The sequence below is a fragment of the Streptomyces sp. NPDC005070 genome, from assembly GCF_053600395.1.
This window is the reverse complement of sequence record NZ_JBSFZS010000074.1, coordinates 1-42,261: the sequence shown is the minus strand read 5'-3', so window position 1 is coordinate 42,261 and position 42,261 is coordinate 1. Positions and strand designations below refer to the sequence as shown.

Sequence of the window (42,261 nt, the reverse complement as noted above, 5' to 3'; positions counted from 1 at the left end):
ACGGACGCGCAACGCGTCGTTGAAGACAACCCGAGCGCACCCGAACGACCGTGCCAGCGCCGAGCGCTGCGAACCGTTCGGGTACAGGCGGAACCTGTACCTGAGCTGCACAGTGATCACCATACATACGTGGTTCATGTCACCACGCCGGAACCCGAACCCCGATGTGCGCACCGGACGCCACGTCGTCCACAACCTTCACGTCCACTTGGTCTTTGTCACGAAGTACCGGCGCGGAGCCATGACCGACCCGATCCTGAAACGCTGCGAAGAGATCACGCGAGAGGTCTGCGCGGACTTCGAAGCCGAACTGACACAGTTCAACGGCGAGGCCGATCACGTCCACCTGCTCGTGCACTACCCGCCGAAGGTCCAGCTCTCCAAGCTGGTCAACTCCCTCAAGGGCGTCTCGGCCCAGCTGCTGCGCAAGGAGCACGACAGCCACATCCGCCGGTACCCGTGGGGCGGACACTTCTGGTCCGGCTCGTACTTCGCCGGAAGCTGCGGCTGGGCACCCCTGACCGTCGTGAAGCAGTACTTCGAGAACCAGAAGCGCCCCACGTGACGGGCTGAGGCGAACACTGCGGACCCCTGCTCACGTGCGGGTCGGAGCAGCTCTGAGACGGCCTTCACCCCCGGCGCAAACGCCGGAACACTGGCCAAGACCAAAGGTAGAGCGGGGCGACGGCCGATGCCGCGCCCCGCGAGCCGGGTGAGCCCTCAGGGAGCCCAAGTGAACTGCGGCTGCCTGCGTTCGAGGAAGGCGGCGACCCCCTCCGCGGTGTCGCCGCCGGCGCGTGCCTGCCGCGCCCAGTGGGCGTCACGGTCGGTGCGCCCGTTCACGAACTCCTTCGCCGCCGCCTGCGTCAGCAGCGAGCGCGCCGCCAGGACGCGGGTGAACTCCGCGACCCGCTTGTCGAGTTCGCCCTCGGGCAGTACCTCGTCCACGAGACCGGTGCGCAGCGCGCGCTCGGTGTCGATCAACTCGCCGGAGAAGAGCAGGTACTTGGCGGCGGACGGCCCCACCAGTGCCGCGAGCCTGCGGGTGGAGGAAGCCGGGTAGACGATGCCGAGCTTCGCCGGGGTCACCCCGAACAGCGAGTCCTCCTGCGCGAATCGGAGATCGCAGGCCGCCGCGAGCTGGGACCCGCCACCCACGCAGTAGCCGCGGATCGCGGCCAGCGTCGGCTTGGGGAACGCGGCGAGCGCCTCCTCGGCGAGCACGGCGAGGCCCTGGGCCTCGTCCGGCGACTCCCGCAGCGTCGAGATGTCCGCCCCGGCGCAGAACGTGCCGCCCTCGCCGGTGAGCACGAGCGCGTGCACGTCGGCGTGCGCGCTCAGCGCGTCCAGCAGCGGCGGCAGCGCGCGCCACATGGGCGTCGTCATGGCGTTCCGCTTGGCGGGGTGATGGATGACGACGGTGGCGACCCCGTCGCCGACGTGGTGCAACAACTGCGGCTCCATACGCCGGATGCTATCCGGAGCGTCCGGCCGGACTCCGATCATGGTCCCGGAGGGTATGACGGGCGGTGGAGCGGCGCGGAACGAATCGGGTCAGTCGGGGGTCAAACCCGTACAACCCGAAAAGTTTCGGAAGTCGACATTAAAGTGGCAATTCTTGTCGTAGGGCTGGCTTTATCTGACATTAGTGGTCAGAAATCGGCGATAATTGCTGACTTCTGTTCAGTCAACCGGTACGGACCGGCGCATTACCAACACTCGACGGTGTGGTGACAATCGAGCGCAAGGGTGGCGACCGGACGATGGAGAACCTCGGGCGCGGGTCCGACCCGAGCCCCGAAGGCGGAGTCGCGACTCCCGACGTCAGATCGCCCGGACCGCTGCCGTACGAGGGGGTGTGGCGGTTCACCGCCGCCGCCGTCGAAGCCTCGGTGCCGCAGGCGCGGCACGCCGTCCGTGATCTGCTGGTCCGCCAGGGGGTTCCGGTCTCGGACGATGTCGTTCAGGGACTGCTGTTGATCGTCTCCGAACTGGTCACGAACGCCGTCAAGCACGCGGCACTTCTGTCGCCGATGCTCGCGGTGGAGGTCGCGGTCGGCGCCGACTGGGTGCGGGTGTCCGTCGAGGACGACCACCCCTATCGTCCGACCGCCCTGGAAGCCGACTACGGGCAGACCGGCGGCCGGGGCCTGCTGCTGGTGCGCGAGGTGACCAGGGAGTTCGGCGGAGGGTGCGACGTCGAGTACACCGCGGGCGGCGGCAAGGTGATCTGGGCGGCCCTGCCGCTGGGGTCTGTCTGACCCCTCCCGTCTGCCGGGCGACGGCGGGAAGGGTCGGACAGGCCCTGGCGCCGGGCGTCCCGCGGAGCGGCTACCAGCCCGCGGACGGACCCGTCAGTTCCCGCATCGCCGGACGGGCCGCGTCCAGCACGGTCATGAACCACGCCGAGAAGGGTTCCTTCGCGTGCCGCTCCGCCAGCTCGGCGGCGGTCACGAAGGCCGTCGAGCCGACCTCCTCCGGGTCGGGCCGCGGCGCGGACTGCACCATTCCGACGAACAGGTGGTTGTACTCCTGCTCCACCAGTCCCGAGTCCGGGTCCGGGTGGTTGTAACGGACCGTGCCCGCCTCGGCGAGCAGCGTCGGTGACACGCCGAGCTCCTCGTACGTCCGCCGGGCCGCCGCCGCGAAGGGTGCCTCGTCCGGGTAGGGGTGGCCGCAGCAGGTGTTCGACCAGACGCCGGGGGAGTGGTACTTGCCGAGCGCGCGCTGCTGCAGCAGCAGCCGGCCCTGCTCGTCGAAGAGGAACACCGAGAACGCCCTGTGGAGCTGTCCCGGGGGCTGATGGGCCGCGAGCTTCTCCGCCGTACCGATCGTGTTGCCGTCCTCGTCGACCAGTTCCAGCAAGATCGCTTCAGCGGTGCCGTTCGACGAACTGTGCGTCGCGGTGGCAGGTGTGATCGGCATACCCATCCTTCGCATCGGTTTTTCAGGGCCAAGTCTGCCGTACGAATCCGGCACTCCCGGCACTTCGCGACTCTCCGCATGTCCCGCCCCGGGGTCCCGGGGCGGGACACGCGGCCCGCATGGGTCAGACGCCGAACGCGGCCGGATACCTGATCGTGCCCGGTGCCACCGGCACGGAATCGTCGAGGACGAGGGCCATCAGGTGTTCGGGCGGCACGTCGAAACCGGGCCGGATGCCGTGGCCGGCGGCGGGTCCGAACCCGAACCTCGGGTAGTACCCGGGATGCCCGAGCACGAGGACGAGCCGCTCGCCCCGTGCGCGTGCCGCTTCCAGCACCGCCCGTACGACGGCCGATCCGGCGCCTCGGCGGTGCAGGTCGGGACGGACGGCGACCGGCGCCAGCGCGGCCGCCGGGACATCGTCGACATGACAGCGGGTGATCAGGGCGTACGCCGCGATCGTGCCGTCCGGGGCCTCGGCGACGTACGAAAGGCCGGGAAGCCACGCTCCGGGATCGGCGCGCAGCGCGTCCACCAGATCGGCTTCCTCCGCCCGGCCGAAGGCGGCGGCGGTCACGGCGTGCACCTCGGCGACGTCGGCGGAGGTCTCCCGGCGAGTGCGCCAGGCGGTGCCGCCCTCGGCCGTGAGGCCGGTCGTGGGATCGGGCACGGGGTTGGTCAGGGGATCGGTCATGGAGAACCCTTGGATGAGGGGCCCGGCCGACGCGTCGGTGGACGGCGGGTCAGCCCCGGGCCCGGAAGACGGGGACGACGAGGTCGCTGCGCGTGGCAGCGCCGGACACGGCCGTCATCAACCCACCTCCAGGGATCGCCGGCCACGCTAGCAGCGCCCGCCCCGCGCCGCCTCCGGGTTTCCCGGTGCCGGATCCGCCCGTCGCGTGGGCGCGGGCGGGCCGCGCGACCGTCAGTGGCAGAGCTTCGCCTCGTGCTCCGCGTGTCCGCTCGGTTCGAGCTGGAACGTGCAGTGCTCGACGTCGAAGTGGACACCCAGACAGCCCTGGAGCTCGTGCAGCATCTTCTCGTGGCCGATCGCGTTCAGGACGTCGGAGCTGACGACCACGTGCGCGGAGAGCACCGGCATGCCGGAGGTGATGGTCCAGGCGTGCAGGTCGTGGATGTCCTCGACCCCGTCCAGGGCCAGGATGTGAGCGCGCACCTCCGCCACGTCGACCCCCTTGGGCGCCGCCTCCAGGAGCACGTCGAGCGTCTCCTGGAGCAGCTTCCAGGTGCGCGGGACGATCATCAGCGCGATGGCGATCGAGGCGATCGGGTCCGCCGCCTGCCAGCCGGTGGTCATGATCACGACGGCGGCGATGATGACCGCCACCGAGCCCAGCGCGTCCGCCGCCACCTCCAGGAAGGCGCCGCGCACGTTCAGGCTGTCCTTCTGCCCGCGCATCAGCAACGTCAGCGAGACCGTGTTGGCGACCAGGCCGAACACACCGAACGCGATCGTCAGCCCGCCGTGGGTGTCCGCGGGTGTGATGAAGCGCTGGATCGCCTCGACGAGCACATAGCCGCCGACGACGAGCAGCAGGAGACAGTTGGCGAGCGCGGCGAGGATCTCGGCCCGCGCGTAGCCGAAGGTGCGCTTCTCGCTCGGCGGGCGCGCGGCGAAGTGGATCGCGAGCAGGGCCATGCCCAGCCCGAGCGCGTCGGTCGCCATGTGTGCCGCGTCCGCGACGAGCGCGAGCGAATCGGCGAGGAGACCGCCGATGATCTCGGCGACCATGACGGTGAGCGTGATCCCCAGCGCGACCCGCAGTCTCCCCCGGTACGCGGCCGTCGCCGTGCCGGCCGGGGGAGCGCCGTGCGCGTGCCCGTGGTCGTGCCCTGCCCCCATGAACGCCGCCTCCTGTTTTCCGCTCGGTGTCTTCCGTTCGGTCGTGACAGTCAACTACGGGCGGGGGGTATCCGGCAACGCGGCACTGAACACCGTTGTCATATGCTCTGACCTGGGGAAATGATCAGCAGGTCAGAGCATCGGCGCGATCAGGTTCCGGTGGTCCCGGGGTGGTGCAGCAGCCAGCCCCGCCAGGCCGACTCCACCATCTCGCGGACACCTCGGCGCGCGCTCCAGTCCAGCTCGTCGGCGGCCAGAGCGGCCGAGGCGACCGCCCGGGGGGCGTCGCCGGGACGGCGTGGTTCGACGAGGGGCGCGACGGGGTTCCCGGTGACCTCGGCGATGAGCGTCACGAGCTCCCGTACGGAGACCCCCTCGCCGCGGCCGATGTTCACCGTCAGATCGCCGCTCGCCCCGTCCGTCAGCCGCCGGGCCGCCGCGAGATGCGCCTCGGCGAGGTCGGCGACATGGATGTAGTCGCGTACGCAGGTGCCGTCCGGCGTCGGGTAGTCGTCGCCGAAGATCCGCGGGGCCTCGCCGCGGGTGAGGCGGTCGAACACCATCGGGACGATGTTGAAGATCCCGGTGTCGGCGAGCTCCGGCGAGGCCGCGCCCGCCACGTTGAAGTAGCGCAGGCACACCGTGGCGATGCCGTGTGCCCGGCCCGCGGCCCGGACCAGCCACTCTCCGGCGAGCTTCGTCTCGCCGTAGGGGCTCATCGGCGCGCAGGGGGTGCCCTCCGTGATGAGGTCCACATCGGGGTTGCCGTAGACGGCCGCCGACGAGGAGAACACGAACCGCTCGACGCCCGCTCCGGCCACCGCCTCCAGGAGCGTCGCGAGGCCGCCCACGTTCTCCTGGTAGTAGCGCGTCGGCTGGGCCACGGACTCGCCGACCTGCTTGCGGGCGGCCAGGTGCACCACACCCGTGATCCGGTGCTCCGTCAGGACCCGCTTGAGCAGATCACCGTCCAGTGACGACCCCTGGACGAGGGGGATGCTCTCCGGAAGCCGGTTCGGGATCCCCGACGACAGGTCGTCGAGGGCGACGACGCGTTCCCCGGCCTCCGCCATCGCCCGCGCCACATGTGCCCCGATGTATCCGGCTCCGCCTGTGATCAGCCATGTCATGGACGACCACCCTATGCGGGTCCGGCGCCCTGTCCGCTCTGCCCTGCTTCGAGGGACGCGGGGTGCCGTACGTCCTGCCGGGAATGTCCCGGCCCGCGTGCCGGGAATGCTCCGGTCCGTGCCGCCGCGCTTGTGACCCCGGCCCGGGAGCACCGATGATGATCTCGGCGCCCGCGGGACAAAATCGGTTGATCGGGCCGTGAACGGGTGGTGAACGCCCGCTTCCATTCATCCGATAGCCTCTGCCGACATGCCGCCGGGGCCGCCGCCGTGGACCGGGGGCCGTCCCATCACGCACACGCCGGACGCCAGGTCGCGCCGGCACCCAGGGAGTGAGTTCGCTGCCGACCGCCATCCTCACCGGCCAGCCGGTCCCCGGATCGTCGCTCGAGGGCGATCTGCGGTCGCTCGGCTTCGTCGTGCGTCCCGCGTCCGACGCGGCCGAGACCGAGACCCTGTTCGCCGCCGTGCCGGCGAACGAGCGGGTCGCCGTCGTGGACGCCCGCTTCGTCGGGCATGTGCACGCTCTGCGTCTCGGCCTGACCGACCCCCGCTTCGCGGCCTCCGCCATTCCCGGCGCCGTGTCCGTGCAGCCCGAGGCCCGGCGGGCCCTGGCCCGCGCCATGACCCGGGAGACCGTGGCCGCGGGCAACGGCGCAGCCGCTCCGGAGAACCTCGCCGAGCGCCTCGGCGAGGCACTGGAGGCGGACGACCTCACGGTGTACCGCCCGGAACTCGGCACGCTCGTCGCCGCGGTCCCCGTCGATCCGCAGGAGCGCAACGGTGTCCGGCAGGCCGTCCTGGCCGTCGACGACGAGGCCGTACGGCTGCGCAGTGCCGTCAAGGCCCGCGACGGGTTCTTCACCACGTACTGCATCAGCCCGTACTCGCGCTACATCGCCCGCTGGTGCGCCCGCCGCGGCCTGACCCCGAACCAGGTCACCACCGCGTCGCTGATCACCGCGCTGATCGCCGCGGGCTGCGCCGCCACCGGCACCCGCCTCGGCTTCGTCGCCGCCGGTCTGCTGCTGCTGTTCTCCTTCGTCCTGGACTGCACGGACGGGCAGCTCGCCCGCTACTCGCTGCAGTACTCGACGCTCGGCGCCTGGCTGGACGCGACCTTCGACCGCGCCAAGGAGTACGCCTACTACGCGGGACTCGCGCTCGGCGCGGCCCGCGGCGGCGACGACGTGTGGGCGCTCGCGCTCGGCGCGATGATCCTCCAGACCTGCCGGCACGTCGTGGACTTCTCGTTCAACGAGGCGAACCACGACGCCACCGCCAACACCAGCCCCACCGCCGCCCTCTCGGACAAGCTCGACAGCGTCGGCTGGACGGTCTGGGTGCGCCGGATGATAGTCCTGCCCATCGGCGAACGATGGGCGATGATCGCCGTTCTGACGGCGCTGACGACCCCCCGCATCACCTTCTACGCGCTGCTCGCCGGCTGCGCCTTCGCGGCCACCTACACCACGGCGGGCCGGGTCCTGCGCTCGCTCACCCGCAAGGCGAGCCGCACGGACCGCGCCGCCCGGGCCCTGGTGGACCTCACCGACTCCGGCGCGCTCGCCGAGTATCTGACCCGTCACGCGGGCCGCCTCCCGCGCATCGCCCCGGCCGTGGTCGCCCTCGTCGCCGGAGCCGTCGTCGTGACATGCGCCGCACTCGCCCCGTACGGGAGCTGGCTCCCCGTCCTGGGCGCGGTCGTGTACGTCCTGCTGTCGCCCGCCGCCCTGCTCAGGCCCCTCAAGGGCGCCCTCGACTGGCTGGTCCCGCCGTTCTACCGCGCGGCCGAATACCTCACCGTTCTGGCACTGGCGGTCCACGCCGGGGTGAACGGAGCGCTTCCGGCGGCTTTCGGCCTGGTGGCCGCGGTCGCCTACCATCACTACGACACGGTGTACCGCATTCGCGGAAACGCCGGAGCCCCCCCGCACTGGCTGGTGCGGGCGATCGGCGGGCACGAAGGCAGGACGCTGCTGGTCACCGTCCTGGCCGCGCTGCTCACCGCCGCACAGTTCAAGGTCGCGCTCACGGCGCTCGCCGTGGCCGTGGCGCTGCTGGTGCTCGTCGAGAGCATCCGCTTCTGGGTGTCCTCCGGGGCGCCCGCCGTACACGATGAAGGAGAACCCGCATGATCGGCCTCGTGCTGGCGGCCGGCGCCGGACGGCGTCTGCGCCCCTACACCGACAGCCTCCCGAAGGCTCTCGTGCCGGTGGGCCCCGCGGGCATAGAGGACTCCATCACGGTCCTGGACCTGACCCTCGGCAACTTCGCCGAGATCGGCCTGACCGAGGTCGGCATCATCGTCGGCTACCGCAAGGAAGCCGTCTACGACCGCAAGGCGGCCCTCGAGGAGAAGTACGGCCTCAAGATCACCCTCATCGACAACGACAAGGCCGAGGAGTGGAACAACGCCTACTCCCTGTGGTGCGGACGTGACGCCCTCAAGGACGGCGTGATCCTCGCCAACGGCGACACCGTGCACCCGGTCTCCGTCGAGCGGACGCTGCTCGCCGCCCGCGGCGACGGCAAGAAGATCATCCTCGCCCTCGACACGGTGAAGAAGCTCGCCGACGAGGAGATGAAGGTCGTCGTGGACCCCGACAAGGGCGTCCAGAAGATCACCAAGCTCATGGAGCCGTCCGAGGCCACCGGCGAGTACATCGGGGTGACCCTCATCGAGGGCGTCGCCGCCGCGGAGCTCGCCGACGCCCTGAAGACGGTGTGGGAGACCGACCCACAGCAGTTCTACGAGCACGGCTACCAGGAGCTCGTCAACCGCGGCTTCCAGATCGACGTCGCGCCGATCGGCGAGGTCAAGTGGGTCGAGATCGACAACCACGACGACCTCGCCAAGGGACGGGAGATCGCGTGCCAGTACTGACGAGGCTCATCCCCTCGCCGGTCGTCGTCGACATCCGTCCCGGTGCCCTGGACGACCTGGCGAGCGTGCTCAGCGACGAGCGCATCTCGCACTCGGGCAAGCTGGCCATCGCGGTCAGCAACGGCTCGGGCGCCCGGCTGCGCGACCGCGTCGCCCCGGCCCTGCCCGGAGCGAGCTGGTACGAGGTCGGTGGCGGCACGCTCGACGACGCCATCCGGCTGGCCGGCGACATAAAGGCCGGCCACTACGACGCGGTCGTGGGCCTGGGCGGCGGCAAGATCATCGACTGTGCCAAGTTCGCCGCGGCGCGGGTCGGGCTGCCGCTCGTCGCGGTGCCCACGAACCTCGCGCACGACGGACTGTGCTCGCCGGTCGCCACCCTCGACAACGACGCGGGCCGCGGCTCCTACGGTGTGCCGAACCCGATCGCGGTGGTCATCGACCTCGACGTGATCCGTGAGGCGCCGGTCCGGTTCGTCCGGGCGGGCATCGGGGACGCCGTCTCCAACATCAACGCCATCGCGGACTGGGAGCTGTCCAACCGCGTCACGGGCGAGAAGATCGACGGACTGGCCGCCGCCATGGCGCGCCAGGCGGGCGAGGCCGTGCTCAGGCACCCCGGGGGCGTCGGCGACAACGACTTCCTCCAGGTTCTCGCCGAGGCGCTCGTCCTCACCGGCATCGCGATGTCGATCTCGGGCGACTCCCGGCCGGCCTCCGGCTCCTGCCACGAGATCAACCACGCCTTCGACCTCCTCTTCCCCAAGCGGGCGGCGAGCCACGGCGAGCAGTGCGGCCTGGGCGCGGCCTTCGCGATGTACCTGCGCGGCGCCCACGAGGACGCGGCGTACATGGCCGAGGTGCTGCGGCGGCACGGACTGCCGGTGCTGCCCGAGGAGATCGGCTTCACCGTGGACGAGTTCGTGCAGGTCGTGGAGTTCGCTCCGCAGACCCGGCCCGGCCGCTACACGATCCTCGAACATCTCGACCTGAAAACCCACCAGATCAAGGACATCTACTCCGACTATGCCAAGGCCATCGGTAGCTGAACTCCGTCCCGTCGTTCATCCCCCCGGGGTGAAGGACCGGCGCAGCGGTGAGCACTGGGCGGGACGCCTGTACATGCGAGAGATCTCGCTGCGCTGCGACCGCTACCTGGTGAACACCAGGATCACGCCCAACCAGCTCACGTACCTGATGACCGTCTGCGGCGTGCTCGCGGCCCCCGCCCTGCTGGTGCCGGGGATCGCGGGCGCGGTGCTGGGCGTGGTGATGGTCCAGCTCTATCTGCTGCTCGACTGTGTCGACGGCGAGATCGCGCGCTGGAAGAAGCAGTACTCGCTCGGCGGGGTCTACCTCGACCGCGTCGGCGCCTATCTCACGGACGCGGCCGTGCTCGTGGGCCTCGGCCTGCGTGCCGCGGATGTGTGGGGGACCGGACGCGTCGACTGGCTGTGGGCCTTCCTCGGCACCCTGGCCGCCCTCGGCGCGATCCTGATCAAGGCGGAGACCGACCTCGTCGGCGTCGCCCGGCACCAGGGCGGGCTGCCGCCGGTCAAGGAGTCCGCCGCCGAGCCCCGCTCCTCGGGCGTGGCGCTGGCCCGCAGGGCCGCCGCGGCGCTCAAGTTCCACCGGCTGATCCTCGGCATCGAGGCGACCCTGCTGATCCTGGTCCTCGCGATCGCGGACCAGGTCAGGGGCGACCTGTTCTTCACCCGGCTCGGCACCGCCGTGCTCGCCGGCATCGCGCTCCTGCAGACCGTGCTGCACCTGGTGTCCATCCTCGCCTCGAGCAGGCTCAAGTGAGTACCGCGACCAGGGTCGGCGCGGTGATCATCACCATGGGCAACCGCCCCGACGAACTCAGGGCCCTGCTCGACTCCGTCGCCAAGCAGGACGGCGACCGCGTCGAGGTGGTCGTGGTCGGCAACGGCTCACCCGTCCCGGACGTCCCCGCGGGTGTGCGGACGGTCGAGCTGCCCGAGAACCTCGGCATCCCCGGCGGCCGCAACGTGGGCATCGAGGCCTTCGGCCCCGGCGGCACCGACGTGGACATCCTGCTCTTCCTGGACGACGACGGCCTGCTGGCCCACCACGACACGGCCGAACTGTGCCGCCGGGCCTTCGCCGACGACCCGGAGCTCGGGATCATCAGCTTCCGCATCGCCGACCCCGAGACCGGTGTGACCCAGCGTCGCCACGTCCCGAGGCTGCGCGCCGCCGACCCGATGCGCTCCTCGCGCGTCACCACGTTCCTCGGCGGCGCCAACGCGGTCCGTACGAAGGTCCTCGCCGAGGTCGGCGGACTCCCGGACGCCTTCTTCTACGCCCACGAGGAGACCGACCTGGCCTGGCGGGCCCTCGACGCCGGCTGGATGATCGACTACCGCTCCGACATGGTGCTGTACCACCCGACGACCGCCCCCTCGCGGCACGCGGTGTACCACCGGATGGTGGCCCGCAACCGCGTCTGGCTCGCCCGCCGGAACCTTCCCGCGCCTCTCGTCCCGGTCTACCTCGGTGTCTGGATGCTCCTGACGCTGCTGCGCCGCCCCTCGCGGGCCGCTCTGCGGGCCTGGTTCGGCGGATTCCGGGAAGGCTGGAGGAGTCCGTGCGGACCAAGGCGTCCCATGAGGTGGCGCACGGTGTGGCGGCTGACCCGACTGGGCCGGCCGCCGGTCATCTGACAAGCTCGATCCTGAGAGCACCCGGGCCCTACCCGGACCCCCGGCTCATGCCCACGTCCGAACCGGCTGTGCGCATCTTGAAGACGAAAGTTCCCCTTGTGAGTGAGACCACCCATGACGGCGGAGTCGCGGTGAGCGACCGGCCGTCGCCCGATGACGGGCTTTCCGCGGCCGAACGGGCCGCCAAGTACGGCCTCGCGGTCAGCGGTGCCCGGCCCGGGCTGGCCCAGTACGTTCGTCAGCTCTGGGGCCGGCGGCATTTCATCCTCGCGTTCTCGCAGGCGAAGCTCACCTCGCAGTACAGCCAGGCCAAACTGGGCCAGCTCTGGCAGGTGGCGACGCCGCTGCTCAACGCGGCCGTCTACTATCTGATCTTCGGCCTGATCCTGAAGGCCAACAAGGGTTTGTCGCACGACGTGTACATCCCCTTCCTGGTGACCGGCGTCTTCGTCTTCACCTTCACGCAGAGCTCGGTCATGGCGGGTGTGCGGGCGATCTCGGGCAACCTGGGACTGGTGCGCGCGCTGCACTTCCCGCGGGCCTCGCTGCCGGTGTCGTTCTCCCTCCAGCAGCTCCAGCAACTGCTCTTCTCGATGATCGTGCTGTTCGTCGTGGCGATCGGCTTCGGCAGCTACCCGGGCCTGTCCTGGCTGCTGATCGTCCCGGTGCTGTTCCTCCAGTTCCTCTTCAACACCGGCCTCGCGCTGATCGTGGCGCGGATGGGCGCCAAGACGCCCGACCTCGCCCAGCTCATGCCGTTCATCATGCGCACGTGGATGTACGCCTCCGGTGTCATGTTCTCCATCAGCACCATGCTCGCCGGCCGCCCCGAGTGGATCGCCCGGGTGCTCCAGGCGAACCCGGCCGCCGTCTACATGGACCTGATGCGCTTCGCGCTCATCGACGGCTACGGCGCCTCCAACCTGCCCCCGCACGTGTGGGCCATCGCCGTCTTCTGGGCCGTGGCCACGGCCCTCGGCGGTTTTGTCTACTTCTGGAAGGCTGAGGAGAGGTACGGCCGTGGCTGAGCTCGACAAGACGTCGCACATTCCGACCGTCATCGCGGACGAACTGCACATCGTCTACCGCGTGAACGGCGCCAAGACCGGCAAGGGCAGCGCCACCTCCGCCCTCAGCCGCATTTTCAAGCGCGGCGAGGAGCGCGGTGTGCGCAAGGTGCACGCCGTCAGGGGTGTCTCCTTCACCGCCTACCGCGGCGAGGCCATCGGCCTGATCGGCTCGAACGGCTCCGGCAAGTCCACCCTGCTGCGGGCCATCGCCGGGCTGCTGCCCGCAGAGAAGGGCAAGGTCTTCACCGACGGCCAGCCCTCGCTGCTCGGCGTGAACGCGGCCCTGATGAGCGACCTGACCGGCGAGCGGAACGTCATCCTGGGCGGTCTCGCCATGGGCATGTCCCGCGAGGAGATCAAGGAGCGCTACGAGGAGATCGTCGACTTCTCCGGGATCAACGAGAAGGGCGACTTCATCACCCTGCCGATGCGGACGTATTCCTCCGGCATGGCGGCGCGGCTGCGCTTCTCCATCGCGGCGGCCAAGGACCACGACGTCCTGATGATCGACGAGGCCCTCGCGACCGGTGACCGCTCCTTCCAGAAGCGCTCCGAGGCCCGTATCCGCGAGCTGCGCAAGAGCGCGGGCACGGTGTTCCTGGTCAGCCACAACAACAAGTCGATCCGCGACACCTGCGACCGCGTGCTGTGGCTGGAGCGCGGCGAGCTGCGCATGGACGGCCTGACCGAGGACGTCCTCAAGGAGTACGAGAAGTTCACGGGCAAGTAGCCCGTTTCGCCCACGACAGGACCCGGGCCTCGCCGGAACTCTCCGGCGGGGCCCCGCGTCTGCAAGGGAAACGCCAACTCCCGTCGGCATAGGGAATCTTGACGCCAATCGGTGTGTTGTTGTGATGTGCAGGACACCCCGGCGGAGTGTGCCGCGTTGTACAACGTAAGCTGTACCGGTGCTGAATCGCGTCAAGTAGGGCGATAATACGCGACACCCGGCACCGTCACGCCGAGCGGATTTCCGGGCGGCGTGTCCGAAATGGGCAGTGTTGGGTCGGCAGTGTAGAACGGGAGATGTGACGGCAATGGCTACGGTGACTCTCCAGCTCCGCGATGCGTGTGCCGTCCTCGCGCCGGGCGGCGAGCGGTGACCCAAGCCGGGACGGCCCGCACCGGCGATCCGGAGCGCGGCACCCTCGACAAAGCCGCGGACGAGAACTTCCCCGTGGCCCCGTTCTTCCTGCCCAGGGCCTGGCGCGACGACCTCATGGCCGTCTACGGCTTCGCCCGTCTCGTGGACGACATCGGCGACGGCGATCTCGCCCCCGGCGGTGCCGACGCACGCCTCCTCGGTGTAACGGCCACGGACGCCGACGACCGCCTGGTCCTGCTCGACGCACTCGAAGCCGATCTTCACCGAGTGTTCGAGTCGGCACCGCGCCACCCCCTGATGCGCCGGCTGCAGCCCACGGTCCGCCGCGCGGGTCTGACCCCCGAGCCCTTTCTCGGCCTGATCGCGGCCAACCGCCAGGACCAGCTCGTCAAGCGGTACGAGACCTACGACGACCTGCTCGCCTACTGCGAACTGTCCGCGAACCCCGTCGGCCGCCTGGTCCTCTCCGTCACCGGAACCTCCACGCCCGAGCGCGTCCGCCGCTCCGACGCGGTGTGCACGGGGCTCCAGATCGTCGAGCACCTCCAGGACGTGGCCGAGGACCTCGGCCACGACCGCGTCTACCTGCCCGCCGAGGACATGAAGCGCTTTCACGTCGTCGAATCCGATCTCGCCGCCCCCACGGCAGGCGCATCGGTGCGAGCACTGGTTGCATACGAAGCAGAACGCGCCATGAACCTCCTGAATGAAGGCACCCCCCTCGTGGGTAGCGTCCACGGCAGGCTGAAACTGCTGCTCGCGGGGTTCGTCGCGGGGGGGAAGGCGGCGGTCCGTGCGATCGCCGCCGCCGAATACGACGTACTTCCCGGCCCGCCCAAGCCCGGCAAGCTCCAGTTGCTGCGCGAGGTGGGAGTGACTCTGCGAGGAGAGGGGTGATCCGGACCGTGGAGTCGGAACAGCACGTGTCCGCACCGGTACTCGCCGCGTACAGCTACTGCGAGGCGGTGACCGGTCAGCAGGCCCGTAATTTCGCGTACGGCATCAGGCTTCTGCCGACGTCCAAGCGCCGTGCGATGTCGGCGCTCTACGCGTTCTCGCGGCGCGTCGACGACATCGGCGACGGCACGCTGGCGCCGGACGTGAAGGCGACGCGCCTTGAGGAGACCAGGGCGCTGCTCGCCCGCGTGCGCGCGGGTACCGTCGAGGAGGACGACACCGACCCGGTCGCGGTCGCCCTCAGCCACACCGCCGCGTACTTCCCGGTACCCCTCGGGGGCCTGGACGAGCTCATCGACGGCGTGCTGATGGACGTACGCGGTGAGACGTACGAGACCTGGGACGACCTGAAGGTCTACTGCCGCTGTGTGGCCGGGGCGATCGGGCGGCTCTCGCTCGGGGTCTTCGGCACCGAACCGGGGGCGCGTGGCGCCGAGCGCGCGCCGGAGTACGCCGACACGCTCGGGCTCGCGCTCCAGCTCACCAACATCCTGCGGGACGTCCGCGAGGACGCCGAGGGCGGGCGCACCTATCTGCCCGCCGACGACCTGGCCAAGTTCGGCTGCTCGGCCGGGTTCGACGGGCCGACCCCACCGGAGGGCTCCGACTTCGCCGGCCTCGTGCACTTCGAGGTGCGGCGGGCGCGGGCCCTGTTCGCGGAGGGCTACCGGCTGCTGCCCATGCTGGACCGGCGCAGCGGCGCCTGTGTCGCGGCCATGGCGGGCATCTACCGGCGGCTCCTCGACCGCATCGAGCGCGAGCCGGAGGCCGTGCTGCGCGGCCGGGTCTCCCTGCCGGGACGCGAGAAGGCGTACGTCGCGGTGCGCGGCCTCTCCGGCCTCGACGCCCGGCACGTCTCCCGCCGCACGGTCCGGAGGCGCGTCTGATGGACACCAGGGGTCGAGGCGGACACGCCCGGGGTGACGCACCCGGTGAAAAGCGGCAGGCAACCCTCCGGAGCCGGGTGGCGTCCCTGACTGCGACGGCGTGCCGTGGAGCGTTCGACGGCCACGGCTCGGCCGCGGGGGAGGGTGCGCGATGAGCGAGGTCGAGTCCACGGACGACTCCGGCCGGGCCACTGCCGTGGTGATCGGCGGCGGGCTCGCCGGCATCACCGCCGCGCTCGCGCTGGCGGACGCCGGGCTCCGGGTGACGCTGCTGGAGGGCCGGCCGCGCCTCGGCGGCCTCGCGTTCTCCTTCCAGCGCGGCGAGCTCACCGTGGACAACGGACAGCACGTCTTCCTGCGCTGCTGCACCGCCTACCGCTGGTTCCTCGACCGCGTCGACGCGACCGCGCTCGCACCTCTGCAGGATCGTCTCGACGTGCCCGTTCTCGACCTGGAGGCACCTCCGGGACGACGGCTCGGCAGGATCGGCCGCGCCGCGCTGCCCGTACCGCTGCACCTGGCGCGCAGCCTCGCGACCTATCAGCACCTCTCGCTCGCCGAACGCGCCAAGGTCGGCCGTGCCGCGCTCGCGCTCAAGAACCTGGACCTCACCGATCCGGCACTCGACGCGCAGAACTTCGGCGACTGGCTCGCCGGGCACGGTCAGTCGCGACGTGCCGTCGAAGCACTGTGGGACCTCGTGGGGGTCGCCACCCTCAACGCGGTGGCCCAGGACTCCTCGCTCGGGCTCGCCGCGATGGTGTTCAAGACGGGTCTGCTGTCCGACCCGGGCGCGGCCGACATCGGCTGGGCTCGCGTCCCGCTGGGCGAACTGCATGACACCCTGGCCCGCAAGGCGCTCGACTCCGCGGGCGTACGTACCGAGATCCGTACACGCGTCACCTCCGTCTCCCCTTACGAGAACGGCCGTTGGAGCGTTCAGGTTCCCGGCGAGCGCATCGAGGCCGACGCCGTCGTGCTCGCCGTACCCCAGCGCGAGGCCCACGACCTGCTGCCCGAGGGGGCGCTCGACGCCCCCGAGCGGCTTCTGGACATCGGCACCGCGCCGATCCTCAACATCCACGTCGTCTACGACCGCAAGGTCCTCACCGCGCCGTTCTTCGCGGCCCTCGGCTCCCCGGTGCAATGGGTCTTCGACCGCACCGACGCCTCGGGGCTCCGGGAGGGGCAGTACCTCGCGCTGTCGCAGTCGGCCGCGCAGGACGAGATCGACGACCCGGTCGCCGTGCTCCGGGAGCGGTATCTGCCGGAGCTGGAGCGGCTGCTGCCCGGTGCGCGCGGCGCCGGGATCAAGGACTTCTTCGTGACCCGGGAGCGCACCGCGACGTTCGCCCCCACGCCGGGCGTCGGGCGGCTGCGGCCCGGTCCCCGGACCAAGGCCCCCGGCCTGTACCTGGCCGGAGCGTGGACCGCCACAGGGTGGCCCGCGACCATGGAGAGTGCGGTTCGCAGTGGAGTCGGTGCGGCGGACGCCGCGCTGGGCGCCCTGGGCCGGCCCCGCGACCACCTCCTCGGACTCTTCGAGGAGGCGGCATGACGCTCGACCGGAGCATGGCAGGTCCCCGCACCCCCGGTTCCGTAACAAGAGGAGAGATTGTGCCCACTGTGCCCCCGGCCGAAGCGGCTGCCGACGCGGTGGACGTGACCGCGCTCCTGGAGCGCGGCCGGACCCTGGCCACACCGGTGCTCAAGGCGGCCGTCGACCGTCTCGCGCCGCCCATGGACACCGTCGCCGCCTACCACTTCGGCTGGATCGACGCGGAGGGCAACCCCGCGGACGGCGACGGCGGCAAGGCGGTGCGCCCCGCGCTCGCCGTGCTCTCCGCGCAGGCCGCCGGCGCCGCCCCCGAGGTGGGTGTCCCCGGCGCGGTCGCCGTCGAGCTGGTGCACAACTTCTCGCTGCTGCACGACGACCTGATGGACGGCGACGAACAGCGCCGCCACCGCGACACCGTCTGGAAGGTGCACGGCCCGGCCCAGGCGATCCTGGTCGGCGACGCCCTGTTCGCGCTGGCCAACGAGGTGCTGCTGGAGCTCGGCACCGTCGAGGCCGGCCGGGCCACCCGGCGCCTGACCACCGCCACCCGGGCCCTGATCGACGGCCAGGCCCAGGACATCTCCTACGAGCACCGCGACCGCGTCAGCGTCGAGGAGTGCCTGGAGATGGAGGGCAACAAGACCGGCGCCCTGCTCGCCTGCGCCTGTTCCATCGGCGCGGTCCTCGGCGGCGCCGACGACCTCACCGCCGACACGCTGGAGCGCTACGGCTACCACCTCGGCCTGGCCTTCCAGGCCGTCGACGACCTCCTCGGCATCTGGGGCGACCCGGAGGCCACCGGAAAGCAGACCTGGAGCGATCTGCGCCAGCGCAAGAAGTCCCTGCCGGTCGTGGCCGCGCTCGCCGCGGGCGGACCCGCCTCCGAGCGGCTCGGCGAGCTGCTCGCCGAGGACGCCAAGGCGAGCGACTTCGAGAACTTCTCCGAGGAGGAGTTCGCCGTGCGCGCCGCGCTCATCGAGGAGGCGGGCGGCCGCGAGTGGACCGCCGACGAGGCGCGCCGCCAGCACGCGATCGCCATCGAGGCGCTGGACGCCGTACCGATGCCCGAGCAGGTCCGCGCCCAGCTCGTGGCGCTGGCCGACTTCGTCGTCGTGCGGAAGAGATGATCGTTATCGGTCGAATAAACCTCGCGTAGTCGCCGGCCGGTGCCTTCCTCAAGCTTCGAACCTCGTTCGAGCGGGGGGATATCCATCCGAACGAACGCACCGGCCGACGGCGGACCCACAGCAGAGACACACCACTGCACGAAGGGGAAGCCATGACAGCGACGACCGACGGAAGCACCGGGGCCCTGCCGCCCCGCGCTGCCTCGGCCAGCGAAGACCAGGACCAGACGACTCCCGAGGCGGCCGGGACAGTCGAGACCCGAGACGCCGCCACGCGCGCCATGGAGCGCGCCACGGACTTCCTGCTCGCGCGGCAGGACGCCCAGGGCTGGTGGAAGGGCGACCTCGAGACGAACGTCACCATGGACGCCGAGGATCTCCTGCTCCGCCAGTTCCTGGGCATCCGCGACGAGCCGACCACCCGCGGCGCGGCGCTGTTCATCCGCGGCGAGCAGCGCGAGGACGGCACCTGGGCCTCGTTCTACGGCGGTCCGGGCGAGATCTCCACCACCATCGAGGCGTACGTCGCCCTGCGGCTGGCCGGGGACGACCCTCAGGCCGCGCACATGGCGCAGGCAGCCGCGTGGATCCGCGAGCGCGGCGGTATCGCCGCGGCCCGTGTCTTCACGCGGATCTGGCTCGCCCTCTTCGGCTGGTGGAAGTGGGACGACCTCCCCGAACTCCCGCCGGAGCTCATCTACTTCCCCAAGTGGATGCCGCTGAACATCTACGACTTCGGGTGCTGGGCGCGGCAGACCATCGTGCCGCTCACCGTCGTCTCGGCGACGCGTCCGGTGCGGCCCGCGCCGTTCCCGCTCGACGAGCTGCACGCCGACCGCCCCGCCCCGGTCGGGCGCCTTGCCCCGGTGGCCAGTTGGGACGGCGTCTTCCAACGCCTGGACAAGGCCCTGCACCAGTACCGCAAGGTCGCACCGCGCGCGCTGCGCAGAGCGGCGATGAACACGGCCGGCCGCTGGATCATCGAGCGCCAGGAGAACGACGGCTGCTGGGGAGGTATCCAGCCGCCCGCGGTCTACTCGGTCATCGCGCTGCATCTGCTCGGCTACGACCTCGAACACCCGGTGATGCGCGAGGGGCTGGCCTCGCTGGACCGTTTCGCCGTGTGGCGCGACGACGGCGCCCGGATGATCGAGGCCTGTCAGTCGCCGGTGTGGGACACATGCCTCGCCACCATCGCGCTGGCCGACGCGGGAGTGCCCGCCGACCACCCGCAACTCGTCAAGGCCGTGGACTGGATGCTCGGGGAGGAGATCGTCCGGCCCGGCGACTGGTCGGTGAAGCGGCCCCAACTGCCGCCGGGCGGCTGGGCGTTCGAGTTCCACAACGACAACTACCCCGACATCGACGACACTGCGGAGGTCGTCCTCGCACTGCGCCGCGTCCGGCACCACGACCCGGACCGCGTCGAGAACGCCATCGGACGCGGGGTCCGCTGGAATCTCGGCATGCAGTCCAAGGACGGCGGCTGGGGCGCGTTCGACGTCGACAACACCAGCGCCTTCCCCAACCGGCTGCCGTTCTGCGACTTCGGTGAGGTGATCGACCCGCCCTCCGCGGACGTGACGGCACACGTGGTGGAGATGCTGGCCGTCGAGGGGCTCACCCACGACCCGCGCACCCGCCGGGGTATCGCGTGGCTGCTCTCCCACCAGGAGCCGAACGGCTCCTGGTTCGGGCGCTGGGGCGTCAACTACATCTATGGAACAGGGTCGGTGGTCCCGGCGCTCGTGGCGGCGGGACTGCCCGGCTCGCACCCGGCGATCCGCCGGGCGGTGGCCTGGCTGGAGTCCGTGCAGAACGACGACGGCGGCTGGGGCGAGGACCTGCGCTCCTACGACGACAACGCCGGATGGGGCGGCCGCGGCGCCTCGACCGCCTCGCAGACCGGCTGGGCGCTGCTCGCCCTGCTCGCGGCGGGGGAGGACGAGTCCAAGGCCGCCGAGCGCGGGGTGGTCTGGCTCGCCGAGACACAGCTTCCCGACGGCACCTGGGACGAGCCGTATTTCACCGGGACCGGGTTCCCGTGGGACTTCTCGATCAACTACCACCTCTACCGCCACGTCTTCCCCCTCACCGCGCTCGGCCGCTACGTCCACGGAGAGCCCTTCTCCGCGGCCGAGGGGGGCTGATGGTCATGACGTCCGCCCCGGCCCCGCTTCTGATCGCCTGCGCGCTCGGCATCGAGCACCTCGCCCTGCGCAGCGGAGACCGGAGCGGCGCCGGCGGGCCGGTCACGGTACTGCGCACCGGCATGGGGCCCAGGGCCGCCGACCGCTCGGTCACCCGGGTGCTGGCCGACCCGGGGCTGTCCGGAGCGGCCGTGCTCGCGACCGGCTTCTGCGCGGGGCTCGCCCCGGGCATGCACCCCGGTGACCTGGTCGTCGCCGAGGAGACCCGGGACCCGGGCGGCATCACGCCGTGCGTGGGCACGGATCTGCTGGTCAAGGAACTCGCCCGCGCCCTGCCGGGCCGCACCGTCCACACCGGGCCGCTCACCGGCTCCGATCACGTGGTCCGGGGTCACGAGCGGGCCGATCTGCTCGCCACCGGCGCCATCGCCGTCGACATGGAGTCGGCGGCGACCCTGCTCGGCGCGGTCCGCTCGGGGATCCGTCCCGTTGCGGCCGTCCGGGTGGTCGTGGATGCTCCAGAACATGAACTCGTCCGAATCGGCACGCTTCGCGGTGGAATATCAGCCTTCCGCGTTCTTCGTGCCGTGCTTCCCGCTTTTTTCGAATGGCACCGTTCTTTGTCGCTCCCTCGGAGGTGAGCCGTATGGCCATGCCGCTTCGGCAGTCCATGAAGGTCGCTGCGTACCTGTTTGAACAGAAGCTCCGGAAGCGGGACAAGTTCGCCCTGCTCGTCGAACTGGAGCCGCTCTTCGCGTGCAACCTCGCGTGCGAGGGCTGCGGCAAGATCCAGCACCCCGCCGGTGTGCTCAAGCAGCGCATGCCGGTCGCCCAGGCGGTGGGCGCGGTCCTCGAATCCGGTGCGCCGATGGTGTCCATCGCCGGTGGTGAGCCGCTGATGCATCCTCAGATCGACGAGATCGTACGGCAGTTGGTGGCGAAGAAGAAGTTCGTCTTCCTCTGCACCAACGCGATGCTGCTGCGCAAGAAGATGGACAAGTTCAAGCCCTCGCCGTACTTCGCCTGGGCCGTCCACATCGACGGGCTGCGGGAGCGGCACGACGAGTCCGTCGCGAAGGAAGGCGTCTTCGACGAGGCCGTCGAGGCCATCAAGGAGGCCAAGCGCCGCGGCTTCCGGGTCACGACGAACTCGACCTTCTTCAACACCGACACCCCGCAGACCGTCATCGAGGTGCTGAACTACCTCAACGACGACCTCAAGGTCGACGAGATGATGCTCTCGCCCGCCTACGCCTACGAGAAGGCCCCCGACCAGGAGCACTTCCTCGGTGTCCAGCAGACCCGGGAGCTGTTCAAGAAGGCCTTCGCGGGTGGCAACCGGCGCCGCTGGAGGCTCAACCAGAGCCCGCTCTTCCTGGACTTCCTGGAGGGCAAGGTCGACTTCCCGTGCACCGCGTGGGCGATCCCCAGCTACTCGCTCTTCGGCTGGCAGCGGCCCTGCTACCTGATGAGCGACGGCTACGTGCAGACGTACAAGCAGCTCCTGGAGGAGACCGACTGGGACTCCTACGGCCGCGGCAAGGACGAGAGGTGCGCCAACTGCATGGCCCACTGCGGCTACGAGCCGACCGCCGTCCTCGCCACCATGGGCTCCCTCAAGGAATCCATCCGGGCCGCCCGCGAGACCTTCACGGAAAGCCGCGGGTGACCTCATGACCGCCGTTTCCCTGGGCCTCCCCGAGGTACCGGTCCGGCCGATCGCGGAGCGCCGTGTGTCGCGGCGCATCCAGGTCGGACCGGTGGCGGTCGGCGGCGGGGCGCCCGTGTCCGTCCAGTCGATGACCACGACCCGGACGTCGGACGTCGGCGCCACACTTCAGCAGATCGCGGAACTGACCGCGTCCGGCTGCCAGATCGTCCGGGTCGCCTGCCCCACGCAGGACGACGCGGACGCGCTCGCGACCATCGCCGCGAAGTCGCAGATCCCGGTGATCGCGGACATCCACTTCCAGCCGAAGTACGTGTTCGCCGCGATCGACGCCGGCTGCGCGGCCGTCCGGGTCAACCCCGGCAACATCAAGCAGTTCGACGACCAGGTCAAGGAGATCGCGCGGGCCGCCAGGGACGCCGGGATCCCGATCCGGATCGGCGTCAACGCGGGCTCCCTCGACAAGCGGCTGCTCCAGAAGTACGGCAGGGCGACGCCCGAGGCGCTCGTCGAGTCCGCGCTGTGGGAGGCGTCCCTCTTCGAGGAGCACGACTTCCGTGACATCAAGATCTCGGTCAAGCACAACGACCCGGTCGTCATGGTCAACGCCTACCGTCAGCTCTCCGCCGCCTGCGACTACCCGCTGCACCTCGGCGTGACCGAGGCGGGGCCGGCGTTCCAGGGCACCATCAAGTCGGCCGTGGCGTTCGGGGCGCTGCTCTCCGAGGGTATCGGCGACACCATCCGGGTCTCGCTGAGCGCGCCGCCCGCCGAGGAGTGCAAGGTCGGCATCCAGATCCTGGAGTCGCTCGGACTGCGGCAGCGGCGCCTGGAGATCGTCTCCTGCCCGTCCTGCGGGCGCGCCCAGGTCGACGTGTACAAGCTGGCCGACGAGGTCACCGCCGGCCTGGAGGGCATGGAGGTCCCGTTGCGCGTCGCGGTCATGGGCTGTGTCGTCAACGGCCCCGGCGAGGCGCGGGAGGCGGATCTGGGGGTCGCCTCCGGCAACGGCAAGGGGCAGATCTTCGTCAGGGGCGAGGTCATCAAGACCGTCCCCGAGTCGAAGATCGTCGAGACCCTCATCGACGAGGCGATGAAGCTCGCCGAGCAGATGGAGAACGACGGCGTCGCGTCCGGGGAACCGGCCGTCACCGTGAGCTGATCAGCACGGACCGAGAGGGGGCCCGACGTGACGATTCTGGAGAACATCCGGGGACCACGCGACCTGAAGGCGCTGTCCGAGGCGGAAATCGGTGAACTGGCTGAAGAGGTGAGGGAGTTCCTGGTGCACGCGGTCGCCAGGACAGGCGGTCACCTCGGACCCAATCTGGGAGTGGTGGAGCTGTCCATCGCCCTCCACCGGGTCTTCGAGTCGCCCTTGGACCGCATCCTGTGGGACACCGGCCATCAGAGCTACGTACACAAATTGCTGACAGGACGTCAGGACTTCTCCAAGCTGCGCGGCAAGGGCGGCCTCTCCGGCTATCCCTCCCGCGAGGAGTCCGAGCACGACGTCATCGAGAACAGCCACGCCTCCACGGCGCTCGGCTGGGCGGACGGGCTCGCCAAGGCCCGCCAGGTGCAGGGCGAGAAGGGCCACGTCGTCGCGGTCATCGGTGACGGCGCGCTGACCGGCGGCATGGCGTGGGAGGCACTGAACAACATCGCCGCGGCCAAGGACCGGCCGCTGATCATCGTCGTCAACGACAACGAACGCTCGTACGCGCCCACCATCGGCGGCCTCGCGAACCACCTGGCGACCCTGCGCACCACCGACAGCTACGAGCAGGTCCTCGCCTGGGGCAAGCAGGTCCTGCTGCGCACCCCCATCGTCGGCAACACCATCTACGAGTCACTGCACGGCGCCAAGAAGGGCTTCAAGGACGCCTTCGCGCCGCAGGGCATGTTCGAGGACCTCGGGCTCAAGTACGTCGGACCCATCGACGGTCACGACGTGGGAGCCGTGGAGTCCGCGCTGCGCCGCGCCAAACGCTTCCACGGGCCCGTGCTCATCCACTGTCTGACGGAGAAGGGGCGCGGCTACGAACCCGCGCTCGCGCACGAGGAGGACCACTTCCACACCGTCGGGGTGATGAACCCCCTCACCTGCGAACCCCTCGCACCGTCCAACGGTCCCTCCTGGACCTCCGTGTTCGGCGACGAGATCGTCCGGATCGGCGAGGAGCGCGCGGACGTCGTGGCCATCACGGCGGCCATGCTGCACCCGGTCGGGCTGGGGAAGTTCGCCGAGAGATTCCCCGACCGGGTGTGGGACGTCGGCATCGCCGAGCAGCACGCCACGGTCTCCGCGGCCGGGCTCGCGACCGGCGGCCTGCATCCCGTCGTCGCCGTGTACGCCACCTTCCTCAACCGGGCCTTCGACCAGCTCCTCATGGACGTGGCGCTGCACCGCTGCGGGGTGACCTTCGTCCTCGACCGGGCGGGGATCACCGGCGTCGACGGCGCCTCGCACAACGGCATGTGGGACATGTCGATCCTCCAGGTCGTCCCCGGTCTCAGGATCGCCGCGCCGCGCGACGCCGACCAGCTCAAGGCCCAGCTCAGGGAGGCGGTGGCGGTGGACGACGCGCCGACCCTGATCCGCTTCCCGAAGGAGTCCGTCGGTCCGGTCATCCCCGCGGTGGACCGGGTCGGCGGCCTCGACGTCCTGCACCGGGGCGAGCGCCCCGAGGTTCTGCTCGTCGCGGTCGGCGTCATGGCCCCGGTCTGCCTCCAGACCGCCGACCTGCTGGAGTCCCGCGGCATCGGCTGCACCGTCGTCGACCCGCGCTGGGTCAAGCCCGTCGACCCGGAGCTGCCCCGTCTCGCCGCCGCCCATCGGCTCGTCGCGGTCGTCGAGGACAACAGCCGGGCCTCGGGCGTCGGCGCCGCCGTCGCGCTGGCTCTCGGGGACGCCGAAGTCGACGTGCCCGTACGGCGGTTCGGCATCCCCGAGCAGTTCCTCGCGCATGCCAAACGGTCCGAGGTGCTGGCCGACATCGGCCTCACGCCCGTGGAGATCGCCGGACGGATCAGCGCCGGGCTGGCCATCAGGGACGAGCGGGCCAAGGCCGCGTACGAGCTGACGGAGGCCGCCGACCGGCCGGCCGAGGAAGAGTCCTCCAAGGAGAAACAGGAATGACCGACCCTGCCCAGAAGGGGGAGTTCGACCTCGGCGCACTCCTCGCCGAGCGCGGAGCCGAGCGCTACGAACTGCACACGAAGTACCTGAACCACCAGCTCCCGCGCATGCTGCACACCATCGGCTTCGACAAGGTCTACGAACGGGCCGAGGGCGCGCACTTCTGGGACGCCGAAGGCGACGACTACCTCGACATGCTCGCCGGCTTCGGGGTGATGGGCCTCGGCCGCCATCACCCCGTCGTCCGGCAGGCGCTCCACGACGTCCTCGACGCCTCGCTCGCCGACCTCACCCGCTTCGACTGCCAGCCGCTGCCGGGCCTGCTCGCGGAGCGGCTGCTCACCCACAGCCCGCACCTGGACCGGGTGTTCTTCGGCAACAGCGGTACGGAGGCCGTCGAGACCGCGCTGAAGTTCGCCCGGTACGCGACCGGCAGGCCGAGGATCCTGTACTGCGCGCACGCCTTCCACGGGCTGACCACCGGTTCCCTGTCGGTGAACGGCGAGGACGGCTTCCGCGACGGCTTCGCGCCGCTGCTGCCCGACACAGCCGTTCCGCTCGGCGATCTCGACGCCCTGGCCAGGGAGCTGAAGAAGGGCGACGTCGCCGCGCTCATCGTGGAGCCGATCCAGGGCAAGGGCGTCCACGCGTCCCCGCCGGGATATCTGCGCGCCGCCCAGGAACTGCTGCACCGGCACAAGGCGCTGCTCATCGCGGACGAGGTGCAGACCGGCCTCGGCCGGACCGGGGACTTCTACGCCTACCAGCACGAGGAGGGGGTCGAACCGGACCTGGTGTGTGTCGCCAAGGCGCTCTCCGGCGGCTACGTGCCGGTGGGCGCGACCCTCGGCAAGGACTGGATCTTCAAGAAGGTCTACTCCTCCATGGACCGGGTCCTCGTGCACTCCGCGAGCTTCGGCTCCAACGCGCAGGCCATGGCGGCGGGTCTCGCGGTGCTCTCCGTGATGGAGAACGAACAGATCGTCGCGAACGCGCGCGTCACCGGAGAGCTGCTGAAGTCCCGGCTGGCGGCCCTGGTCGACCGCTACGAACTGCTCAGCGAGGTGCGCGGGCGGGGTCTGATGATCGGCATCGAGTTCGGGCGGCCCGCGTCGCTCAAGCTGCGCAGCCGCTGGACCATGCTGCAGGCCGCGCGCAAGGGGCTGTTCGCGCAGATGGTCGTCGTGCCGCTGCTCCAGCGGCACCGCATCCTCACCCAGGTCTCCGGCGACCACCTGGAGGTGATCAAACTGATCCCGCCGCTGGTCATCGACGAAAGGGATGTCGACCGCTTCGTGGAGGCCTTCACCGCGGTGATGGAGGACGCGCACAACGGCGGCGGGCTGATGTGGGACTTCGGGAAGACACTGGTGAAGCAGGCGGTGGCGAACCGCTGAGACCCGGCCGGACCGGCGGTCCGCCGTGGGCGGGGCGAGTGTGACCGGCACGGCCGCGTGGGTGCGGACGGCGCGGCGGCGTGGGTGCGGACGGCGGCGCGGGTGTGGTCGGGCGACTGGCCCGGGTCCGGCGAGGTTCTTTGCCTCTGGGGCAAGAGAATTGCCCCAGAGGTAATTGTTTGGCTCAATGGTTCCATGAACCCTGCCGATCCAGGGGCGGTCGAAGAGCCGTCCGCCGAGCTGCACGCCGTGGCGCCCCGGCTCCGCGCCCTGCGCCGCGGTGCCTCCCTCACGCTGGAGGGCGCCGCCCGCGCCGCCGGTCTCTCGCCCGCCCATCTGTCCCGGCTGGAGACGGGGCAGCGCCAGCCCTCGCTGCCGATGCTGCTCACGCTGGCCCGTGTCTACGGTACGACGGTTTCCGAACTGCTCGGCGAGGTGGTCCCCGACCGTGACGCGGTCGTACGGGCCGCCGACATGGAACCGGCCCCGGCGGGCGGCTGGACCTACTGGCAGGCGGGCTCCGCGGGCCGGGCCATGCAGGCCCTGCGGGTGCACGTCCCCTACGGTTCCCAGGGTGACATCGTGCGCGTCCACCCGGGCGAGGAGTGGCTGTACGTCCTCAAGGGGCGGCTCAGTCTGCGCCTCGGGGACACCACGCACGTCCTCGCTCCGGGAGACAGCGCCCACTTCGACTCGCTGACCCCGCACCGCATCGCCGCCGCCGAGCGCGACGGAGCCGATCTCCTCTTCGTACACACCCTGCTGCAGAGCCCCGTCGCCGCGCTGTGCCTCGGCCCGGCGACCGGCCACCCCACCCCGGGAGAGACATCATGACCGAACCCACAGAACCCCGCCGGTCCATGGAGGACAAGTTCCCGCGCGCCCTCTGGGTGCGGCTGATCATCTACGTCGCCGTCGGCCACCTGTTCGCGGCCTTCATCTACCTGCTCTTCACGCTGGGCGCGCAGAACCAGTAGGGCCCCGGCCGGGGAGGGCGGCTCCGGCTCAGTCCAGGAGCCGCGCGCGCAGGCGCTCCCGGAGCTCCGGCGTGAGCCCCAGCCCCTGTTCCAGATAGGCCTCGACGCTGCCCCACTTCTCCTCGATCGTCTCGAAGGCGGCTGTCAGGTACTCGGCGCGCGCGTCGAACAGCGGGCTGAGCAGTTCCATGACCTCGGGGGAGTAGGCGCCGGCCGAGGAGCCGTTGCGGTGGACCTTGTAACGGCGGTGCGCGGCGTTCGACTCCAGGTAGTCGGTCACGATCGCCTCGCGCTCGACGCCGAGGGCCAGCAGGGTGACAGCGATGGACAGCCCGGCGCGGTCCTTGCCCGCCGCGCAGTGCATCAGCGCGGGCACGCTGTCGTCGGCCAGGGCGTGCAGCACCTGGGCGTGCTCGGCCGTGCGCTCGCTGATGATGGTGCGGTACGAGTTGATCATCCGGTTCGCGGCCTTGCCGTCGCCGAGGAGCCCGCGAAGCTGGTCGATGTCGCCGTCGCGGACCATCTTCCAGAACTCGCTGCCGTCCGCCGGGTCGCTCAGCGGGAGGTTCACGTTCAGTACGCCCGGCAGCTCGACGTCCGGGCCCTCCAGCTTCTGGTCCGCGGCGTTGCGGAAGTCGAAGATCGTGTGGAGACCCAGGGAGGCGAGGAACGCGGCGTCCTCCTCCGTGGCGTGCGCGAGGTGGCCGCTGCGGAACAGCCGCCCGTAGCGCACGCGCCGGCCGTCCGCGGCGGGCAGTCCGCCCACGTCGCGGAAGTTCCGCACTCCGCCGAGCTCGGGCTCGGTCGACGGGACCTGCTGCGTCACGGGGGCTCCTCCCATTCGGCCGCCGGCGTCACCGGGCTGGACTCGGCGCCGCTCGTCGGCAGTTGTACCGGCTTGCGCTGTCGACGATACGACATAGGTTCCTCGGGCAATGAGTTGTCCACAGGCGGCCTTCTCCCGTACTGAAAGCCCTGGAAGCGGCGCTCCACAGTCGCTGGATCGAACGCCAGTTCGATGCGCGTGCGGGGCCGGCCGTCGGGTCGGTCACGTCCTTCGCGCCGCGCGGGACTCGCGGGGCAATTGAGGTGAAATGCGGCATTGCGAGTGTGCCGTTTTGTGCGCCGCCTCGCATAGAGGTCCGGATGTACTGGATATCCGTCGACGTCGCATCTGACCGTTCTGTCCGAATAAGCGCCTTCGTTACAACTGGCCCTGGAATAGGGCGCCCTGGGGCGAGTCGCGTGAGGAGCGTCATATTCGTGACGATGCGTTGCCGTCCTCATTTCTCAACCCGCGAGGTTTTACGGGTGGGTTGAGAGGTCCGGAAGATCGTCACTCCACGGAGGGTGACGGCGATTTCCGCATGGATCAAGAAAGACGAGCGCACAGAAACCGCCCATAGTTGTCGACGCGCTCTCATCTCGCTTACGTTCTGCCTCAATCCGGACGGACGCCCAATCCTGCCGCCGCCCGGAATCCGCACACTCACCCGTACACGGCAGGAGCGGGGGACCCACAGGTTCCGTGCCTGGTCCGGTCTCCGGAACAGGCTAGGGGTACAGCCGCACAGCAGCGGCCGGGCATCTCCAGCCCGCACCCGACAGCTCACCCCGCAGGCGCCGGAGAGGAATTCGTCATGCCCGCGAAGGGTAAGCACCGCCGTCCCAAGTCCCTCCGTTTCACCCGCTCGATAGCCGTGGCCGGAACCGGTGGCGCCGCACTCGCGCTGCCCCTGATGGGAGCCACGGGCGCCCAGGCCGCGACCCCGGCCACCCCTGTCGCGCAGCATGTCGAGAAGGCCGCGACCGCCGCCCCCGCCGAGAAGTCCGCCAAGTCCGCCACGGTCAAGACGTACGCGGTGAAGCGCGGCGACTACCTCTCGAAGATCGCCGACGAGCAGAACGTCGGCGGCGGCTGGAAGAAGATCTACGCGGACAACCGCTCCGCGATCGGCAGCGACCCGTCGCTGATCCACCCCGGTCTGAAGCTGTCGCTCGGCAAGAAGGCCGCCTCCGCCGCCCACTCGGCGACGCAGTCGGCCACGCGGACGGCCACCGCGGCGAAGTCCGCGCAGGCGACCCCGGCCGCCGACACGGCCCCGTCCGCCACGGCTTCCACCAACAGCTCCTCCGGCTACACCCTGCCGGTCGACAGCAGCAGCATCGGCACCGGTTACAAGGTGGCGGGCAGCATGTGGTCCAGCGGCTACCACACGGGCGTGGACTTCGTGGTCCCGACCGGCACCACGCTCAAGTCCATCGCGGCGGGCACCGTCGTCTCCGCGGGCTGGGGCGGCGCCTACGGCAACCAGGTCGTCATCCAGCACGCCGACGGCAAGTACTCCCAGTACGCCCACATGTCGTCGCTGTCCGTCTCGGCCGGGCAGACCGTGACCGAGGGGCAGCAGATAGGCCTCTCCGGCGCGACCGGCAACGTGACCGGACCGCACCTGCACTTCGAGATCCGCACCACGCCGGACTACGGCTCCGACATCGACCCGGTCGCGTACCTGCGCTCGCACGGTGTCGCCGTGGGCTGACGCCCCTCCTCCTCCTGCTCCTGACGGTCAGGAAGATCTCCGAAGGCCGGACCCCATGATCCCCTGGGTCCGGCCTTCGGTGTTCCCGTGACGCGACCTCGGGGCGATCGCTGCCTCAACATCCTTGACGCGGGCCTTATTCCAGAGTTGACCAATGCTTGGCGAGTGGCTTATCTCACCGCCCGTCAACCCCTCCCTACGGTCGCGTAGCTCACATCAAAAGGTGAATCATGCTTGATGTGGCAGACGATTCGAAGAGTGACAACAGATCAGTGATCGGGTCGTACGTGGCGGTGGGGGACAGCTTCACCGAGGGCGTCGGCGACCCTGGGCCCGATGGAGCCTTCGTCGGCTGGGCCGACCGGTTCGCGGTACTTCTCGCGGACCGCAGGCCCGAAGGCGATTTCGACTACACCAATCTCGCCGTGCGCGGCAAACTGCTCGACCAGATCGTCGAGTCCCAGCTCCAGAGGGCGAAGGAACTCGCTCCGGACCTGGTCTCGTTCTGCGCCGGCGGCAACGACATCATCCGCCCCGGCACCGATCCCGACGAGGTCGCGGAGCGCTTCGAGCGCGCGATCGCCGACCTCACCTCCGCGGTCAGCACCGTCATGGTGACGACCGGCTTCGACACCCGTGGCGTTCCCGTGCTCAAGCATCTGCGCGGCAAGATCGCCACCTACAACGGACATGTGCGGGCCATCGCGGACCGCTACGGCTGTCCCGTGCTCGACCTCTGGTCCCTGAAGACGGTCCAGGACCGCCGGGCCTGGGACGGCGACCGGCTGCACCTCTCGCCCGAGGGACACACCCGGGTGGCGCTCCGTGCCGGCCAGGTACTCGGCCTCGAGGTCCCGGCCGACCCCGACCAGCCCTGGCCGCCCCTCCCGCCGCGCGGCACGCTGGAGGTGCGCCGCGACAACATCCAGTGGGCGCGCGAGTATCTGGTCCCGTGGATCGGACGGCGGCTGCGCGGGGAGTCCTCGGGCGATCACGTCTCGGCCAAGGGAGCCCTGTCCCCGGACGACATCAAGCTGCGCATCGAGTCGGTGGCCTGAGCCGCTGCCGGCCCTGCCGACGGGCCCGGTTCGACGGGCGTCACCGACTTCGGCGGCGAGCCCGGCCTGGCCGGCCGGGACCGGCTCGGCCAACGGGACCGGCTTCGGTGGCGGCATCGGCTTGACCGGGCGGGACCGGCTCGGCCGGCGGGATCGAGCTGGCTGGCAGGCCCGGCTGGGACCGTCCGACCGGCCGGGGCCGCGTGCCGTCGCCGCGGCTGTGTCAGCCCATGCTGTTGAGGGGCGCCACTCGGCTCGACAGGATCCGGGACGATCGCCGTCGCCTTGGACGGGGCATGGGGGCCGGGTGAGGCACGGTATGCGGGAAGAGCCGGGCCGGCGTTCGGGGCCGGGCCGGGGCCAGGGCCAGTGAGACTGAGCAGGGTAGGTGTCGTCACCCCACCATGCCGACCTGGTGCTTCTTGAGGCTCTGAGCACGACACCTGTCGTCAGATTCGCATCCTTCTTCCTCTGCCCCCGGCACCGGAGCCTTCTCCCACACCGATGCCCCGGCTGCGGAATGCCGGCCCGGTTCGCCCGCTCGGCAAACGCCGTCGCGCGCCTGTCAGGCGACACGCTCCACCCATGGCAGTGCCGTTTCGTCACGCGCCCGACATCAAGGCGCCAGGGAGGAGCCGCCTGCGGAGCCGACCTGACCCGGATGGATTCGGTTCCCGAGGAACCCGATGCGGCGACCATGACGGTGCTCTTGCAAGTCCAACGACAGGTCATGGATCTGCTCGCTGCAGGCGGTCCCAAGTCTGCGACGAGCGCTGGTTCGCCGGTCCCCGTCGCGCATTACTTTGCCGACGTACGGGCCATAGTCGCCATGACCTTCCGGTCCTGGCCCATCGCCCGGGAGTACGCCGGCACCGCCTGTCCGGCTGCTGTCCTCGACGCGGAGTACGCCTCTCGTGCTGCACAAGCCCAGCCCCTGCTCAACACTCCGGGCAAGAAGAAGACCTCCAAGCCCTACACTGCGCCGCTCATGGAATCCCTGGCCGCTGGGACTGCCTTGGACATCGCCTTGCAACTCCTCGGAGCCCCAGACGCACACGATGCACAAGCGTGCTTGGACCCACTCGTCCAGCAGCTACGCGGCGTCGATCTCGCTCTCAGCACCTACCTTCGACGCCCGGCCATGGATCTCTCACCCTCTGCGGATCGCTGTCAGGGACCCGTCCACGGTGAGCCGGTCTTCCAGCTCCTCGGCGAGCCATGCCGGGCCCGGAGTTGACGCTGCGTCACCCGTTACGGGGTGAGCCGCACGCGGATGCCCAGCGTCCCGTCCGCTCCCCGGCGCAGCCGGCTGTCGAGAATCATGAGGCGGCCGAGGATGCCGTACTTGCGGGCGATGAGTGAGCGGTAGCGGGCGCCGGTTGCCTTGTCGGCGATCTCGGCGGTGGCCGGGATCTGGTCACCCGTCGGGTTGCCGCGTAGGTCGCAGGGGCCGACGAGGATGTCGCCGCGTGCCCGGATCCGCTTGACCTTCCAGGAGTCGGCGGGGGTCCGCACGCCCAGCGTGTCACCGTCGCGCACCACCCACACCGGTGAGGTGACCGGGGTGCCGTTCTTGCGGTAGCTGGTGACGAGCAGGTACTTGCCGGCGCCGAGCCGTTCCAGCAGCGTGTCGTCCATGATGCGTTTCTGCTCCTTGCTATTGCGTTCGGGGTCGTTGGCCACTTGGGCGGCGTACTGCGATGTCAGTTCGGGGGCAGCCGTCATGCTCTCGACCTGAGGGGACTACGGGTGCAGCTCGATTTGGTTGAGGACGGGCGCGCTGCCGGGCCGGGTTGATCGGGCGGGGCGCCGGAGGTCTCCGTACTTGTTACTCGCTCTCTCGGCCAGGGCGGCGAGAATCAAGTCGCTGACGGCTTTGGTGGACACCGGGTTCTGGCCCGTGATCAGGCGGCCGTCGCGCACGGCGTGCGGCGTCATCGGGACGGTGGAGCGCACGTATTCGGCTCCCTTCGCGCGCAATTCGTCCTCCAGCAGGAACGGCACCCTGCTCTTCACGCCGGCCAGTTTTTCCTCGACCGTCGCGAAGCCGGTGACGGTGCGGATCCGTACGTGCGGATTCCCGTCGGCATCACGGAGGTTGATGAGGGCGCAGGCGCCATGGCAGACCGAGGTGACGATGCCGCCACCTGCGTGGATGACCTCGGATGTTCCCCGCAGGTCGGCGCGGTGGTGTGCGTCCAGACGATGACGATCGGGAGGACGAGTTCCGGAAGGCGGAGGTGAGGAAGCCTCCCGCCGGGCTTCCCTGCGCCAGTTGCTGCAGGCCGTCTCCGAGCGCAAGGGCAGCGGCCGGCCGCAGGCAGACACGGACGACGGTGTCGGCTGGCGTGAGAGGGGTGTGGGCCGCCATCACGCCTCCTTGCCTGCCCCGGGGTTGCCCACGGGGATGGTGTTCAGCCCTGTTCGGTGGGGCGTACGAGCATCTCGTTGACGGCGACGTGCCGGGGGCGGGTGGCGATGTAGCCGATGGCGTCGGCGATGTCCTGGCTCTGCAGCCGCTCGATGTCGCCCAGGCCGGCGACGATCAGCTGCTGGACGACTTCCGAGTTGTGGGTGCGCAGTTCGGTGTCGACGCTGCCCGGCTCGACGACTGACACGCGGACGTGCTGGCGTCCCAGTTCCTGGCGCAGTGCCTCACTGAAGCCTCCGACGCCGAACTTGGTGGCGCTGTACACGGCGGACATGGCGAAGGCGGTGCGGCCGTTCAGCGAGCTGATGTTGATGATGTCGGCAACCTGGCGCGGTGCGTCGGCGGCGGCCTTGACCAGGTGGGGGACGGCCGCGTGGGTGGTGTACATCAGGCCCATGAGGTTGATGTCGATCATGCGCTGCCAGTCGTTCAGGTCCGCGCCGGGGGTGGGCCCGAGGAGCATGAGGCCGGCGTTGTTGACCAGGATGTCCAGGCGGTCAAGGCCCTCGACGGTCCGCTCGACCGCTTCCGAGGCGGCCTGGGCGGTGGTGATGTCAGCGGGCACGACCAGAGCCTTCCCGTCCTCCTCGGAGATTTCCGCGGCGAGGCCGGTGAGCCGGTCCTCGCGCCGTCCGACCAGGGCCACGGAGGCTCCCTCGCGGGCGAGCTCCAGCGCGGTGGCGCGGCCGATGCCGCTGGACGCTCCGGTGACCAGAGCGACGGTTCCTTCAAGACGACGAGTCATGGTTCAAGCCTTTCGATGAACGGCCACGTTGCTCGGGGCCGTACGGGATAGAGGGAAGACAGCCCTGCCGACGAGGGCCGTACAGGGGTGGAGGCCGCTCAAGGCAGGCCGAGGGCACAATGGGGAGGTGAGCAGCACTGAGCAGAAGACCACCGACGCCAAGCATCAGCGGAGCACGATCGAGGGAGACCTGCCGCCTCGCGAACGCCTGGTCAGGGCTGCGTCGCGGCTGTTCTACTACGAGGGCGTACGCGCGATCGGTGTGGAGCGGCTGATCGCCGAGGCCGGGGTGACGAAGGCGACCTTCTACCGGCACTTCGCCGCCAAGGACGACCTGGTCGTGGCTTATCTGCTGACCAAGGACGCCTATTACAAGGACGTGGCCGAACCACTGGCCGCCGCGCACCCGCCCGCGGAAGCGATCGACCTGATCTTCGAGGCGATCGCCGAGCACGCCCGCGAGCGTGACTTTCGGGGATCGCCGTTCATGAACGCCGCCGCCGAGTACCCGGACGCCACCCATCCGGTCCGCGGCCTGGTGACATCTCACCGGGACTGGATTCGCACCCTCTTCCAGGAACTGCTCACCCGGCTCGGCCACACCGACGCCAAGTCGGCCGCGGGCGCCCTGCTGATGCTGTACGACGGAGCGATGGCGGCCGGCTACCTGGACGACTCGACGGCCGCCCACAAGACCCTGCTGGACGCGGTCCGCCTGATCCGATCGGGAGGCTGACCCCATCGAGGCCGCGCGAAATATCGGCCGCCAGTTGGACCCCGGGCAAGCCAGGGCGCGGATTGGCTTCATGGAGCTTTCATCTCTGTTCGACGTGCACCGGGACCCACAGGCAGTTGCCTGCCTGGTTGGCGGTCCCGCCCGGAAGGCCGAGAAACCACCCCTCAAGAGGTAGGAAGACCGGTCGTTCTACTTCTCGACGATAACTCCCCTGGCGTCCTCGCGCCAGCGGTCGAGCGGCTTGTGGGATCCCTCACGGGCTGCTGCTGCCTCAGTGGGCCTTCCCGGCTTGCGTGGCCGAACTCGCCTGCTCCCTCATCTCCCGGCATCACCTTCGGACCTGTCGCGGCGACGAAGTGACCGCGGCCGACGGCCGCTTCGGCCCCCAGGCGGGCGTCGCGGACGTCATCGACGTTGATCCGCTGGGAGGCCTGGTCGGCGCTGCCGCAGTTCTTCGCGGCCTGGAGGGCGAGTCGACCTTCGTGGTTCTGCTGCGGGCCGGCGCCACTAGGGCATGCCCGGTGGGTCGAGGGTGGTGCGGGCGCCCGCCACGAGGTATCGCCGATCGCCCCGAAAATCCGTGGAACCGTACTCTCGAGTGCCGTTACCGTTCTCCCGCCCGCAGTCGCCCTGCCAAGGACGTGCCGTTGTACACCAAGTGAGACCCCCCCCGAGCGCTGATCCGTCGCGCGTCGCGCATGTGCGCCGCGCTCCTTTTCGCTGCGGTCTTCTCACTGGAACCGGTGTATTTCTGTGTCCAAAAACTGGGTGGTCGTGCCCACCTGCCTGTCGATAGTTCTCCGCCGTTGCCACACGTGCGCTTCTGGGCGCTTCCGGGCGAACGGCCAATTCAGCGTCGACGCGAACCGCGAGCTCCTCGACGCCTGGCTCCTCGCGCTGTGCACTGGGTGCGGGGACGCCATCAAGGTCACTGTCCTGGAGCGGATGAACGTGCGTTCCGTACGGCCCGAGGTCCTGAACCTGCTGCACGGCAACGACCCTGGCCTGGCAGCCGAGCTGCTCCAAGGCCCGGTCGTACGGCGCCGTGACGTGGGCGGCTCGGGTCGAACCGAGCGGCCGGCCTGGCAGTCGCCGTACGGTCCGCCGCCCCACCGGGCGCACCGCGGCCGGTGGGCGCCTGTGCCGGGGTTGGCCTGGTCTCGGTCCGCTTTGCGGCGGGGATACCTGTGCGACCGGTGCGTCTGAGCGCCGAAGGTTTCGGTTCTTCGCGAGCCTAGGTCGAGAGGCTGCTCGCCGAGGGGAACCTCGTGTCGACAGTCCACCTGAGCGGCAAGCTCTCGGGCGACTTCACCTTCATGCTCAAGCGTTGAGTCCTTCCGGCCCGGGGCCTGTCCGGCAGTATCCGATCTGCCGGACAGGTCCCAGCGACATGCATGCCGGAGTCAGGGCGACGACAGTTGTCCTGCAAATACCACACCTATCGTGCTCAGCCTCAGCCACGTCGGGGTCCGGATCCGCGGGCCGTGACCCGAGGCCAGGCCGGGTACCCGGGGCCAGGCCGAGGCCGGGTCGGGTGAGGGGTACGTCACCGCGCCCCGCCTCTGTCCCGCCCCCGCGCGAGGCTCAGCGCACCGCTGCCATCAACGCCGTGCGTTCCAGGCCCAGTTCGCGGGCGAGGGCCTCGTCGGCCCATTCCTGGGTGCGTGCCCGCGACACCGCTCCGGAGTACGAGGTCATCTGGACCGCCAGGCCGTCCAGCAGCGCCGTGAGTCTGAGGACCGCGCTCGCGGGGTCCGGGCAGCGGAACTCACCGGCTGCCACACCCTCCGCGATCACCTCGGTCATGGCGGCCTTCCACTGCCGGTCGAGGCCGCGGGTGACCTCACACAGCGCGGGCTCCCGCAGGGCGACCGCCCAGCCCTCGATCCACAGACGCCAGCCCTTGGCCTGCCCGGTCGGGGCGTACCAGCGCACGGCGGCACGAAGGCGGCGCAGCGCCGTCGTGCGACGGCCGAGCAGCTTGCGCAGATGGGCGAGGTCGTCCTCGGCGGCGTGGGTGAACGCGGCGGCGACCAGCTTCTCCTTCGTCGAGAAGTGGTACAGCACCAGCGCGTTGCTCACGCCGAGGGCCGAGGCCACGTCGGCGATCCGTACCGCCGCGACGCCCCGCGCCTCGATCTGTTCGACGGCGGCCCGCAGCAACTCCTCACGCCGCTCCGCCACACTCAACCGGACTCTCGCCACGCGGCAACCCTACACAGTAGGCACGCGTCACGATCCTCGTCGGCACACGTCACGCGCGCGTGCGGCTCGTCGTGACGGGTTCTCAGCGGTACCAGCCGAACCGCTCCGCGATGACCGGGAGCCGGTCGGTGACGATGGCGTGGGCGGCGGCCCGCGGGGTCGTGCCGTCGGCCTCCGCGCGCGCGAGCGTCCGGTCGATCAGGGCGCGCATGGAACGCCGGGTGTGGGCGAACGCCTCGTCCGCGTCCGCGCCGATGTCGCCGAACAGGGTCCACCACCACCAGGCGTTCGTACCGGAGTTGACCACGACGTCCGGCAGGACGGTGATCCCGCGCGCGGCGAGCAGTTCCTCCGCGTCCGCGAGGACCGGCATGTTGGCCGCCTCGACGATCCAACGGGCCTTGATCTCCCGCTGGTTCGCCGTGTCGATCGCGTACGAGACCGCGGCGGGCACCAGTACCTCGGCATCGGCGGACAGCCAGGCGTCACCGGGGAGTTCGCGGTCGGCCGGGCGCAGCACCGCGCGGTCGACCGTCCCGTACGCGTCCCGCGCCGCGAGCAGCGCCTCGACGTCGAGTCCGTCCGGGTTCGAGATGGTTCCCTTGACGTCGGCGACGGCCACGACCTCGAGTCCCGCGCGCGCGAGGAAGCGCGCTGTGGCCCCGCCCATGGTGCCGAGCCCCTGCACGGCGACACGCGTTCCCGCGTACGGAGTACCGGCCCGGTCCAGCGCGGCGAGCACCGACTCGGCGACCCCGCAGCCGCCGACCAGTTCGTCGAGGCCGATGCCGTCCACCTCGACCGCGAAGGCGTCCGCGAGCCGCCGCCGGGCCGCCGCCTCGTCGTCGAGCAGCGGGTACACGGCCTGGATGGACGAGACGAGGCCCGCCTCCTCGGCGGCCCGGTCGACCAGGTCCTGGCTGAGCCCGAGATCCTCGCCGGTGGTCCAGAAACTCTCGATGTAGGGCCGCATGGCGCGCAGATAGCGCACCAGCAGTCCGTACGCCGCCGGGTCCTGGGGATCGCAGTCGATCCCGCCCTTGGCCCCGCCCAGCGGGATGTACCGGCCCTCGGGGTTGTAGTGCAGCGCCTCTTTCATGGTCATGCCACGGGCGAGCCCGGTGACCTCCTCCAGCGTGCAGCCGGGCCGCATCCGCAGACCGCCGCTTGAGACGCCCCGCACGAGCCGGTCGACGACGAGGAACCCCGGACGGCCGGTGACATGGTCCGTCCAGGTGAGCGTCATCAGGGGGGCGGCGGTCATCGGGTCTCCTCGGGGACGGCGATCAGGGTGGGGCCGGGGGTGCGCAGCGCCTCGGCGAGCGCGGCGCCCAGCTCGTCCGGGGTGTACGCGTGCGTGCCCTGTCCTCCGTAGGCGCGGGCCAGGGCGGGCAGGTCGACCGGAGCGAGGTCGACGGCCGTGGGCGTGTCGCCCCGGGCGGCCATCTCGTCGCGGATCTCCCCGTAGCCGCCGTTGTCGAAGACCACGACGGGCAGCGGGAGGCGGAGCTGTACCGCGGTCGCCAGTTCCTGCACGGTGAACTGGAGGCCGCCGTCCCCGCTGAGTGCCACGACCTCGCGGCCGGGGCACGCCGCCTTGGCTCCGATCGCCGCGGGCAGAGCGTAGCCGAGGGTGCCGTAGCCGGTCGGGTGAAGATAGCGGCCCGCGGGGCCGAGCGAGAGGTGGGGGAGCGCTCCGTAGTAGCAGCACTGGGCGCTGTCCGAGGTGATCACGGCGTCTTCGGGGAGGACGGAACGGATCGCCCGCAGGTACGGGATCCAGCGGGCGTCGCGCCCGGCGGTCTCGGCGTTCCGCGCGGCCCGCAGTGCCGCCGCCCGCCGGGCGGGGTCCTCGTCGGGCACGCGCGCGTGCGGGCGTTCGCCACGGGGGCCCTCGACGGCGCCGGGCACGCGCGCGTGCCGGCTCGTACCGTCCGGTTCCCCGAGAGCGGCGAGCAGCGCCGTCAGGGACGGCAGAGCGTCGCCCACGACCGCGACGTCCGCGGCCGGACCCGCGTACATCTGGTCCGGGTCGATGTCCACGCGGATCAGCGTGCCGTTCAGGGCGGGCGGCGCGGACCAGAAATCGGACTCGGCGAGTTCGGTGCCCACGGCGAGTACGGCGTCCCGCTCCGCGAGCCAGTCCCGGACCGCGGGGCTGTGCAGCGACACGCCGACGGCCAGCGGATGGGTCTCCGCGACGATGCCCTTGCCGTTGGCCGTGGTCAGGACGGGAGCGCCGAGCCTCTCGGCGAGGGCCAGGCCCGGGGCGGCAGCGCCGCGCGCTCCGCCGCCGAGCACGAGCGCCGGACGGCGTGCCTCGCGCAGCGCCTCGGCGGCCCGCTCCACGGCGAGGGGCGCCGGAGCGAGGGGAAGGACGGGAGGGGCGATGCGCGCGGGAGCCGTCTCCTCGGCGGCCTCCAGCAGATCGAGGGGGATCTCGATGTGCGCGGGGCGCGGCCGGCCGGTGCGGAACAGGGTGAAGGCGCGTGCCACCGCCGCGTCGATCTCGGCGACCGAGGACACGCGGTGGCTGAACGCGGCCACGCCCCGCAGGGCCTCCGTCTGACTGCGCGTCTCGTGCAGCAGGCCGGTCGCGAGCCGGGGGTGGCGCAGGGGCATCCCGGGGGAGACGACGAGCAGGGGCACGCTGTCGGAGTAGGCCTGGCCGACGGCGGCCGCCGCGTTCAGCAGGGCGGGTCCGGTCGTGGTGATCACGACACCGGGACGCCCGGTCACGCGCGCGTAGCCGTCGGCGGCGTATCCGGCGCCCTGTTCGTGGCGCGTCAGGACGTGCCGGACGCCGTACGCGGACAGGTGGCGGTAGATCTCCAGGTTGTGCGTACCGGGAATGCCGAAGGCGCGGGTCACGCCGTGTCCGGACAGGGCGCGGACGAGGGCCTCGCCGCCGGTGAGCATCTCGCCCATCACACGCTCCGCTCGACGGCGACGGCGACGGCGCGCCCGGCGGCGTACGAGGCGCCCTCGGCCCTGGCCGGTTCGGCGGGGAGGTGGGACACGGTGTCTCCAGACGTGGACGGGCCGGCGCGGCTCCCGGGCCACCGGGGCGCATGGCCTCTACTGAATCATGAGTCAGTATCGGAAGGGGTGCCGGGTCGTGTCAACGCGCGGGACCGGCGTCGCCGCGGGCACGGCGGCGCCCAGAACGCTTCGCCGGGGCGGAAGAAGCGGGGGTGCGGCGGGGTTGCACCTACGGAACCAGGGCCACGGACATCGCGTTGTGACCGGGTGACCCGGCGCTGTCAGAGGCGACGACCATAATGAAAGTCTGACCGACTCCATCTGGAGGTATCCGTGACCGGTTTCCGTACCCTGAGCTCCGGGCTTCGCGCGCTGCGGCCCGCCGCCTTCGGCGCGGATCCGGCTGGTGCGCGCATGCGGCGCATCCGCAACTCGCCGAACTTCGCGGACGGAGTGTTCCAGAACCCGGAGACCGCCCGGACCCGCCCCGACGGCTCGATGGTGGAGTTCGCGAAGGTCTACTTCCGCAGCGAGGAGCGCGCCCATCGCTCCCCGGCCGGCACCGTGCCCGTGCACGCGACGACACTCGCCGACCTGGCCAGGCCCGCCGCGACCGGACTGCGGCTCACCTGGATGGGGCACTCCAGCGTCCTCGCCGAGATCGACGGCCACCGCGTGCTGTTCGACCCGGTCTGGGGCGAGCGCTGTTCCCCCTTCGCCTTCGCCGGCCCCAAGCGACTGCACCCGGTCCCGCTGCCGCTCGCGGCGCTCGGCCCGGTCGACGTCGTGGTGATCTCGCACGACCACTACGACCATCTCGACATGCCCACGATCAAGGCACTGGGCGGCACGGACACGGTGTTCGCCGTGCCGCTGGGCGTCGGGGCCCACCTGGAGCACTGGGGCATCGCGGCCGAGCGGATCCGCGAGCTGGACTGGAACGAGTCGACCAAGGTCGGCGGGATCACCCTGACGGCGACACCGGCGCGCCACTTCTGCGGGCGCGGCCTGCGCAACACCCAGCACACCCTGTGGGCCTCCTGGGTCGCCGAGGGGGACGAGCACCGGATCTACCACAGCGGCGACACCGGCTACTTCCAGGGCTTCAAGGACATCGGCGCCACCCACGGCCCGTTCGACGCCACGATGATCCAGATCGGCGCGTACAGCGACTTCTGGCCCGACATCCACATGACGCCTCAGGAGGGGATGCGCTCCCACCTGGACCTCCAGGGCGGGGTGCCCTCCGGAGTGATGCTGCCGATCCACTGGGGGACGTTCAATCTCGCGACCCACGCCTGGGCCGACCCGGGCGAGGGCACGCTGGCCGCCGGCCGCGCGGTCGGAGCGCGCGTCGCGCTGCCCCGCCCCGGAGAGCCCTTCGAACCCACCGCCGAGACCGTCCCCGCCGAGCCGTGGTGGCGCCCTGTGGCGCGTGCGCCGAAGGGTGGCTGGCCGGCCGTCGAGGAGGCCGTGATCGATACGCCGGGTGACATCGCCGACGACTCGACGGAAGGCACCGGGGAGCCCGAAACGGTGCCCGCGGGCTGATCCACCGATCGGATGCGAGGGCCGGGGAGCGCGATGCTCCCCGGCCCTCGCTGTTTGCTTGCGACCGCTTCCGACCAGCTCTGATCGGATCCAGGGCCCGGCGCGAACGCGTGTCCGACGGGGTTATCGGTCAGTCGTACGAGGCCTCATACCAGAGCGGGACGCTACCTGAGGGAGTTTGTCAACAGCCCACCGCACATGATGCGTTGGCGACTACTGTCAGTTGCCGACGGGCGACGCAGGGCCGATTTTTTCGGCTCTCTCGACCGGCACCGCGACGGCACACGCCCGAGTCGCGGAACCGCGGGAGCTCCACGCCCCCGACGCATCCAGTACGAGGACGCCGATGTCTCACCTCCGCGCACCGGCCGCACGCGCAGACCGCCGCGAGGGCGGGCGGCGCCGGGTTCGTAGACGTACAGGAAGAACGTCTGCTGGATGGCGTGCTTGTGCGGGCCGGCGCAAGGTGATACGCAGC

At 70.6% G+C, this 42,261-nt stretch carries 39 protein-coding genes, 1 pseudogene and 1 riboswitch; of the genes and pseudogenes, 27 read left to right on the top strand and 13 right to left on the bottom strand.

Features of this window, described 5'->3' with window-relative positions; all coding sequences use genetic code 11:
- On the bottom strand, positions 1 to 111 hold a 111-nt coding region (locus tag ACWEBX_RS24110; protein WP_451886891.1), incomplete at its 3' end, for a helix-turn-helix domain-containing protein.
- Positions 112 to 136: 25 nt separating this feature from the next.
- Here ACWEBX_RS24110 and tnpA point away from each other — a divergent pair.
- A complete protein-coding gene (gene tnpA, locus ACWEBX_RS24105) occupies positions 137 to 565 on the top strand; it encodes an IS200/IS605 family transposase (protein WP_451886887.1) in 429 nt (142 codons plus the stop codon).
- 155 nt (positions 566 to 720) lie between these two features.
- Here the strand turns inward: tnpA and ACWEBX_RS24100 are convergent, their stop codons facing one another.
- Complete coding sequence (locus ACWEBX_RS24100; protein WP_451886886.1) at positions 721 to 1,464, bottom strand: enoyl-CoA hydratase/isomerase family protein; 744 nt, start codon at positions 1,462 to 1,464, stop codon at positions 721 to 723.
- 299 nt (positions 1,465 to 1,763) lie between these two features.
- Here ACWEBX_RS24100 and ACWEBX_RS24095 point away from each other — a divergent pair, with 299 nt between their 5' ends.
- A complete protein-coding gene (locus ACWEBX_RS24095) occupies positions 1,764 to 2,261 on the top strand; it encodes an ATP-binding protein (RefSeq protein WP_355765699.1) in 498 nt (165 codons plus the stop codon).
- A 70-nt stretch (positions 2,262 to 2,331) separates the two neighbouring features.
- On the opposite strand, the gene idi is transcribed toward ACWEBX_RS24095, so the two are convergent.
- The 4 genes from idi to galE form a co-directional block, all read right to left on the bottom strand.
- Positions 2,332 to 2,925, bottom strand: coding sequence for an isopentenyl-diphosphate Delta-isomerase (gene idi / locus ACWEBX_RS24090; protein WP_451886885.1), 594 nt, complete (start codon positions 2,923 to 2,925; stop codon positions 2,332 to 2,334).
- Positions 2,926 to 3,049: 124 nt separating this feature from the next.
- Positions 3,050 to 3,619, bottom strand: a complete 570-nt coding sequence (locus ACWEBX_RS24085) for a GNAT family N-acetyltransferase (protein WP_451886884.1) — start codon at positions 3,617 to 3,619, stop codon at positions 3,050 to 3,052.
- A 231-nt stretch (positions 3,620 to 3,850) separates the two neighbouring features.
- A complete protein-coding gene (locus ACWEBX_RS24080) occupies positions 3,851 to 4,789 on the bottom strand; it encodes a cation diffusion facilitator family transporter (protein ID WP_451886883.1) in 939 nt (312 codons plus the stop codon).
- A gap of 149 nt (positions 4,790 to 4,938) precedes the next feature.
- Positions 4,939 to 5,919, bottom strand: a complete 981-nt coding sequence (gene galE / locus ACWEBX_RS24075) for a UDP-glucose 4-epimerase GalE (RefSeq protein WP_451886882.1) — start codon at positions 5,917 to 5,919, stop codon at positions 4,939 to 4,941.
- Positions 5,920 to 6,260: 341 nt separating this feature from the next.
- Here galE and ACWEBX_RS24070 point away from each other — a divergent pair, with 341 nt between their 5' ends.
- The 20 genes from ACWEBX_RS24070 to ACWEBX_RS23975 all read left to right on the top strand — a co-directional run bounded on the left by ACWEBX_RS24070 (position 6,261) and on the right by ACWEBX_RS23975 (position 27,532).
- On the top strand, positions 6,261 to 8,057 hold the full coding sequence (locus ACWEBX_RS24070) for a DUF5941 domain-containing protein (protein ID WP_451886890.1): 1,797 nt from the start codon (positions 6,261 to 6,263) through the stop codon (positions 8,055 to 8,057).
- Positions 8,054 to 8,806 (top strand): phosphocholine cytidylyltransferase family protein, encoded by a 753-nt coding sequence (locus ACWEBX_RS24065; RefSeq protein ID WP_451886881.1) that lies wholly within the window; start codon positions 8,054 to 8,056, stop codon positions 8,804 to 8,806. The genes ACWEBX_RS24070 and ACWEBX_RS24065 overlap by 4 nt, the downstream gene beginning before the upstream one ends.
- Positions 8,794 to 9,855, top strand: a complete 1,062-nt coding sequence (locus ACWEBX_RS24060; RefSeq protein WP_451886880.1) for an iron-containing alcohol dehydrogenase family protein — start codon at positions 8,794 to 8,796, stop codon at positions 9,853 to 9,855. Before ACWEBX_RS24065 ends, ACWEBX_RS24060 begins: the two co-directional genes overlap by 13 nt.
- The gene (locus ACWEBX_RS24055; RefSeq protein ID WP_451886879.1) at positions 9,833 to 10,612 is read left to right on the top strand and encodes a CDP-alcohol phosphatidyltransferase family protein; all 780 of its coding nucleotides are present in this window, start codon (positions 9,833 to 9,835) and stop codon (positions 10,610 to 10,612) included. The genes ACWEBX_RS24060 and ACWEBX_RS24055 overlap by 23 nt, the downstream gene beginning before the upstream one ends.
- Positions 10,609 to 11,493: a glycosyltransferase family 2 protein gene (locus ACWEBX_RS24050; protein ID WP_451886878.1), complete on the top strand. Its 885-nt coding sequence runs from the start codon at positions 10,609 to 10,611 to the stop codon at positions 11,491 to 11,493. The genes ACWEBX_RS24055 and ACWEBX_RS24050 overlap by 4 nt, the downstream gene beginning before the upstream one ends.
- A 98-nt stretch (positions 11,494 to 11,591) precedes the next feature.
- Positions 11,592 to 12,521, top strand: a complete 930-nt coding sequence (locus tag ACWEBX_RS24045) for an ABC transporter permease (protein ID WP_451886877.1) — start codon at positions 11,592 to 11,594, stop codon at positions 12,519 to 12,521.
- Positions 12,514 to 13,293, top strand: a complete 780-nt coding sequence (locus ACWEBX_RS24040; protein WP_451886876.1) for an ABC transporter ATP-binding protein — start codon at positions 12,514 to 12,516, stop codon at positions 13,291 to 13,293. Before ACWEBX_RS24045 ends, ACWEBX_RS24040 begins: the two co-directional genes overlap by 8 nt.
- 369 nt (positions 13,294 to 13,662) lie before the next feature.
- Positions 13,663 to 14,565 (top strand): squalene synthase HpnC, encoded by a 903-nt coding sequence (gene hpnC, locus ACWEBX_RS24035; RefSeq protein ID WP_451886875.1) that lies wholly within the window; start codon positions 13,663 to 13,665, stop codon positions 14,563 to 14,565.
- Positions 14,562 to 15,512, top strand: coding sequence for a presqualene diphosphate synthase HpnD (hpnD, locus tag ACWEBX_RS24030; protein ID WP_451886874.1), 951 nt, complete (start codon positions 14,562 to 14,564; stop codon positions 15,510 to 15,512). Before hpnC ends, hpnD begins: the two co-directional genes overlap by 4 nt.
- Complete coding sequence (locus tag ACWEBX_RS24025) at positions 15,512 to 15,667, top strand: DUF6380 family protein (protein WP_451886873.1); 156 nt, start codon at positions 15,512 to 15,514, stop codon at positions 15,665 to 15,667. Before hpnD ends, ACWEBX_RS24025 begins: the two co-directional genes overlap by 1 nt.
- Positions 15,664 to 17,070 carry a hydroxysqualene dehydroxylase HpnE gene (hpnE, locus tag ACWEBX_RS24020; RefSeq protein ID WP_451886872.1) on the top strand — a complete coding sequence of 469 codons (1,407 nt, stop codon included), beginning with the start codon at positions 15,664 to 15,666 and terminating at the stop codon, positions 17,068 to 17,070. The genes ACWEBX_RS24025 and hpnE overlap by 4 nt, the downstream gene beginning before the upstream one ends.
- A complete protein-coding gene (locus ACWEBX_RS24015) occupies positions 17,067 to 18,197 on the top strand; it encodes a polyprenyl synthetase family protein (protein ID WP_451886871.1) in 1,131 nt (376 codons plus the stop codon). The genes hpnE and ACWEBX_RS24015 overlap by 4 nt, the downstream gene beginning before the upstream one ends.
- Before the next feature lie 152 nt (positions 18,198 to 18,349).
- Positions 18,350 to 20,347, top strand: coding sequence for a squalene--hopene cyclase (gene shc / locus ACWEBX_RS24010; RefSeq protein ID WP_451886870.1), 1,998 nt, complete (start codon positions 18,350 to 18,352; stop codon positions 20,345 to 20,347).
- The gene (locus ACWEBX_RS24005; RefSeq protein ID WP_451886869.1) at positions 20,347 to 20,988 is read left to right on the top strand and encodes a phosphorylase family protein; all 642 of its coding nucleotides are present in this window, start codon (positions 20,347 to 20,349) and stop codon (positions 20,986 to 20,988) included. The genes shc and ACWEBX_RS24005 overlap by 1 nt, the downstream gene beginning before the upstream one ends.
- A gap of 5 nt (positions 20,989 to 20,993) precedes the next feature.
- A complete protein-coding gene (gene hpnH, locus ACWEBX_RS24000; protein ID WP_359027427.1) occupies positions 20,994 to 22,016 on the top strand; it encodes an adenosyl-hopene transferase HpnH in 1,023 nt (340 codons plus the stop codon).
- A 4-nt stretch (positions 22,017 to 22,020) separates the two neighbouring features.
- Positions 22,021 to 23,178, top strand: a complete 1,158-nt coding sequence (gene ispG, locus ACWEBX_RS23995) for a flavodoxin-dependent (E)-4-hydroxy-3-methylbut-2-enyl-diphosphate synthase (protein ID WP_451886868.1) — start codon at positions 22,021 to 22,023, stop codon at positions 23,176 to 23,178.
- 27 nt (positions 23,179 to 23,205) lie between these two features.
- Positions 23,206 to 25,158, top strand: coding sequence for a 1-deoxy-D-xylulose-5-phosphate synthase (gene dxs, locus ACWEBX_RS23990; RefSeq protein WP_451886867.1), 1,953 nt, complete (start codon positions 23,206 to 23,208; stop codon positions 25,156 to 25,158).
- Entirely contained in the window at positions 25,155 to 26,555 is a 1,401-nt protein-coding gene (locus ACWEBX_RS23985; RefSeq protein WP_451886866.1) for an aspartate aminotransferase family protein, read from the top strand. The genes dxs and ACWEBX_RS23985 overlap by 4 nt, the downstream gene beginning before the upstream one ends.
- A gap of 195 nt (positions 26,556 to 26,750) precedes the next feature.
- Entirely contained in the window at positions 26,751 to 27,389 is a 639-nt protein-coding gene (locus ACWEBX_RS23980) for a helix-turn-helix domain-containing protein (protein ID WP_451886865.1), read from the top strand.
- A 26-nt stretch (positions 27,390 to 27,415) separates the two neighbouring features.
- Entirely contained in the window at positions 27,416 to 27,532 is a 117-nt protein-coding gene (locus tag ACWEBX_RS23975) for a DUF6126 family protein (protein ID WP_148012225.1), read from the top strand.
- Positions 27,533 to 27,560: 28 nt separating this feature from the next.
- Here ACWEBX_RS23975 and ACWEBX_RS23970 read toward each other — a convergent pair whose 3' ends face one another.
- Positions 27,561 to 28,358 carry a tyrosine-protein phosphatase gene (locus tag ACWEBX_RS23970; RefSeq protein WP_451886864.1) on the bottom strand — a complete coding sequence of 266 codons (798 nt, stop codon included), beginning with the start codon at positions 28,356 to 28,358 and terminating at the stop codon, positions 27,561 to 27,563.
- A gap of 654 nt (positions 28,359 to 29,012) precedes the next feature.
- A riboswitch (cyclic di-AMP (ydaO/yuaA leader) is annotated at positions 29,013 to 29,168 on the top strand.
- A gap of 4 nt (positions 29,169 to 29,172) precedes the next feature.
- Here ACWEBX_RS23970 and ACWEBX_RS23965 point away from each other — a divergent pair.
- Entirely contained in the window at positions 29,173 to 30,075 is a 903-nt protein-coding gene (locus ACWEBX_RS23965) for a M23 family metallopeptidase (RefSeq protein WP_451886863.1), read from the top strand.
- Between the two features lie 272 nt (positions 30,076 to 30,347).
- Positions 30,348 to 31,133: an SGNH/GDSL hydrolase family protein gene (locus ACWEBX_RS23960; protein WP_451886889.1), complete on the top strand. Its 786-nt coding sequence runs from the start codon at positions 30,348 to 30,350 to the stop codon at positions 31,131 to 31,133.
- A 1,251-nt stretch (positions 31,134 to 32,384) separates the two neighbouring features.
- On the opposite strand, the gene ACWEBX_RS23955 is transcribed toward ACWEBX_RS23960, so the two are convergent.
- The 3 genes from ACWEBX_RS23955 to ACWEBX_RS23945 form a co-directional block, all read right to left on the bottom strand.
- Entirely contained in the window at positions 32,385 to 32,771 is a 387-nt protein-coding gene (locus ACWEBX_RS23955; RefSeq protein WP_451886888.1) for a PPOX class F420-dependent oxidoreductase, read from the bottom strand.
- Between the two features lie 105 nt (positions 32,772 to 32,876).
- Positions 32,877 to 33,461 carry a hypothetical protein gene (locus ACWEBX_RS23950; RefSeq protein ID WP_451886862.1) on the bottom strand — a complete coding sequence of 195 codons (585 nt, stop codon included), beginning with the start codon at positions 33,459 to 33,461 and terminating at the stop codon, positions 32,877 to 32,879.
- Between the two features lie 86 nt (positions 33,462 to 33,547).
- Complete coding sequence (locus ACWEBX_RS23945) at positions 33,548 to 34,309, bottom strand: SDR family NAD(P)-dependent oxidoreductase (RefSeq protein WP_451886861.1); 762 nt, start codon at positions 34,307 to 34,309, stop codon at positions 33,548 to 33,550.
- 127 nt (positions 34,310 to 34,436) lie between these two features.
- Between ACWEBX_RS23945 and ACWEBX_RS23940 the strand changes: the two genes are divergently transcribed.
- On the top strand, positions 34,437 to 35,045 hold the full coding sequence (locus ACWEBX_RS23940; RefSeq protein WP_451886860.1) for a TetR/AcrR family transcriptional regulator: 609 nt from the start codon (positions 34,437 to 34,439) through the stop codon (positions 35,043 to 35,045).
- Between the two features lie 753 nt (positions 35,046 to 35,798).
- A pseudogene (locus ACWEBX_RS23935) lies at positions 35,799 to 36,376 on the top strand (DUF1062 domain-containing protein).
- Positions 36,377 to 36,629: 253 nt separating this feature from the next.
- Here the strand turns inward: ACWEBX_RS23935 and ACWEBX_RS23930 are convergent.
- The 3 genes from ACWEBX_RS23930 to ACWEBX_RS23920 form a co-directional block, all read right to left on the bottom strand.
- Positions 36,630 to 37,250, bottom strand: coding sequence for a TetR/AcrR family transcriptional regulator (locus ACWEBX_RS23930; RefSeq protein WP_451886859.1), 621 nt, complete (start codon positions 37,248 to 37,250; stop codon positions 36,630 to 36,632).
- An 82-nt stretch (positions 37,251 to 37,332) separates the two neighbouring features.
- Complete coding sequence (locus ACWEBX_RS23925; protein WP_451886858.1) at positions 37,333 to 38,514, bottom strand: Glu/Leu/Phe/Val dehydrogenase dimerization domain-containing protein; 1,182 nt, start codon at positions 38,512 to 38,514, stop codon at positions 37,333 to 37,335.
- Positions 38,511 to 40,178, bottom strand: coding sequence for a 5-guanidino-2-oxopentanoate decarboxylase (locus tag ACWEBX_RS23920; protein WP_451886857.1), 1,668 nt, complete (start codon positions 40,176 to 40,178; stop codon positions 38,511 to 38,513). Before ACWEBX_RS23920 ends, ACWEBX_RS23925 begins: the two co-directional genes overlap by 4 nt.
- A gap of 387 nt (positions 40,179 to 40,565) precedes the next feature.
- Between ACWEBX_RS23920 and ACWEBX_RS23915 the strand changes: the two genes are divergently transcribed.
- Positions 40,566 to 41,783: an MBL fold metallo-hydrolase gene (locus tag ACWEBX_RS23915; protein WP_451886856.1), complete on the top strand. Its 1,218-nt coding sequence runs from the start codon at positions 40,566 to 40,568 to the stop codon at positions 41,781 to 41,783.
- Positions 41,784 to 42,261 lie beyond the last annotated feature (478 nt).

Coding starts and splice junctions, on each gene's coding strand:
- galE (WP_451886882.1), bottom strand. CDS start 5,919: ATGACATGGCTGATCACAGGCGGAGCCGGATACATCGGGGCACATGTG.
- ACWEBX_RS23965 (WP_451886863.1), top strand. CDS start 29,173: ATGCCCGCGAAGGGTAAGCACCGCCGTCCCAAGTCCCTCCGTTTCACC.
- ACWEBX_RS24055 (WP_451886879.1), top strand. CDS start 9,833: ATGCCAAGGCCATCGGTAGCTGAACTCCGTCCCGTCGTTCATCCCCCC.
- hpnH (WP_359027427.1), top strand. CDS start 20,994: ATGGCCATGCCGCTTCGGCAGTCCATGAAGGTCGCTGCGTACCTGTTT.
- ACWEBX_RS24025 (WP_451886873.1), top strand. CDS start 15,512: ATGGACACCAGGGGTCGAGGCGGACACGCCCGGGGTGACGCACCCGGT.
- ACWEBX_RS24015 (WP_451886871.1), top strand. CDS start 17,067: ATGACGCTCGACCGGAGCATGGCAGGTCCCCGCACCCCCGGTTCCGTA.
- ACWEBX_RS23925 (WP_451886858.1), bottom strand. CDS start 38,514: ATGACCGCCGCCCCCCTGATGACGCTCACCTGGACGGACCATGTCACC.
- ACWEBX_RS23955 (WP_451886888.1), bottom strand. CDS start 32,771: ATGGACGACACGCTGCTGGAACGGCTCGGCGCCGGCAAGTACCTGCTC.
- ACWEBX_RS24085 (WP_451886884.1), bottom strand. CDS start 3,619: ATGACCGATCCCCTGACCAACCCCGTGCCCGATCCCACGACCGGCCTC.
- ACWEBX_RS23980 (WP_451886865.1), top strand. CDS start 26,751: ATGAACCCTGCCGATCCAGGGGCGGTCGAAGAGCCGTCCGCCGAGCTG.
- ACWEBX_RS24005 (WP_451886869.1), top strand. CDS start 20,347: ATGGTCATGACGTCCGCCCCGGCCCCGCTTCTGATCGCCTGCGCGCTC.
- idi (WP_451886885.1), bottom strand. CDS start 2,925: ATGCCGATCACACCTGCCACCGCGACGCACAGTTCGTCGAACGGCACC.
- ACWEBX_RS24080 (WP_451886883.1), bottom strand. CDS start 4,789: ATGGGGGCAGGGCACGACCACGGGCACGCGCACGGCGCTCCCCCGGCC.
- shc (WP_451886870.1), top strand. CDS start 18,350: ATGACAGCGACGACCGACGGAAGCACCGGGGCCCTGCCGCCCCGCGCT.
- ACWEBX_RS24100 (WP_451886886.1), bottom strand. CDS start 1,464: ATGGAGCCGCAGTTGTTGCACCACGTCGGCGACGGGGTCGCCACCGTC.
- hpnE (WP_451886872.1), top strand. CDS start 15,664: ATGAGCGAGGTCGAGTCCACGGACGACTCCGGCCGGGCCACTGCCGTG.
- ACWEBX_RS23945 (WP_451886861.1), bottom strand. CDS start 34,309: ATGACTCGTCGTCTTGAAGGAACCGTCGCTCTGGTCACCGGAGCGTCC.
- ACWEBX_RS23985 (WP_451886866.1), top strand. CDS start 25,155: ATGACCGACCCTGCCCAGAAGGGGGAGTTCGACCTCGGCGCACTCCTC.
- ACWEBX_RS24065 (WP_451886881.1), top strand. CDS start 8,054: ATGATCGGCCTCGTGCTGGCGGCCGGCGCCGGACGGCGTCTGCGCCCC.
- tnpA (WP_451886887.1), top strand. CDS start 137: ATGTCACCACGCCGGAACCCGAACCCCGATGTGCGCACCGGACGCCAC.
- ACWEBX_RS24095 (WP_355765699.1), top strand. CDS start 1,764: ATGGAGAACCTCGGGCGCGGGTCCGACCCGAGCCCCGAAGGCGGAGTC.
- ACWEBX_RS23920 (WP_451886857.1), bottom strand. CDS start 40,178: ATGGGCGAGATGCTCACCGGCGGCGAGGCCCTCGTCCGCGCCCTGTCC.
- ACWEBX_RS23975 (WP_148012225.1), top strand. CDS start 27,416: ATGGAGGACAAGTTCCCGCGCGCCCTCTGGGTGCGGCTGATCATCTAC.
- ispG (WP_451886868.1), top strand. CDS start 22,021: ATGACCGCCGTTTCCCTGGGCCTCCCCGAGGTACCGGTCCGGCCGATC.